Source organism: Staphylococcus sp. AC872 (assembly GCF_979255425.1).
On sequence record NZ_CEEDKW010000002.1, the window covers coordinates 479,505 to 537,175 of the forward strand.

52 protein-coding genes, 2 tRNA genes and 1 riboswitch (2 of these 55 cut by a window edge) are annotated in these 57,671 nt (G+C 32.3%); of the genes, 24 read left to right on the top strand and 30 right to left on the bottom strand.

Annotated features, from left to right (window positions below):
- Together ACZ267_RS05305 and ACZ267_RS05310 are read left to right on the top strand one after the other, a co-directional pair.
- Positions 1-1,270 carry the 3' portion of an ABC transporter ATP-binding protein gene (locus ACZ267_RS05305; RefSeq protein ID WP_002467292.1) on the top strand. The gene continues 134 nt to the left of window position 1, outside the view, so 1,270 of the gene's 1,404 nt are visible here — the last part of the coding sequence; its start codon lies off the left edge, out of view; its stop codon occupies positions 1,268-1,270.
- On the top strand, positions 1,263-2,069 hold the full coding sequence (locus tag ACZ267_RS05310; RefSeq protein WP_015365196.1) for an energy-coupling factor transporter transmembrane component T family protein: 807 nt from the start codon (positions 1,263-1,265) through the stop codon (positions 2,067-2,069). The genes ACZ267_RS05305 and ACZ267_RS05310 overlap by 8 nt, the downstream gene beginning before the upstream one ends.
- A gap of 126 nt (positions 2,070-2,195) precedes the next feature.
- On the opposite strand, the gene purD is transcribed toward ACZ267_RS05310, so the two are convergent.
- From purD to purE, 11 genes are read right to left on the bottom strand one after another with little or no spacing between them, the layout of a single operon-like run.
- Positions 2,196-3,434, bottom strand: a complete 1,239-nt coding sequence (gene purD, locus ACZ267_RS05315; RefSeq protein ID WP_079449134.1) for a phosphoribosylamine--glycine ligase — start codon at positions 3,432-3,434, stop codon at positions 2,196-2,198.
- 27 nt (positions 3,435-3,461) lie between these two features.
- On the bottom strand, positions 3,462-4,940 hold the full coding sequence (gene purH, locus ACZ267_RS05320) for a bifunctional phosphoribosylaminoimidazolecarboxamide formyltransferase/IMP cyclohydrolase (RefSeq protein WP_015365198.1): 1,479 nt from the start codon (positions 4,938-4,940) through the stop codon (positions 3,462-3,464).
- 16 nt (positions 4,941-4,956) lie between these two features.
- Positions 4,957-5,523: a phosphoribosylglycinamide formyltransferase gene (gene purN, locus ACZ267_RS05325; RefSeq protein WP_002465399.1), complete on the bottom strand. Its 567-nt coding sequence runs from the start codon at positions 5,521-5,523 to the stop codon at positions 4,957-4,959.
- A 2-nt stretch (positions 5,524-5,525) separates the two neighbouring features.
- Positions 5,526-6,554, bottom strand: a complete 1,029-nt coding sequence (purM, locus tag ACZ267_RS05330; RefSeq protein ID WP_015365199.1) for a phosphoribosylformylglycinamidine cyclo-ligase — start codon at positions 6,552-6,554, stop codon at positions 5,526-5,528.
- A complete protein-coding gene (gene purF, locus ACZ267_RS05335; RefSeq protein ID WP_002465406.1) occupies positions 6,547-8,031 on the bottom strand; it encodes an amidophosphoribosyltransferase in 1,485 nt (494 codons plus the stop codon). Before purF ends, purM begins: the two co-directional genes overlap by 8 nt.
- Complete coding sequence (gene purL / locus ACZ267_RS05340) at positions 8,010-10,199, bottom strand: phosphoribosylformylglycinamidine synthase subunit PurL (RefSeq protein WP_002465405.1); 2,190 nt, start codon at positions 10,197-10,199, stop codon at positions 8,010-8,012. The genes purF and purL overlap by 22 nt, the downstream gene beginning before the upstream one ends.
- Positions 10,192-10,863 carry a phosphoribosylformylglycinamidine synthase I gene (gene purQ, locus ACZ267_RS05345; RefSeq protein WP_002465411.1) on the bottom strand — a complete coding sequence of 224 codons (672 nt, stop codon included), beginning with the start codon at positions 10,861-10,863 and terminating at the stop codon, positions 10,192-10,194. The genes purL and purQ overlap by 8 nt, the downstream gene beginning before the upstream one ends.
- A gap of 1 nt (position 10,864) precedes the next feature.
- On the bottom strand, positions 10,865-11,125 hold the full coding sequence (purS, locus tag ACZ267_RS05350) for a phosphoribosylformylglycinamidine synthase subunit PurS (RefSeq protein ID WP_047210704.1): 261 nt from the start codon (positions 11,123-11,125) through the stop codon (positions 10,865-10,867).
- Complete coding sequence (gene purC, locus ACZ267_RS05355; protein ID WP_002465403.1) at positions 11,125-11,829, bottom strand: phosphoribosylaminoimidazolesuccinocarboxamide synthase; 705 nt, start codon at positions 11,827-11,829, stop codon at positions 11,125-11,127. Before purC ends, purS begins: the two co-directional genes overlap by 1 nt.
- On the bottom strand, positions 11,830-12,996 hold the full coding sequence (gene purK, locus ACZ267_RS05360; RefSeq protein WP_078103911.1) for a 5-(carboxyamino)imidazole ribonucleotide synthase: 1,167 nt from the start codon (positions 12,994-12,996) through the stop codon (positions 11,830-11,832).
- The gene (gene purE, locus ACZ267_RS05365) at positions 12,944-13,426 is read right to left on the bottom strand and encodes a 5-(carboxyamino)imidazole ribonucleotide mutase (protein ID WP_002465404.1); all 483 of its coding nucleotides are present in this window, start codon (positions 13,424-13,426) and stop codon (positions 12,944-12,946) included. The genes purK and purE overlap by 53 nt, the downstream gene beginning before the upstream one ends.
- A 199-nt stretch (positions 13,427-13,625) precedes the next feature.
- On the opposite strand from purE, the gene folD reads away from it, so the two are divergent.
- Positions 13,626-14,483 (top strand): bifunctional methylenetetrahydrofolate dehydrogenase/methenyltetrahydrofolate cyclohydrolase FolD, encoded by an 858-nt coding sequence (gene folD / locus ACZ267_RS05370; RefSeq protein ID WP_002465409.1) that lies wholly within the window; start codon positions 13,626-13,628, stop codon positions 14,481-14,483.
- Positions 14,484-14,528: 45 nt separating this feature from the next.
- Here folD and ACZ267_RS05375 read toward each other — a convergent pair whose 3' ends face one another.
- Positions 14,529-15,674: a globin domain-containing protein gene (locus tag ACZ267_RS05375; protein ID WP_002467279.1), complete on the bottom strand. Its 1,146-nt coding sequence runs from the start codon at positions 15,672-15,674 to the stop codon at positions 14,529-14,531.
- Positions 15,675-15,935: 261 nt separating this feature from the next.
- On the opposite strand from ACZ267_RS05375, the gene ACZ267_RS05380 reads away from it, so the two are divergent.
- The 6 genes from ACZ267_RS05380 to rihC all read left to right on the top strand — a co-directional run bounded on the left by ACZ267_RS05380 (position 15,936) and on the right by rihC (position 21,526).
- Complete coding sequence (locus tag ACZ267_RS05380) at positions 15,936-16,253, top strand: DUF5011 domain-containing protein (RefSeq protein ID WP_002450722.1); 318 nt, start codon at positions 15,936-15,938, stop codon at positions 16,251-16,253.
- 285 nt (positions 16,254-16,538) lie between these two features.
- The gene (gene qoxA, locus ACZ267_RS05385; protein ID WP_002467281.1) at positions 16,539-17,648 is read left to right on the top strand and encodes a cytochrome aa3 quinol oxidase subunit II; all 1,110 of its coding nucleotides are present in this window, start codon (positions 16,539-16,541) and stop codon (positions 17,646-17,648) included.
- Positions 17,648-19,636, top strand: a complete 1,989-nt coding sequence (gene qoxB, locus ACZ267_RS05390; RefSeq protein WP_002467278.1) for a cytochrome aa3 quinol oxidase subunit I — start codon at positions 17,648-17,650, stop codon at positions 19,634-19,636. Before qoxA ends, qoxB begins: the two co-directional genes overlap by 1 nt.
- Entirely contained in the window at positions 19,626-20,231 is a 606-nt protein-coding gene (qoxC, locus tag ACZ267_RS05395) for a cytochrome aa3 quinol oxidase subunit III (RefSeq protein WP_002467280.1), read from the top strand. The genes qoxB and qoxC overlap by 11 nt, the downstream gene beginning before the upstream one ends.
- Positions 20,228-20,518 carry a cytochrome aa3 quinol oxidase subunit IV gene (gene qoxD, locus ACZ267_RS05400; RefSeq protein ID WP_002467282.1) on the top strand — a complete coding sequence of 97 codons (291 nt, stop codon included), beginning with the start codon at positions 20,228-20,230 and terminating at the stop codon, positions 20,516-20,518. The genes qoxC and qoxD overlap by 4 nt, the downstream gene beginning before the upstream one ends.
- Positions 20,519-20,617: 99 nt before the next feature.
- Positions 20,618-21,526 (top strand): ribonucleoside hydrolase RihC, encoded by a 909-nt coding sequence (rihC, locus tag ACZ267_RS05405; RefSeq protein ID WP_002467284.1) that lies wholly within the window; start codon positions 20,618-20,620, stop codon positions 21,524-21,526.
- 67 nt (positions 21,527-21,593) lie between these two features.
- Here the strand turns inward: rihC and ACZ267_RS05410 are convergent, their stop codons facing one another.
- Positions 21,594-22,799 carry a serine hydrolase domain-containing protein gene (locus tag ACZ267_RS05410; protein ID WP_002467283.1) on the bottom strand — a complete coding sequence of 402 codons (1,206 nt, stop codon included), beginning with the start codon at positions 22,797-22,799 and terminating at the stop codon, positions 21,594-21,596.
- 889 nt (positions 22,800-23,688) lie between these two features.
- Between ACZ267_RS05410 and ACZ267_RS05415 the strand changes: the two genes are divergently transcribed.
- From ACZ267_RS05415 to ACZ267_RS05430, 4 genes are all read left to right on the top strand, one after another.
- Complete coding sequence (locus tag ACZ267_RS05415; protein ID WP_015365204.1) at positions 23,689-24,921, top strand: LCP family protein; 1,233 nt, start codon at positions 23,689-23,691, stop codon at positions 24,919-24,921.
- Positions 24,922-24,956: 35 nt separating this feature from the next.
- A complete protein-coding gene (locus tag ACZ267_RS05420) occupies positions 24,957-25,427 on the top strand; it encodes a DUF2538 family protein (RefSeq protein WP_002450730.1) in 471 nt (156 codons plus the stop codon).
- Positions 25,428-25,504: 77 nt separating this feature from the next.
- Positions 25,505-25,936: a GNAT family N-acetyltransferase gene (locus tag ACZ267_RS05425; protein ID WP_002465626.1), complete on the top strand. Its 432-nt coding sequence runs from the start codon at positions 25,505-25,507 to the stop codon at positions 25,934-25,936.
- A 221-nt stretch (positions 25,937-26,157) separates the two neighbouring features.
- Entirely contained in the window at positions 26,158-30,234 is a 4,077-nt protein-coding gene (locus ACZ267_RS05430) for a glucosaminidase domain-containing protein (RefSeq protein WP_046464311.1), read from the top strand.
- Between the two features lie 143 nt (positions 30,235-30,377).
- On the opposite strand, the gene ACZ267_RS05435 is transcribed toward ACZ267_RS05430, so the two are convergent.
- Positions 30,378-30,797 carry a MarR family transcriptional regulator gene (locus ACZ267_RS05435; RefSeq protein ID WP_002450733.1) on the bottom strand — a complete coding sequence of 140 codons (420 nt, stop codon included), beginning with the start codon at positions 30,795-30,797 and terminating at the stop codon, positions 30,378-30,380.
- Between the two features lie 152 nt (positions 30,798-30,949).
- Between ACZ267_RS05435 and ACZ267_RS05440 the strand changes: the two genes are divergently transcribed.
- Together ACZ267_RS05440 and ACZ267_RS05445 are read left to right on the top strand one after the other, a co-directional pair.
- Entirely contained in the window at positions 30,950-31,957 is a 1,008-nt protein-coding gene (locus tag ACZ267_RS05440) for an acyltransferase family protein (RefSeq protein ID WP_015365207.1), read from the top strand.
- 142 nt (positions 31,958-32,099) lie between these two features.
- Entirely contained in the window at positions 32,100-33,275 is a 1,176-nt protein-coding gene (locus ACZ267_RS05445; RefSeq protein ID WP_002465612.1) for an aminotransferase class I/II-fold pyridoxal phosphate-dependent enzyme, read from the top strand.
- A gap of 75 nt (positions 33,276-33,350) precedes the next feature.
- Here the strand turns inward: ACZ267_RS05445 and menB are convergent, their stop codons facing one another.
- Genes menB through ACZ267_RS05465 form a run of 4 tightly spaced genes read right to left on the bottom strand, consistent with a single transcriptional unit; the run spans position 33,351 to position 37,973 of the window.
- Positions 33,351-34,169, bottom strand: coding sequence for a 1,4-dihydroxy-2-naphthoyl-CoA synthase (gene menB / locus ACZ267_RS05450; RefSeq protein ID WP_002450736.1), 819 nt, complete (start codon positions 34,167-34,169; stop codon positions 33,351-33,353).
- The gene (gene menH / locus ACZ267_RS05455; RefSeq protein ID WP_002465633.1) at positions 34,162-34,965 is read right to left on the bottom strand and encodes a 2-succinyl-6-hydroxy-2,4-cyclohexadiene-1-carboxylate synthase; all 804 of its coding nucleotides are present in this window, start codon (positions 34,963-34,965) and stop codon (positions 34,162-34,164) included. Before menH ends, menB begins: the two co-directional genes overlap by 8 nt.
- Entirely contained in the window at positions 34,952-36,625 is a 1,674-nt protein-coding gene (gene menD / locus ACZ267_RS05460) for a 2-succinyl-5-enolpyruvyl-6-hydroxy-3-cyclohexene-1-carboxylic-acid synthase (protein WP_002465624.1), read from the bottom strand. Before menD ends, menH begins: the two co-directional genes overlap by 14 nt.
- Positions 36,618-37,973, bottom strand: coding sequence for an isochorismate synthase (locus ACZ267_RS05465; RefSeq protein ID WP_002465617.1), 1,356 nt, complete (start codon positions 37,971-37,973; stop codon positions 36,618-36,620). Before ACZ267_RS05465 ends, menD begins: the two co-directional genes overlap by 8 nt.
- Before the next feature lie 172 nt (positions 37,974-38,145).
- Here ACZ267_RS05465 and ACZ267_RS05470 point away from each other — a divergent pair, with 172 nt between their 5' ends.
- Positions 38,146-39,084, top strand: a complete 939-nt coding sequence (locus ACZ267_RS05470; protein ID WP_079449061.1) for a 1,4-dihydroxy-2-naphthoate polyprenyltransferase — start codon at positions 38,146-38,148, stop codon at positions 39,082-39,084.
- 54 nt (positions 39,085-39,138) lie between these two features.
- Here ACZ267_RS05470 and ACZ267_RS05475 read toward each other — a convergent pair whose 3' ends face one another.
- Positions 39,139-39,693 (bottom strand): GNAT family N-acetyltransferase, encoded by a 555-nt coding sequence (locus ACZ267_RS05475; RefSeq protein WP_015365209.1) that lies wholly within the window; start codon positions 39,691-39,693, stop codon positions 39,139-39,141.
- Positions 39,694-39,896: 203 nt separating this feature from the next.
- On the opposite strand from ACZ267_RS05475, the gene ACZ267_RS05480 reads away from it, so the two are divergent.
- The 3 genes from ACZ267_RS05480 (at position 39,897) to ACZ267_RS05490 (ending at position 40,891) form a co-directional block, all read left to right on the top strand.
- Positions 39,897-40,109: a TM2 domain-containing protein gene (locus ACZ267_RS05480; RefSeq protein WP_002465642.1), complete on the top strand. Its 213-nt coding sequence runs from the start codon at positions 39,897-39,899 to the stop codon at positions 40,107-40,109.
- A 100-nt stretch (positions 40,110-40,209) separates the two neighbouring features.
- On the top strand, positions 40,210-40,311 hold the full coding sequence (locus tag ACZ267_RS05485) for an SAR1012 family small protein (protein ID WP_019235857.1): 102 nt from the start codon (positions 40,210-40,212) through the stop codon (positions 40,309-40,311).
- Positions 40,312-40,534: 223 nt separating this feature from the next.
- A complete protein-coding gene (locus ACZ267_RS05490; protein ID WP_002465605.1) occupies positions 40,535-40,891 on the top strand; it encodes a DoxX family protein in 357 nt (118 codons plus the stop codon).
- Between the two features lie 945 nt (positions 40,892-41,836).
- Here ACZ267_RS05490 and ACZ267_RS05495 read toward each other — a convergent pair.
- The 3 genes from ACZ267_RS05495 to ACZ267_RS05505 form a co-directional block, all read right to left on the bottom strand.
- Positions 41,837-41,925 (bottom strand) — tRNA-Ser (locus ACZ267_RS05495).
- Position 41,926: 1 nt separating this feature from the next.
- Positions 41,927-42,001 (bottom strand) — tRNA-Asn (locus ACZ267_RS05500).
- A gap of 147 nt (positions 42,002-42,148) precedes the next feature.
- Positions 42,149-42,718: a competence protein ComK gene (locus tag ACZ267_RS05505; protein ID WP_002465629.1), complete on the bottom strand. Its 570-nt coding sequence runs from the start codon at positions 42,716-42,718 to the stop codon at positions 42,149-42,151.
- A gap of 218 nt (positions 42,719-42,936) precedes the next feature.
- Here ACZ267_RS05505 and ACZ267_RS05510 point away from each other — a divergent pair, with 218 nt between their 5' ends.
- Entirely contained in the window at positions 42,937-43,155 is a 219-nt protein-coding gene (locus ACZ267_RS05510; RefSeq protein ID WP_002465640.1) for an IDEAL domain-containing protein, read from the top strand.
- 79 nt (positions 43,156-43,234) lie between these two features.
- Here the strand turns inward: ACZ267_RS05510 and ACZ267_RS05515 are convergent, their stop codons facing one another.
- Positions 43,235-44,221 carry a lipoate--protein ligase gene (locus ACZ267_RS05515; RefSeq protein ID WP_002465637.1) on the bottom strand — a complete coding sequence of 329 codons (987 nt, stop codon included), beginning with the start codon at positions 44,219-44,221 and terminating at the stop codon, positions 43,235-43,237.
- Positions 44,222-44,425: 204 nt separating this feature from the next.
- Here ACZ267_RS05515 and ACZ267_RS05520 point away from each other — a divergent pair, with 204 nt between their 5' ends.
- Complete coding sequence (locus ACZ267_RS05520) at positions 44,426-44,611, top strand: YkvS family protein (RefSeq protein ID WP_002450747.1); 186 nt, start codon at positions 44,426-44,428, stop codon at positions 44,609-44,611.
- 5 nt (positions 44,612-44,616) lie between these two features.
- On the top strand, positions 44,617-45,219 hold the full coding sequence (locus tag ACZ267_RS05525; RefSeq protein ID WP_002465620.1) for a CPBP family glutamic-type intramembrane protease: 603 nt from the start codon (positions 44,617-44,619) through the stop codon (positions 45,217-45,219).
- Positions 45,220-45,374: 155 nt separating this feature from the next.
- On the opposite strand, the gene ACZ267_RS05530 is transcribed toward ACZ267_RS05525, so the two are convergent.
- From ACZ267_RS05530 to ACZ267_RS05560, 7 genes are all read right to left on the bottom strand, one after another.
- A complete protein-coding gene (locus ACZ267_RS05530) occupies positions 45,375-46,883 on the bottom strand; it encodes a bifunctional metallophosphatase/5'-nucleotidase (RefSeq protein WP_047210702.1) in 1,509 nt (502 codons plus the stop codon).
- A 148-nt stretch (positions 46,884-47,031) separates the two neighbouring features.
- On the bottom strand, positions 47,032-48,390 hold the full coding sequence (locus ACZ267_RS05535) for a TrkH family potassium uptake protein (protein WP_002465610.1): 1,359 nt from the start codon (positions 48,388-48,390) through the stop codon (positions 47,032-47,034).
- Positions 48,391-48,406: 16 nt separating this feature from the next.
- Positions 48,407-50,206 carry a trypsin-like peptidase domain-containing protein gene (locus ACZ267_RS05540; protein WP_015365211.1) on the bottom strand — a complete coding sequence of 600 codons (1,800 nt, stop codon included), beginning with the start codon at positions 50,204-50,206 and terminating at the stop codon, positions 48,407-48,409.
- A gap of 202 nt (positions 50,207-50,408) precedes the next feature.
- Positions 50,409-51,209 carry a TerC family protein gene (locus ACZ267_RS05545; RefSeq protein WP_002465607.1) on the bottom strand — a complete coding sequence of 267 codons (801 nt, stop codon included), beginning with the start codon at positions 51,207-51,209 and terminating at the stop codon, positions 50,409-50,411.
- A 69-nt stretch (positions 51,210-51,278) separates the two neighbouring features.
- A riboswitch (yybP-ykoY riboswitch) is annotated at positions 51,279-51,390 on the bottom strand.
- 124 nt (positions 51,391-51,514) lie between these two features.
- On the bottom strand, positions 51,515-53,077 hold the full coding sequence (locus ACZ267_RS05550) for a peptide chain release factor 3 (protein WP_002465627.1): 1,563 nt from the start codon (positions 53,075-53,077) through the stop codon (positions 51,515-51,517).
- Positions 53,077-53,325: a YueH family protein gene (locus ACZ267_RS05555; protein WP_015365212.1), complete on the bottom strand. Its 249-nt coding sequence runs from the start codon at positions 53,323-53,325 to the stop codon at positions 53,077-53,079. Before ACZ267_RS05555 ends, ACZ267_RS05550 begins: the two co-directional genes overlap by 1 nt.
- Positions 53,315-54,799: a UDP-N-acetylmuramoyl-L-alanyl-D-glutamate--L-lysine ligase gene (locus ACZ267_RS05560; protein WP_079449060.1), complete on the bottom strand. Its 1,485-nt coding sequence runs from the start codon at positions 54,797-54,799 to the stop codon at positions 53,315-53,317. The genes ACZ267_RS05555 and ACZ267_RS05560 overlap by 11 nt, the downstream gene beginning before the upstream one ends.
- Positions 54,800-55,402: 603 nt before the next feature.
- Between ACZ267_RS05560 and ACZ267_RS05565 the strand changes: the two genes are divergently transcribed.
- The gene (locus tag ACZ267_RS05565; protein ID WP_002465636.1) at positions 55,403-56,578 is read left to right on the top strand and encodes a diglucosyl diacylglycerol synthase; all 1,176 of its coding nucleotides are present in this window, start codon (positions 55,403-55,405) and stop codon (positions 56,576-56,578) included.
- Positions 56,556-57,671, top strand: partial view of a lipoteichoic acid biosynthesis MFS flippase LtaA gene (gene ltaA / locus ACZ267_RS05570; RefSeq protein WP_015365213.1) — the 5' portion only. The gene runs 72 nt beyond the window's last position; 1,116 of the gene's 1,188 nt are visible here — the first part of the coding sequence; it begins with the start codon at positions 56,556-56,558; the stop codon falls past the right edge of the window. Before ACZ267_RS05565 ends, ltaA begins: the two co-directional genes overlap by 23 nt.

Genomic DNA, 57,671 nt, shown 5'->3' on the forward strand with positions numbered 1-57,671 from the left:
TTTAAATGTATTAAGTGGCATTGTACCCAATTTAATAGAATTACCTATGAAGTATGATGAATTGCAAATTAAAGAGCATAATGGCGTGATCTTTCAAGATCCGGATTCACAATTTTGTATGCCTAAAGTTTATGAAGAACTTGCCTTTGTTTTAGAGAACAGACAAGTACCAAGACAAGATATGGATGAAGCCATTAACCAAGCATTAGCATCAGTGAATTTAAATGTAACCGAAAATACACAAATCAATCAATTAAGTGGTGGTATGAAACAAAAATTAGCTATCGTCGAAACAATATTACAACAGGCAGATACACTATTTTTAGATGAACCCACTGCAATGTTGGATGTTAATGCTACATCTGATTTATGGCAACGCTTGATTAAGCTTTGGAAAGATCAAACAGTACTCATTGTCGAACATAAGGTCGAACATATTTGGCAACATGTTGATAGAGTTTTATTAATGAACTATGAAGGACAAATCATTGCTGATGATACGCCAAATCATATTTTAAAGCATTATGAACATTTACTAAGTGAATACGGCGTATGGCATCCAAATGCATGGCATTATGCACCTGAACCTAAACATATGGCACCATCGTCTATAGAGCCATTATTTAAATTTGAACATGGTGCCATCATTCGTAATAAGAAAGATTTGTTTAAAGTGGATCAATTAGCTATTCATTCAGGAGAGTGGATTACGATAACTGGTCAAAATGGAACTGGTAAAACCTCATTATTAGAATCCATATTACAATTAATCAAATATAAAGGCGTAATGACATTTCAAGGTCAGGAATTGCGTAAAATTAAAGATGCTGCAAAGCACATGTATCTAGTGTATCAGAATCCAGAACTTCAATTTATCACTAACTCTGTTTATGATGAAATATTGATTCATTTTAACCATTTAGATTCATCTAGTGCAGAATCTAAAACCCTCGACTTATTAGATTTACTAGACTTAACCAATGTTAAAAATCAACATCCTTACGAATTATCAATGGGTCAAAAACGTAGGTTAAGTGTAGCAACGGCATTAAGTTCAAATGCAGATATCATCCTATTAGATGAACCAACATTTGGTTTGGATAGCCACAATACATTTCAATTAATAAAACTATTTCAAGAGAGAGTATCTAAGGGACAAAGTATCATTATGGTTACACATGACCCAGAGATTATTAAACGCTATCCAACACGTCAATGGATAATTGAAAACCAATATTTAACAGAAATCAAAGGTGATCAACATGTTTGAACATTGGAAAATTAGACACACCTTTATGGATGACGTCAATATTATCACTAAACTCGTTTTAGGCGTTTTACTATTTTTCTTTATTATTTTTATTCATAATTTTGACTTTATGATTTACATCGTTTGTCTCATGTTTATCTTTTTACTTATGTTTAACGGAACGCAATTTAAAATTACTGGTGCTTTTATACTAGCAACCACGTTCTTTGCTCTATTGTCATCACTATTCATGATTTTATATGGTGATGGTGACCATATTTTATTTAAATTTGGCATCATTCAAATTAGTACGGAAAGTATCGTCAGAGGTATTCACCTTTCTCTTCGTACAATTACAGTGTCGATGTTTGGTATTCTTATAGCATTAACGTCACAAGTGGTCATGATATTTTATAGTCTAATGCAACACTTAAAAGTAAAACCTAAAGTTGCCTATGCCTTTATGGCCGCAATTAGAATGATACCATTAATCATTAGTTCTTTAATTCAATTACGTCGTTCTTTAAAAATGAGATATCAAATGATAGATAAATCAAATTATAGAGGATTCAAAAGACTCAAACATCTAATTATTCCTTTATTAAGTCAAAACATACGACGTGCACATCAATTATCTGTTGCAATGGAGTCTAAAGGTTTTAAAGATGGTCCAAGAACGTATTATTATCACGCACCATTCTCATACAAAGATATTATATTGATCATATGTTTATTAATTATTATCGGACTTTCTTATTATTTATCAGCTACCTTGCCAATAACTGGTATCCATGATGTCAGAATAGGTAGATTAGAATAAATTATTTTATCCATACTTCAATCATTCCATATATAAATCAAAAAATCCTGGGACAAAATAAATGTCTCAGGATTTAATAATATAAACAGTTGTTGACTGTAAACACATTCTTTTTCTTGTATCATTTTATTTCAATGCTTTATTTCCTATATCTGTTCTATAAAACAAGTTATTGCTCTTTATTTTTTTAACATTTTGATAGGCATTCACTTGGGCTTCTTTTATATTTTGCCCTTCCCCAATAGCTAAAATGACTCGTCCACCACTATTAACAAACTGGTCATTATCCTTCTTCAAACCGCTTACAAAGTAATTTGAGTCAAGTTCAAATCCACTGACTTCATGCCCTTTTTCGTAATTACCTGGATAGCCTTTAGAAGCTAACATAACACCAACCACTGATTCATCTTTCCATTCAAAGTGAATCGGCTCATCATTATCAAGCGCAATAATATGTTGCATCAAATCACTATTCATTCTTGTCAATAATACTTGTGCTTCTGGGTCACCAAATCTTGCATTAAACTCTATTACTTTCGGCCCTTCTTCTGTTAAAATAGCACCAATATATAATAACCCAAAGAAGTGATGACCTTCTTCAGCCATTGCATGTGCAATCGGTTGTGCAATCTCATTATTAGTTCTATTAATGATATCATTGCTAATATGAGGTACTGGACAATATGCACCCATGCCACCTGTATTCGGTCCTTTATCGTAATCATAAGCACGTTTATGATCTTGAGCGATACAGTCAAATGGAACAGCTCTCTTACCATTAACAAATGTCATTACAGAAAATTCTTCACCTTCTAAAAATTCTTCAAACACAATAGTTCCTGAATTTCCATCAAACATTTGTTGAACTGCTTCTTTAGCTTCAGCTCTTTCTGAAGCAATTACTACCCCTTTACCTGCAGCTAAACCATCTTTTTTAATAACTATTGGCAAATCACATGCCTCAACAAAAACTAATGCCTCATCCTTGTCATCAATTTCCTTATATTGTGCAGTAGGAATATCATATTTAGCCATTATTCTTTTAGCAAATGCCTTTGAGCCTTCAATTTGTGCTGCATCGCGATTAGGGCCAAACACTTTAATTTGATGTTTTCTTAACAAATCAGGCAAACCATCTATCAATGGTTGTTCAGGTCCAATTACAACCCATTCAATTTGATGATTAGTGACAAATTCTAAGATAGCTTCGTGGTCATTTTCTTTAATATTCGTATGGATTTGTGCCACATTAACCATTGCTTCATTGCCAGGTATCACATGAACTTGGTCTACCATTGATGATTGACTTAATTTATAGGCTAATACATGTTCACGTCCACCTGCACCAATAACGAGTACTTTCATGACTTTTCTCCCTTCAACATCCTGCTTTTAGTGTTTAAAATGTCGCATTCCTGTCATTACCATTGTAATGCCATATTTATTTGCCATATCTATAGAATCTTGGTCCTTAATTGATCCGCCAGGTTGAATAATTGCTTTTATTCCATTTTTTGCAGCTAATTCTACAGTATCATCCATTGGGAAAAAACCATCTGATACTAATGCAACATTATCATTAATTTCAATTGCTCTTTCCAATGCTATTTTGGCTGAACCTACACGATTCATTTGACCAGCACCAATACCCACTGTTTGTTTGGCATTACTTAAAATCACTGCATTACTTTTAACTGCACCTACAACTTTCCAACCTAATAACATGGCTTCCCATTGCGCTTCGGTTGGTTCTACTTCTGTAGCAACAGTCATGTCAGCACGACTCACTTCAAAGTTGTCTTTATCCTGTACTAAATAACCACCCGATACTGATACAAATTCTTGTTCTCTATTATCAATCGTTGTATCTATTTCTAAAAGTCGAATATTTTTCTTTTTCGTTAAAATGTCTAAAGCCTCTTGCGTAAATTGAGGTGCGATAACAACTTCTAAAAAGATAGAATGTAGTGTTTCAGCTAACGTCGCTGTCACTGGTCTATTTAGTGCAATAATACCACCAAAAATGGATTGATTATCTGCATCAAAAGCATTTTGAAAAGCTTCTTCTATTGAATTTCCAATTCCCACACCACATGGATTCATATGTTTGATGGCAATCGTAGTTGGCTCATCAAATTTTTTAACTAATGAGAGTGCTGCATCAGCATCTTTAATATTATTGAAGCTAAGTTGTTTACCATGTAATTGTTTAGCTCCTGCAATTGTATGTTTAGCATCAGTTGTTCTGACAAAGTAAGCAGATTGTTGTGGGTTCTCACCATAGCGTAAAGTTTCTTTATTATCTTTAAAGAAATTCACAATAGCTTTATCGTATTGAGTGGTATGTTCAAATACTTTAATCATAAGTGATTTTCGATATGCTTCATCTAATTGGTCATTTTTAATTCTATTAATTACTTCATTATAATCAGCAGGATGTACAACGGTTGTCACATGTTTAAAATTCTTAGCAGCCGCTCTTAACATTGTCGGACCGCCAATATCAATATTTTCAATCGCATCCATTTCTGTAACATCTGGATTGTCTACTGTTTTTTGGAATGGATATAAATTAACAACTACTAAATCAATTAAATCAATGTGTTGTGCTTTTAATTCTTCCAAATGTTCCGATTTATCTCTGTCAGCCAAAATGCCACCATGCACTGCTGGATGTAAAGTTTTAACGCGTCCATCCATAATTTCAGGAAACTGAGTCAATTCAGACACAGATTTCACATCAACTTGTGCCTCTTCTAAAATGCGTTTCGTTCCACCTGTTGAATAAAGCTCATAACCTAATTCTTTTAAAGATGTTGCAAATTCTACAATACCGTTTTTATTTGAAACACTTAAAATTGCTCTTTTCATTATTCTCAATACTCCTCTATCGAATGATTTTCGCAATAACGCTTGGATATAACTCGTACTCTAATTGTTTGACTCTCTCTTCTAATGTTTCAATTGTGTCGTCCGTTCTTATATCACATTGTCTTTGTTCGATAATTTCTCCCGTATCCATACCATTGTCAACATAATGTACCGTTGATCCAGTTATTGAATCCCCGCTTCGAAATGCTTGACCTATTGCGTCTATCCCCTTAAATTTTGGCAATAATGATGGATGGATATTTAATATTTTATGAGGATAAGCTTTTAGAATATCCTCCCCTATCAACCTCATATAACCTGCTAAAACAATCCACTGAACCCCTTCTGCAGAAAGTAATGATAACAAATGTTGTTCATAATGAGATTTTGACTCAAAGCGCTTTGGCTCATTAATATGCACTGATACGCCTAGTTGTTCTGCACGTTTAATACAATATGCATCATGGTGATCTGTATAAAGTGCAGTAATTTCAATATCCTCTATATGTCCTTGTTGAACATGTCGTACAATATTTTCAAAGTTACTTCCAGAACCTGATGCAAAGATTGCTACTTTGGTCACGTTTATACCCCCTGAATATGAATCGGGTTATGACTATCTTCTACAATGCGTCCGATTTCATAGGCATTCACATTAAGCTGTTTTAAAATATCCATCGTCTTATCTTTCTCTATTTCATCGACGATAACAGTAAAACCAATGCCCATATTAAATATGTTATACATCTCATCAGTACTAATATTGCCTTGTTCTTGTAACCAATCGAATATTGCAGGTGTAGGAAATGCATTTGCATTTATTTCTGCAGATAATCCATCTGGCAATGAACGAGGAATATTTTCATAAAAACCACCACCAGTAATGTGATTCATCGCTTTTATTGTTACATGTTTTTTTAATTCTAATATTGGTTTTACATATAATTGGGTTGGTGCTAAAAATGTTTCTAAATACGTATGCTGACCAAATTTATCGTTAAGGTTTATACCTGACTTTTTAATGAGTTGTCTCACTAGACTATATCCATTTGAATGAATACCATTGGATGCCAATCCTATAATTACTTGACCAGATTTCACGTCTGAACCATCAATATATTCATCTTTCTCAACTGCACCAACTGCAAAGCCTGCCAAATCATATTCACCTTCATGATACATTTCACCCATTTCGGCAGTTTCGCCACCGATTAAAGCCGTATTAGTTTCTTCACAAGCATCACTGATACCTTTAACAATTTGTTCAATGATTTCAGGAACTACTTTATGCGTTGCAATATAATCTAAGAAGTAAAGCGGCTCTGCACCTGTAGTTAAAATATCATTCACACACATTGCCACCGCATCTATACCTATAGAATCATGCTTATTATGATCAATTGCTAATTTCAATTTGGTACCTACACCGTCTGTTCCTGAAACTAATACTGGTGCTTTCATATTGAGTTGAGATAAATCAAATGTTGCACCAAAACCGCCTAATCCACCGATAACTTCCTTACGTATCGTACGTTTAACATGACTAGACATTCTTTCTACCGCTTCATAACCTGCATGGATATCTACACCTGATTGTTCGTATGCTTTAGACATTTATATTTCCCTCACTATCAAAGTAATGTTTATTTTCATTAATATATGCTTTTTGACGATCACTTAAATGCTTTTTATAATTCTCTTCGTAATCAAACAATCCAGCCGGATAGTCTCCTGTGAAGCTTTCAACACACAAACCACTATATGGCGCGTCATAATCTAAACCTATAGATTCAATTAATCCATTCACACTAAGATATGCAAGCGAATCAGCGCCTATATATTCACAAATTTCTTCTGGTGATTTACTCGCTGATATTAATTCAGCAGTTGTTGATACATCAATACCATAGAAGCTTGGGAACATAAATTCTGGAGACGCAATTCTGACATGTACTTCATTAGCTCCTGAATCCTTTAACATCTTTACAATACGTTTAGAGGTAGTACCTCTGACAATAGAGTCATCCACTAAGATGATATTCTTTCCTTCTACAATATCTTTAACTGCTGACAATTTAACACGAACACCTTGCTCACGAAGTTGTTGTGTCGGTTGAATAAATGTTCTCGCTACATATTGATTTTTTACAAGACCCATTTCATATGGAAGCCCTATCTCTTCGGCATAACCGCTAGCAGCTGATAAAGATGAATTAGGCACACCGATTACCATATCTGCTTCTACTGGACTTTCTTGTGCTAAACGTTTACCAGAGGCTTTACGAACAGCATGAACATTTTTCCCAGCAATCGTAGAATCTGGTCTAGCAAAATAGATATATTCCATGGCTGAAATTGCGGTATTTGTATGTCTTGTATACGATTTAACTAGGATGCCATCATCGTTAATAATGACATATTCACCGGCATGAATATCTTGCACAAATTCTGCTCCTAAGACGTCAATAGCACATGTTTCACTAGCTAGAATATAGGTGTTATCTTGCATTTTCCCGACGACTAAAGGTCTAATAGCATTAGGGTCAACTGCACCATATAATGCATCTTTAGTTAACACTGCGAATGTAAATCCACCTTTAATTTGACGTAAACTTTCTTTTAAAGCTTCTTCAAATGTAGGTGCTTTACTTCTTCGGATTAAATGCATAATCACTTCAGTATCAGATGACGAATGGAAAATGGCACCATGTTTTTCAAGGTTTTGTCTTAAAGATTGGGCATTAATAAGGTTGCCATTATGACAAATCGCAACACTCATATCATAAAAGTGATATAAAAAAGGTTGAATATTTTCTATACCTTTATTACCAGAAGTAGCATATCTCACATGACCAATTGCATTATGATAATCTTTTAATCTTGATAATTGATCATCTTTAATGGCTTCTGTTAGTAATCCAAGACCTCTTTCACCTACTAATTCTTCATGATTGGCAGCTACTATTCCTGCACCTTCTTGACCTCTATGTTGTAAACTATGCAACCCCATATAAGTTAATTGAGCAGCATCTGGATGATTCCAAATGCCAAAAACACCACATTCCTCATTTAGTCCTGAGTAGTTAAACATTGGCTAATAGCTCCTTCCCAAACATCTTTGATATCTGCTACGTTTTTGATAATTGTTGTTTGGTTATTTGATACTACGAACTGATTACCATCATTAAATTGACCAATTTCAATTGCATTTTCAATGTTTAGTGATTCATTTTCTTTTACAGAAATAATATATCTACCTTGAGATTCACTAAATAACTGTGCATTAGATACATCTATTTTTGCCTCTAACCCTAAATCATAATGTGCACTTATTTTTGCTAGTGTAATTAATAAACCACCTTTTCCAACTGTTTGAACATGTGATGCAGCACCGTTTCTAATAGCTGATTTAACCGCTTCACCTTTTGCAACCTCATCACTTAGATCAATTGATTCAAATTCATGATTTACTGTGCCATATATTAATTTTTCTAATTGGCTACCGCCGAAGTCATCACGTGTATCTCCAACGATATATAATTTTTCTCCAGCTTGTGGTTTAAAATCAGCTAAATAGTTAACATCATCAATTAAGCCAACCATACCAACTACTGGTGTTGGGAAGATGGATGTACCTCGTGTTTCGTTGTATAACGATACATTTCCTGATACAACAGGCGTTTTTAATACATCACATGCTTCTGCCATTCCTTTAGTAGAATCAATTAATTGTTGATAAATTTCTTTTTTCTCTGGAGATCCATAATTCAAGCAATCTGTCATGGCTAGCGGTGTAGCACCTACAGCAATCAAATTACGATATGCTTCTGCTACAACCATTTTCCCGCCTTCATAAGGTTGATTAAATACATAACGTGCTTCACCATCAATCGTTGAAGCAATTGCTTTATTCGTACCTTCTACTCTTACCACTGATGACTGTAGTCCTGGTTTAATAATCGTATTAGCACCCACTTGTTGATCATATTGCTCATATAAATAATGTTTTGAAGCAATCGTTGGATGTTTTAATAACTGGTCAAATACATTCTCAATATCGATATGACTATAGTCATTTTTAGATGTATTGTATGCTTTCTCTTCACCTTCAAGAATATAAACTGGTGCTTCATCCGATAAAGGTTGTACCGGAATATCTGCAAACACTTCATCTTCATATGTTAAAACAAAGCGATTTGTATCAGTTACTTCTCCAATGACTGCACTATCTAATTCATGCTTTTCAAATAAGTCTAAGAATTTTTGTTCTGTTCCTTTTTCTACAACAAGTAACATTCTTTCTTGAGTTTCAGAGAGCATCATTTCATATGGTGAAATACCTGGTTCTCTAGTTGGTACTTGGTCCAATCTTAAGTGGAGGCCACTTCCACCTTTAGCCGCCATTTCCGAAGAAGATGAAGTTAATCCTGCCGCTCCCATATCTTGGATACCAACTAATTCATCGAATGTGATAGCTTCTAATGTTGCTTCCATTAATTTCTTACCAACAAATGGGTCACCAATTTGTACAGATGGTCGTTTGCTTTCACTTTCTTCAGTTAATTCTTCAGATGCAAACGTTGCTCCGTGAATACCATCTCTACCTGTTTTTAACCCTACATAAATAACAGAATTACCTACACCTTTAGCTGTCCCTTTTTGTACCATGTCATGATCAATAATGCCGACACACATAGCATTGACAAGAGGATTACCATCATAGCGGTCATCAAACTCGATTTCACCAGCAGTTGTTGGAATACCAATACAGTTACCATAGCCACCGATACCACTAACTACGCCTTTAAGCAGTCTCTGATTTTGCTTGTTTGATAACTCACCAAAGCGTAAGCTATTTAATAAATTTATAGGACGTGCTCCAATAGAAACAATATCTCTGATGATTCCTCCCACACCTGTAGCAGCACCTTGATACGGTTCAATAGCTGAAGGGTGATTATGTGATTCCACTTTAAAAACGACTGCTTGGTTGTCACCAATATCTACAACTCCAGCGCCTTCTCCTGGTCCCATTAATACATGTTCGCCAGTAGTAGGAAACTGTTTTAAAAATGGTTTTGAATGTTTGTAAGAACAGTGCTCACTCCACATAACTGAAAAAATACCCGTTTCAGTAAAATTGGGTTCTCTGCCTAAGATTTCACATACTTTATCGTATTCTTTATCACTTAATCCCATATCTTGATATAGCTTTTCCAACTTAATTTCTTCAACACTTGGTTCGATAAATTTAGACATTTTGTTCCCTCCAACTATTTACCATAGCCTCAAATAATTTAACGCCGCTATCAGTACCTAATAATGACTCCATTGCTCTTTCCGGATGTGGCATCATACCGCAAACATTACCTTCTTTATTAACAATGCCTGCAATATCAGCATATGACCCATTAGGATTATCAGTGTATTTCAAAATAATTTGATTGTTAGTAATCAATTCGTTATAAATGTCTTCATTACAGTAGTAATGACCTTCACCGTGTGCTACCGGATAAACAACCACTTCATTTTCTTCATATAAATCTGTGAATGGCGTCTGATTATTTACAATACGTAAAGATTCATTACGGCTGACAAATAAATGTGAATCATTATGAAGTAACGCACCAGGTAGTAAACCGATTTCAGTTAAAATTTGGAATCCATTACATACACCTAGTACTGGTTTGCCTTCTTTAGCCAATCTTTTAACTTCATTGATAACCGGCGCTACGCTTGCCATAGCACCTGATCTTAAATAATCTCCAAAAGAGAATCCACCAGGAATAAGTACACCATCAAATCCTTCTAATGTTGTCGTTCTATAATCAACATATTCCGCTTCAACACCTGATTTAATCGCTGCATTATACATATCTCTATCACAATTTGAACCTGGAAATACAAGAACAGCAAATTTCATGTTATGCATTCTCCTTTTCATCAACCACTTTATAGCTATATTCTTCAATAACAGTGTTGGCAAATAGCTTTTCACTTAATGTTGTAATAATATTATCAACCGCTTCATCAGTTGCTTCATCAACTGTCATGTATAATACTTTTCCTACTCGAATATCATTAACTTGTTTATATCCTAAATCATGAACTGCTCGATTTAATGCTTGACCTTGTGTATCTAAAACTTGAGGTTGTAAAGTGACATGTAATTCAATTGTTTTCATTATTTTAAATCCTCCAATTTATTTAAAAATGATTGATATGTTTCAATTAATGAGCCCGTATCATTTCGGTAGACATCTTTATCAAAATTTGTATCTGAATATTTATCCCATATTCTGCATGTATCTGGTGAAATTTCATCAGCTAGTAAAATTTTTCCTTCATTTGTAATTCCAAATTCAATTTTAAAATCTACAAGTCTTAATTCCATTTCATCCATTAGTTGAACAAGTACTTTATTAATATCGAGTGCCATTGATTTTAACGTTGAAATTTGATCATCATAAGCAATGTGTAACAACTTAATATGGTCTTCTGTAATCAATGGATCATTTAATTCATCATTTTTATAGAAAAATTCAACCAAAGGCACATCAAAGAGATACCCTTTTTCAAATCCAAGTCTTTGTGTAATAGAACCTGCTGCAATATTTCTAACTACCACTTCTAATGGAATAATTTTCACTGATTCTACTAACTGTTCTGTATCGGATAATTGCTTGATAAAATGACTTTTTAAACCATTTTTTTCTAAGTATTCAAAGATAATTGAAGTAATACGATTATTAAGTTTTCCTTTTCCAGACATGGCATCTTTTTTAGCACCATTGCCTGCAGTGACTTCATCTTTGTATTCAACACGTAACTCATTGGGTTTATCCGTGGAATATATTTTTTTAGCTTTACCTTCATAAAGTAATGTCATTTATTGGTCTCTCCCTTCAAAACGCTTCAACATGTCCTTTTCAGTGTCATCGATTCGGTTCGTTAATATAGTCATATGTCCCATTTTTCTATTTGGTTTACGCTCAGATTTACCATAAATATGAACGTGCCATTCAGGATGCGCTGCAAATTCATCTTCCAATAAATCTAAATCTTTACCTAATAAATTCATCATGACAGCAGGCTTTAGTGTTTCTATTTTGTCAGGCAAGGTTTGACCAGTGACTGCTAAAATATGAGTGTCAAATTGTGAATAATCACATGCTTCAATTGAATAATGTCCAGAATTATGAGGTCGAGGTGCGATTTCGTTAACATACAATTGATCATTGCAATCAATGAAAAACTCAACTGTAAATGTTCCTATAAAGTGGACAGTTTTTATTATTTTTTCAACTTCTCGTTTAGCATTCTCGATTTGATTACATCTCGCAGGGACTATGGTTTTGAATAAAATTTGATTTCTATGTTCATTTTCTTGTAGTGGGAAGTATGTGATTTGTTGATGATTACCGATAGTCACAGTAAGTGACACTTCTTTTTTAATATTTAAAAATTGTTCTGCGACACATTCCTGATTTGATACTAATTTTTCAGCTTCTTTAATATCTTCTTCAGATTTAACTAATATTTGACCTTTGCCGTCATAACCACCGAAACGTGTTTTAACAATAAATGGATAGCCAAGTGTATTAGTAGCCTTTGATAAATCATCTTTATGTTTAATTGAGGTATATGGAACAATCTGTGTTCCTGCTTGTTCTAAAGTTTGTTTTTCAGTTAAACGATCTTGAAGTAATTGTATGGCTTGATAGCCTTGAGGAATATTATATTTTTCAGTAAGCGTCTTAAGTTGTTCAGCTGATATATTTTCAAATTCATAAGTAATGACATCCGAACTTTCACCTAGAAGATGCAGTGCACGTTCGTCATCATAATTCGCTTCTATAAATTCATGTGCCACATATCTACATGGACAATCAGAACTTGGATCTAAAACAATCACCTTATATCCCATTTTTTGAGCTGATTGTGCCATCATCTTACCTAATTGACCACCACCAATAATGCCTATGGTTGAGCCAAATGATAGTTTATTGAAGTTCATTTTGCATTTCCTCCACTTTTTGTACCAATGTTTTTTCATAATTTTCCAAATTTTCACGAACTGACGAATTACTTATACCTAATATTCTTGCAGCTAGTATCCCAGCATTTTTAGCCCCTGCTTTACCGATTGCTGTCGTCGCTACTGGAATTCCACCCGGCATCTGTACAATCGACAATAGAGAATCCAATCCTTTTAAACTTTTAGATTCAATAGGAACACCAATAACAGGTAATGTGGTCATCGATGCAACCATACCTGGTAAATGCGCTGCACCACCAGCTCCTGCAATGATTAAATCATAACCGTTGTTACTTGCATGACTCGCAAAATCTACCATTAAATGAGGCGTACGATGCGCTGAAACGACTTTCTTTTCATACGGAATTTCAAATTGTTCAAGCATTGTGCAACTTTCGCTCATAATTTCCCAATCGGAAGAACTACCCATAATGACTGCTACTTTCAAGATGTACACCCTTTCAAAACTTTGGATTTATTTGTCGTTAAGTTGTATATTACAGATATAGCATAACAATCATCAAATGCTTTTTCAATCAAAAATCGAACTTTAATAAGAAATTTTAATTAAATTTACGTCTTTTAGCTATTAAGTTATGTAAATTTAATGTTAAAGTTAAGTTATTGGAAAAATAGGAGGAGATATTGTGGTAGCAAAATTATTAGATGGTAAACAAATCGCTAAAGATTATCGTCAAGGTTTAAAAGATCAAGTGGAAGTACTTAAATCTAAAGGATACACACCTAAATTATCCGTAATATTGGTCGGTAACGATGGTGCAAGCCAAAGTTATGTTAGGTCTAAAAAGAAAGCAGCAGAAAAAATTGGAATGATTTCCGAAATCGTTCATTTAAGCGAAGATACTTCTGAAGAAGATGTATTATCAGAATTAGAACGCTTAAATAATGATGATTCTGTCAGTGGCATCCTAGTTCAAGTACCTCTTCCAAAGCAAGTTAGTGAACAAAAAGTATTAGAAGCAATTAATCCAGAAAAAGATGTGGATGGCTTCCATCCAAGTAATATTGGTAAATTATATATTGATGAACAAACTTTTGTACCTTGTACACCATTAGGAATTATGGAAATATTGAAGCATGCTGACATTGATATTGAAGGAAAAAATGCTGTGGTAATTGGTAGAAGTCATATCGTAGGTCAACCTGTATCTAAACTATTACTACAACAAAATGCAACTGTGACAATCCTACATTCAAGATCTAAAGACATGGCTAGTTTCATTAAAGAAGCTGATATCGTTGTCAGTGCAGTTGGAAAACCTGAATTAGTTACTAAAGATATGGTTAAAGAAGGCGCGGTTATCATTGATGTAGGTAATACTCCAGATGAAAATGGCAAACTAAAAGGTGACGTCGCATTTGACGAAGTAAAAGAAGTCGCAAGTGCTATTACACCTGTACCAGGTGGTGTTGGTCCATTAACAATTACAATGGTACTGAATAATACTTTACTTGCAGAGAAAATGCGTCGTGGTATTGAATAATTATAAAAAAGCAGAAGGCGTTGGCCTTCTGCTTTTTTATTCTATTTATACTGCTACACTCAATTTTGGAATAAATGTTTCGTAATGAATTTTAGATTCATCTATATTTAATTCTTTTAAAGCTTTAATCATTGATTGAATGAATGATTTCCCACCGCATACATAAATTTCCGTATCATTGTCGATCCATTGTTTTAATTGTTCACTACCAATATAGCCGTTTTTATTTTTATCGTATAAGTCATACGTTGCTTGCGTGTTCTCATTAGCAATAGCAGTTAATAATGATGAGAACGGTGCATCGTCCATGTCATTTGTTACTTGTATAAATCGAGCTTCTCCATTGTCATTTACTACTTCATTAAACATAGATACGAGTGGCGTTACGCCTATACCAGATCCTAGGAACAACTGTCTGTTACCCTTTTCAACAACATGAAATGGCCCTACAGGAGCTGTCAAATTAATATTGTCCCCTTCTTGAAATTCATCATGTAAAATTGTAGATACTTCACCTTCATGTTCTGTAGTTACATCTCTTTTCACCGCAAAAGTAAGATGATTTTTATCGCCTTTTACAATTGAATAATGTCTTTTAGCTCTATAAGGCATTTTTTCACTACCTACATCGACGGTAATATATTGACCAGGTACAAACTGACTTAAATCATATTCACCCGAAGAGACTGTGAAAGCTTTAATATCAGAAGAGACTTGTTCTATGGTTTCAACTTTAAATGGCTGGAAGCCGTCCCATAGCATGTCTTTATAGATATCTTTTTCAACAGAAATGAATATGTCTGCAATTTCTTGATAAGCTTTTTTCCATGTTTTAATAATTTCATGGTCGTCATCTAATCCAACAACTTCTTTTATTGCTGCAATTAAGTTTTCACCAACGATATCGTATCCTGCTGGTGGTACTTGTAAAGCGCAATGTTTATAAGCGATTTCTTTTACTACAGGTAGGATAGCTTCAAGATGATCAATATTAACCGCTGCGGCTAACACAGATTGAGCTAATGCAGTAGATTGTAATCCACGCTGTTGATTTGTTTGATTAAACATGTTTTTTAGTTCAGGATGTTGTTTAAACATGCGTGCATAAAAATTCGAAGTAATTTCTACTCCTTTATCTTGTAATACTGGTACTGTTTCTTTTACTACGTCTTTTTCTCTTTCACTTAACATTATTTCCACTCCCGGATAACTCGTATTTAAAACCAAAACTTTTTACACTGTCATTCTAAACCTTAACTATGTAGTTAATCAAAGAAATGTTAAATTGTTCACATAACGTTCAATTTACATAATTTTAATTATTTATTTCTTATTATATGTATTAAATATCTAATTAATCAGGTATATTAAGACTATAGTATGATGTATTATTCTGAAAATTAACGTATGATATACATAAATCGTAGTTGACTAACATTCGGAGGTTACTTTATGAACAAACTAATTCAGTCACTATCAGCAATCGGAGTATCTGCTACTTTAGTCACACCTAATCTAAATGCCGAAGCGACAACTAATTCGGAACCTCAATTAAGAGGCGTGAATGACATCATCATCGAAAAAGGTGAAGATTATAACCTACTTCAAGGCATAAGTGCTTATGATAAAGAAGATGGTGATTTAACACATAAAATCAAAATAGATGGCGATGTTGATACTACTAAATCAGGTACATATGAGGTTAAATACAAAGTCACAGATTCAGACGGTGCTCAAAAAACTTCAATTAGAAATATTAAAGTCAAATAATATTTTATATTTAGTTGAGATTAAATTCTCAACTTTTTTTATTTTCTGAATATCTTCAAATTATCTATCTAAAAATGCATTATTTATTGCAATTTCACAAATTTGTCCTTTTTCACAAAATGTACACACAATTTTAACAAATCTTACAATCCCCGTCATATCTCAAATTTTTTTAAATTTTTTGCTTATATCAATAATTTTTTTCTTTTAGGTACTTGTAAATATTGTGTAATAAACTAAAATTAGTGGTAAGCCCTACATTTGTAGTATTAGGAGGTCAAAAAAGTGTCAAAATTTAAGTCTTTGCTTCTAATGGTCGGAACACTAATTTTACTTAGTGGTTGTTCGAACATTGAAGTTTTCAATGCAAAAGGGCCAGTAGCAAGCAGTCAGAAGTTCTTGATCATCTATTCAATTATCTTCATGCTTGTTATTGTTGTCGTTGTTCTTGCTATGTTCGCATTCTTTATTTACAAGTATAGTTACAATAAGAATGATGAATCTGGTAAGATGCACCACAATTCTTTAATTGAAACAATTTGGTTTGTGGTACCTATCATTATCGTTATTGCTTTAGCAATTCCAACTGTTAAAACATTATACGATTATGAAAAACCACCAGAAAAAGACAAGGACCCACTTGTGGTTTACGCAGTAAGCGCTGGTTACAAATGGTTCTTTGCCTACCCAGATCAACACATCGAAACTGTTAATACATTAACAATTCCTAAAGATCGTCCAGTCGTATTCAAGTTACAAGCTATGGATACAATGACAAGTTTCTGGATTCCACAATTAGGTGGTCAGAAATATGCCATGACTGGTATGACTATGAATTGGACATTAACAGCAGATCAAACAGGTACTTTCAGAGGTAGAAACTCAAACTTCAACGGTGAAGGTTTCTCACGTCAAACATTTGATGTTAACTCTGTAAGCCAAAGTGATTTCAACAAATGGGTGAAAAAAGCTCAAAGTAAGAAAACGTTAGATCAAGATACATTTGATAAACAAATCTTACCAAGCACACCTAACAAAGAATTAACGTTTAATGGTACTCATATGGCGTTCGTTGACCCTGCAGCTGATCCTGAGTATATCTTCTACGCATACAAACGTTATAACTACGTTCAGAAAGATCCTAACTTCGTTGACGAAAAAGATCTTTATAAAGATGTAAAAGATAAACCAGTGAAACCAGCACGTAAGGTTACTATTTCAAACGCTAACTACAAACGTCATGGTATGACACCAATGATTCTTGGCAACAATGAAAAATACGACAATGAATTCAAGAAGAAAGAAAAACACAATTCTAAGGAAATGGAAAAAATTTCCAAAGAAGCAAAAGACGATAGTCCGTCTAAAAAAGATGATCATGGAGGTGGACATTAATGAATTTTCCATGGGATCAATTAATCGTTAAAGGTAACTGGATGATTACAATGGCACAAATTGGTGCGCCATTCTTAGTTATCGGCCTTATAGCGGTAATTACGTATTTCAAATTATGGAAATATCTTTATAAAGAATGGTTCACATCCGTAGACCATAAAAAAATCGGTGTTATGTATTTAATCTGTGCCGTATTAATGTTCGTCCGTGGTGGTATTGACGCGTTACTTATTCGTACGCAATTAACTATTCCAGATAACAAATTCTTGGAATCAAATCACTACAATGAAATTTTCAGTACGCACGGCGTTATCATGATTATATTCATGGCTATGCCATTTATCTTTGGTTTATGGAATATTGTTGTTCCTTTACAAATTGGTGCACGTGATGTTGCCTTCCCTGTAATGAACAACGTAAGTTTCTGGCTATTCTTTGCTGGTATGATTTTATTCAACCTATCATTTATCATAGGTGGATCACCAGCTGCTGGTTGGACAAACTATGCACCACTTGCTGGTGAATTTAGTCCTGGTCCAGGTGTTAACTACTATCTAGTTGCAATTCAAATCTCCGGTTTAGGTACTTTAATGACCGGTATCAACTTCTTTGTAACAATCTTAAGATGTAAAACACCAACAATGAAGTTTATGCAAATGCCAATGTTTACTGTAACAACATTCATTACTACTTTAATCGTTATCTTAGCTTTCCCTGTATTAACAGTGGCTTTAGCTTTAATGACAGTAGATAGAGTGTTTGGAACAGCATTCTTTACAGTTGCAGATGGCGGTATGCCTATGTTATGGGCGAACTTCTTCTGGGTATGGGGGCACCCTGAAGTATATATCGTTATCTTACCTGCATTTGGTATTTACTCTGAAATTATTCCAACATTTGCGCGTAAACGCTTGTTCGGTCATCAAAGCATGGTCTGGGCAACTGCTGGTATCGCGTTCTTAAGTTTCTTAGTTTGGGTTCACCATTTCTTCACAATGGGTAATGGTGCTTTAATCAACTCATTCTTCTCAATTTCAACAATGTTAATCGGTGTACCTACCGGCGTTAAGCTATTCAACTGGCTATTAACATTGTATAAAGGTCGAATTACTTTTGAGTCACCGATGTTATTCTCATTAGCATTCATCCCTAACTTCCTATTAGGTGGGGTTACTGGTGTAATGTTAGCGATGGCATCAGCTGACTATCAATATCACAACACTTATTTCTTAGTAGCTCACTTCCACTATACATTGGTTACTGGTGTAGTATTTGCCTGCTTAGCTGGTTTAATCTTCTGGTATCCAAAAATGATGGGCTACAAATTAAACGAAACGTTAAACAAATGGTGCTTCTGGTTCTTCATGATCGGATTTAACGTTTGTTTCTTACCACAATTCATCCTTGGATTAGATGGTATGCCACGTCGTTTATACACTTATATGCCTTCTGATGGTTGGTTCTTATTGAACTTCATTTCAACTATCGGTGCTTTATTAATGGCAATTGGTTTCTTATTCTTAGTGGTAAGCATTGTTTACAGTCACATTAAAGCGCCACGTGAAGCTACAGGCGATAACTGGGATGGCCTTGGTCGTACATTAGAGTGGACTACTGCTTCAGCAATTCCACCTAAATACAACTTTGCTGTCACTCCAGATTGGAATGACTATGATACATTTGTAGATATGAAGGAACATGGTCGTCATTATTTAGACAACCATAATTACAAAGATATTCATATGCCAAATGACACTCCAGTTGGTTTCTGGATGGGTATCTTCTTCACAATTGGTGGTTTCTTCTTAATCTTTGAAACAATCATTCCAGCGGCTATCTGCTTAGCAGGTATCTTTGGTACTATGATTTGGAGAAGTTTCCAAATCGACCACGGTTACCATATCCCTGCTTCTGAAGTAGCTGAAACTGAGGCTCGTTTAAGAGAAGCACGAATTAAAGAAAGGGAGGCTGTAAGTCATGAGTCATGATACTAATACAATCGATTCACGTACGCATGAAGGCGAATTAAATAAACTTGGCTTTTGGATTTTCCTTACAGCCGAATTCGCGTTATTCGGTACCCTATTCGCAACGTTATTAACTTTGCAACACGGTGGCGATTACGCTGGCAAGATGACTACAGAATTATTTGAATTACCATTAGTTTTAATAATGACATTTGCGTTATTATTAAGTTCATATACATGTGGTATTGCAATTTACTACATGCGTAAAGAAAAACAAAACTTAATGATGTTTTGGATGATTCTTACTGTACTACTAGGGCTTGTATTCGTAGGTTTCGAAATCTACGAATTCGCACATTATGCAACTGAAGGTGTTAACCCTACTATTGGTTCCTTCTGGTCTAGTTTCTTTATTCTTTTAGGAACTCATGGTTGTCACGTTTCAGTTGGTATTGTTTGGATTATTTGTTTATTAATTCAAATTGGTACTCGTGGTTTGGATTCATATAATGCTCCAAAATTATTTATAGTAAGTTTATACTGGCACTTCTTAGATGTTGTTTGGATCTTCATCTTCACTGCCGTATATATGATAGGGATGGTGTATAGCGGATGAATACAATCGTAAAACATACTGTCGGATTTATTGCTTCTATCGTATTAACGCTTTTAGCAGTTTTCGTAACTCTATACACATCAATGACTTTCCATGCTAAAGTAACAATTATTTTTGGATTTGCATTTATCCAAGCTGCAGTTCAATTATTAATGTTCATGCACTTGACTGAAGGTAAAGACGGTCGTGTGCAATCATTCAAAGTTATCTTTGCAATTATCATAACTCTTGCTATCGTTGTCGGTACGTATTGGGTTATGCAAGGTGGTCACTCACACCACTTATAAAAAGTATAGAAATCATACTTTTAGACCTGTTAGCATTTGCTAGCAGGTCTTTTTTGCGTCAAAATATAATTACTTACTATTTTTAAGGAGAAGATGAACATGACGATATCATTGATTATAGATACAGATCCTGGTATTGATGATGCGGCAGCTATTAGCTTAGCGCTCAATCACCCGCAATTAGATGTAAAAATGATTACAACGGTAAATGGTAATGTGAATATTGATAAAACAACTGCTAACGCTTTAAAATTAAAATATTTTTTCAATAGTCATGTGCCTGTTTTTAAAGGCGCATCACGTCCATTAATTTCAAATCCTGTTGATGCAGCTGAAGTTCATGGGGAATCTGGTATGGATGGCTATGATTTTAAATCTCCTACAGATGAAAAAATTTCACCTATGAACGCTATCGAAGCCATGAAAAATGTATTAAAGGAAAGCACTTCCCCCATTACTATTGTTGCTATTGGACCATTAACAAATATTGCGCTTCTACTTGCTACCTATCCAGAAATCAAATCAAAGATTAAGCAAATTGTAATTATGGGTGGTAGTAGCGGCAGAGGTAACGTTACACCTCTTGCAGAATTTAATATATATTGCGACCCTGAAGCAGCTAATATTGTTTTTAACTCTCAACTTCCTTTGGTTATGATTGGATTAGATTTAGCACGTCAAGCCATGTTTTCCCATGAATTTATAGAAAAAATAAAAGCAACGAATCAGACTGGTGATATGTTATCTCAATTGTTCCAACATTATCGAACTGAAAATGTTCATGAAGGTCTCAAATTATATGATGTATTCACTATTTTATATTTAATAGATGCTGATCTATTTAATGTATTTGATGCAAATGTTCAAATAGAATTACAAGGTATACTTACTAAAGGGGCAACTGTTGTAGACTTTAATTCAATAGAACCTAACTGTCAGGTTGTTCATTCCCCTATTTCAAATTATTATCAACATGCGTTTTTACAAGCGCTTGCTCATTGTAAATAAATCAAAAACGCACATGTCGTATGTCTCATAGACAACAACATGTGCGTTTATATTTATATCATTATCATTACTTCACTTGAATTCCAGGAACATTATATTGCTTTTTCTGATGAAGCATATCATAGAATACATGTTTCATTTTATTCTCATTTGTTTCATCTGCTGTTTCGCCTTCAACAGTTAAGTTGCTTGCTAATATCACGATATATTTATCATTGTAATATACTGTGAATTTTTGTCCGAAGAATACACCATTGACTCGGTTCATGGTTGGCGTAACATAAAAACCGTATCGGTATTCCTTAGGATATTGTTTTGTACCAAATTCATGAAGTAATGGATTCGTTACATCCGCATCAAATATTTTATAATGTTGTAAAGCAAGTATTAATTGCCCCATATCATGAGGTGCCATATATAAATTACCTGCACCATAATATTGATCAAGAATTTTAGGATGCATTAAAGAGAATTTATTATGATTGATTTTATAACCCCTAGCCATATACTTTTGATATACTTTCTCATCAAAGAAAGCACTATGTTTTAATTTAAAAGGATTGGCTAGTCTACTATAATAATTTTCAACATAAGGTTTATGAGTTACTTTTTCAATTACTTTCGCAAGGACTAAATAATTGCCATCATTATATTGATGCTTATGATAAAATTTGTCATCAATGCCTTTTTGCTGAATTGATTTAACAGCTTGATCTAGATTTTTAATATTTGTAGATGCTTCATATTTATGTAGACCACTCTCATGTAGCATCAAATCTTTTAGCGTTATCTCTTTGCTTGTTTTAAACCAAGGTAAGTATTTTGTCACGGGGTCATTGATATTGACCTTATTTTCAACTTCAAGTTGTTTTAACATTAATCCAGTAGTGAATTTTTGAGAAGACCCAATTAAATACATCGTATTAGCTGAATTTTTTTCACCATTTTCGAAGTTTTTAAATCCATAACCTTTATCTAATTTAACTTTTCCGTTTTCAAATACAGTTGCAGTTCCATTAAAGTTAGTTGCTTTCAAATAATTATTGATATCTTTGTATACAGGATTTTTCTTATCCATCACATTTTTTAGTTTCTTAGGTGCCTTCTCATGTTTATCTTTTTTCAATATGTAAGTTTCATTATCGTTTTTTTGAAAAATACGACTGTCTGTTTGTAAGTATTCGCTCCATTTTCTCCCAAATATAATCATTAATACAATAAGTATTACTAATACTATTATGAAAAATATAATTTTAGTCTTATTCAGTTTCATGTTATTATTTGCCTCACCTGTTAATATCAATATTTTTCTTCAATATAAAATTTTGATATTATGACAATCATTTTTTATATCCATAATACTCCTAGAAAAATATTTAAATTAATCTATTATTTTTTTCTTTCTCAAATACAGAAGTAACACAACACTATCTTATTCAATTTTAAACTTACTTACACCATCCCTTTTTTAATCAGAAAATCAACTATAATATTAATGCACACTTATCAAGTAAATGAAATATAGTTAGTTAGTATAGTATTCATTTTATACACTATGCATAATTATAACGTATATCCCTTTTTAAATCACTTTAATTAAATGATACCTCTATAAAAAATTATTTCCATTGTACTTTAGTACCATAAAGCTAAAATGTGTATTAAAATTTTATTAAAGTGCGCAGATATATTACTAAATGTGTGTACGTAGTCTACTAAAAATATGTTCTTCAATTTAATCATTTATCAATACTTAACAGCTAGTCATCGAAAAATAAAATCATAGTATATAAATAAGGTATAATTATGCAAAATAATATGCATTGCTAAAAGATATAATCAAGAAGTCTATAAACCATTAACTCTATATCACATACTCATTCAATTATTTGTTACATAATAATCAATTTCAGTTTTTTTCTATAAATTCACAATAAATATAACTCTCTTATCACACTTAATACTTGGAATCATTTATAATATGAGATGTAAATTAAATTTTAAGAATGTAATAATTTTGTATATGTATGTGTTGTAATTTTAACTATAAAGTAATACAATTTAAGGCTATAGTGTGGAAAATAAATAACAACGATACCAAGAAACAACATAACTTTTAATAAAATAAAAAAATAAGTTTATACTATTTAGGAGCAACAAATATGAATAAATTTTTTAAATTCTTTTTAATTCTACTAACCTTCGCTCTTATTGCAATTCCTGTTGTTTTTGCTAATAATCTTTTCAAATCATCGGAGAAAGCATTTGAATCTTCTCAAGATAAAAGTAACGCTGATCGGCAATCTAACTTAAGAAGTTCAAAAATCGACCCTGAAAAAGATCCAATCTCTATCTTATTCTTAGGTATCGATGATAATGAAGGCCGTGAAAAAAATGGTCAGAGTTTGGAGCATTCAAGATCAGATGCAATGATTTTGTCCACTTTCAATCAAGAAAAACATCAAATCAGAATGTTAAGTATACCTCGTGATACAATTAGTTATATCCCTAAAGTAGGCTATTATGACAAAATAACTCACGCTCACGCATATGGAGGGCCTATTGCTGCTATGGATTCAGTAGAAGCAACAATGAATGTACCCGTTGATTATTATGCACGTGTTAATATGAAGGCATTCGTTCAAGCTGTTGATGAACTCGGTGGTATATATTATGACGTACCCTATAATTTAAATGAACCAAATAGTGATGATACTGGAAGAATTAAAATTAAGAAAGGCTACCAAAAGTTAAATGGTGATGAAGCTTTAGCTGTTGCTAGAACACGCCACCATGATTCTGATTTAAAACGTGGTCAACGTCAAATGGACTTAATTAAAATCTTATTCCAAAAAGCACAGACACTAGATTCATTTGATAAGTTAGACGAAGTCATTAGTATTGTAGGAAAAAATGCAAAACATAACTTAACTAAATCTGAAATTAAATCATTAGCTAAAATGTATTTATCTGATAGTGTAGAGATGAAAAAATCACAACTAGAAGGTAAAGACGATATGTTAGATAATATTTATTATTACAATCCGAGCATTAAGAGCATTCAAAAATATTCAAATATCTTGCGCTCTGATTTAGGGTTATCTAAAATTACAGATAAAGATGACTTCTTAAATCAAAGAGTCATTGACCATTATGGTTCATTAGTTCCATTAACTAAACTAGATGACTCGTTATTAAGAAAAGCACAAAATGATACAACAGATAAAAAGCATAAAAAAGATAACAGTAACGACACGAATCAACAATCAGATAATAACAATGAGCAATCTCAAAGCAACGATATGAACGAACAACAACCAAATGAAACAGTTAATAATCAAAACAATCAACAATCGACACAACAAGGTCAAGAAATTGATACAACTGCTTATTAATCCAGTTATATAGTGATATGAAAGGAGTTGCTAAGATGTCACGAAAAACATATGAAAAGATAGCCAATATCAATGGTATGTTTAATGTTTTAGAACAACAAATTATTCATAGTAAAGACATGGCTTTATTTAGAAATGAATTTTTCTATGTGAATCATGAACATAGAGAAAATTATGAAGCACTACTTATTTATTATAAAGAAAGTAATCATAATCCCGTTGTAGATGGTGCATGTTACATCGTAGCGCTTCCAGAAATTTTTAATAAAGTTGATATTTTCGAATCAGAACTACCATTTTCTTGGGTATATGATGAAAATGGTATAACCGAAGAAATGAAAAGTATTAGTGTTCCCTTACAATATTTAATTGCGGCAGCACTTGAGGTAACGGATGTAACACTATTTAAACCATCAGGGTTTACGATGGGAATGAATAATTGGAATATAGCTCAAATGAGAATATTTTGGCAATATACCGCAATTATTAGAAAAGAAGCTTTATAAAATAACAGATTATCATAGGGAAGAAGACATCAAACCATTCGTCTTCTTCCCTATTTTATATCCAAAGGAGATTAAATATGTTTAATGAAGTGACAAATGATCAAATGTTACAAGATTGTTTTAAAATTAGAAAAGAGGTGTTTGTTAAAGAACAACATGTTCCAGAAGACAATGAAATTGATAAATATGAAAACGAGGCAATACATATTATTGGTTACAACGAAGATAATCTACCAATTGCTACGGCACGCATACGAATGTTAAATGAAGAAATAGGTAAAGTTGAACGTGTTGCAATTCTAAAAGAATATAGAGGCTTAGGTTTAGGTTTAAAATTATTACAATTTGTGGAAAAAATTGCTCATACATATCAACTTACATTCTTAACGATGCACGCACAATATTATGCTATACCATTCTATGAAAAGTTAGGTTATAGCACTTCAGGACAACCATTTTATGAAGAAAATATTAAACATATTGTTATGGATAAAAATATGAATACTTGATGGCTAAATCTCACTAAATATTTTGTAATATTTCATTAAACTCAAATTAATAATTTTTATGAAATTACTTGCGTACCATCAATGTTTAAAGCCCTTACATCTCTGCCACACCAAATTTTTATAGGTTAAAATTCTATTACAAATCTGTTAAAAGACGTACACGTACCTATTCTCATACTATAATTAATACAAATTCAAAAGATACAAGGAGTAATTATATAATGACGAAAAAATTCAATTACAAATTACCGTCAATGGTTGCAGTAACTTTATTGGGAACAGCATTTACGGCTCACCATGCAGATGCAGCAGAAACAGCACAAGATCAAACAAAAAATAAAAATGTACTGGATGACCAAGCAACACTAAAACAAGCTAATAATGCCAAACAAGAAGTGAGTAATCCTACACAAAATATTTCTGGTACTCAAACTTATCAAGATCCAACTAAAGTCAAACCAGTAAAAACTACTTCTACAGAAAATAATGATGCATCAATTAATCAACAGAAGACTGAAAATGCTTCTACTAATGAAAATACAAATGTAAAAGCTCAAACTACAGATGCGTCAAATCAAAATAATAATCAAATCGATGAAAATTCAACTAGTGCAGAAACTCAGAAACAAGAAGAGTCAAATAAAGACCTCGAAAACAATGAAAATCAATCTTTACAACAAGATTCAACTAAAGAGAATAATCAAGAGGTTGCTCAGCAAAATGCTAGACAAAACGCTTCAACTACACAAGAAAAAGCGACTGAGACTACAACTCAAAATCAATCTCAAGAACAAGCTCAAACAACTAGTCAAAGTGCTAAACAAGCCGTTAAAGATAATGGTGGTTACAGTTTAGATGATGATGAAGATGATGTAGACGATGAATCTAATTCAGTTGGCGCTTCACAAAAGACACAAGCAATTCAACAATCTAAAGAAAATGTTGCTACAAGTACTGATACTAAAACGCAGTCAGCAACACCTAAAGCTAATGAGTTAAAGGCAAATAACGTGTCTAATGAATCTGCTAAGGTATCATCTACTCAGTCTAATGACAATGCTACTAAAGAAAATGCTAAACAAGTCACTACATTCAATTCAGTAGCTAAACCAAGAATGATGTATGCAACTGCTAATAGAGCAACTTCATCATTACCAAAGTATCAACCACAAGTGAAATCTTCAATAAATGATTATATTCGTAAAAAGAACTTTAAAGCACCACAAATCGAAGAAGATTATTCATCATACTTCCCTAAATATGGCTATAGAAATGGTGTAGGCCGTCCAGAAGGTATTGTGGTACATGATACAGCAAATGAAAATTCTACTATTACTGGCGAAATCAACTACATGAAAAATAATTACAACTCAGCTTTCGTACATGCATTTGTAGATGGTAACCGTATTATTGAAACTGCACCTACTGATTATTTATCATGGGGTGCTGGTCCAAATGCGAATGACCGTTTTATCAACGTTGAAATCGTCCATACACATGATTATGATTCATTTGCGCGTTCTATGAACAACTATGCTGATTATGCAGCAACACAATTACAATACTATGGTTTAAAACCGAATAGCGCTGAAAATGACGGAAGTGGTACAGTATGGACTCACGCAGCTATTAGTAGATGGTTAGGTGGAACAGACCATGCTGATCCACACGGATACTTACAACAACATAATTATAGTTACAACGAATTATATGATTTAATTAATGAAAAATATCAAATCAAGATGGGACAAGTAGCACCTTGGGGGACAACAACTACTACAAAACCATCTACAGGTGGTTCAACAACAAAACCATCAACAAATGATAAATTAACAGTTGCCGCTAATAGCGGTATGGCTCAAATTAAACCAACTAATAATGGTTTATATACAACTGTTTATGATAAAAAAGGCCACTCTACTAACCAAGTTCAAAAAGCATTGTCTGTAACCAAAACAGCTACTCTAGGTAGTAATAAATTCTACCTTGTACAAGATTATAATACTGGTGAAAAATTTGGTTGGGTTAAACAAGGTGATGTTGTTTATAACACTGCTAAATCACCTGTTAAAGTAAATCAATCTTACAATGTTAAACCTGGTACTAAAGCTTATACAGTTCCTTGGGGCACAGATAAACAAGTTGCAGGTACTGTATCTGGTAAAGGTAACCAAACTTTTAAAGCTACAAAACAACAACAAATTGATAAAGCTATTTACTTATATGGTTCTGTTAATGGTGTAAATGGATGGATTAGTAAAAGTTTCTTAACAACACCATCAACATCTAATACAACTAAACCTACTACGCCTTCTAAACCAGCAACTAACAATCAATTAACTGTCGCTGCTAATAACGGTGTAGCTCAAATCAAGACATCAAACAGTGGTGTTTATACAACAGTTTACGATAAAACAGGTAAATCAACTGTCCAAGTTCAAAAAACATTAGCAGTTTCAAAAACAGCTACTTTAGGTAATGATAAATTCTACCTTGTACAAGATTATAATACAGGTAAAAAATACGGATGGGTTAAACAAAGTGATGTTACTTACAACACAGCTAAAGCCCCTATTTCTATAAATCAATCTTATAATGTTAAACCTGGTACAAAAGCTTATACAGTACCTTGGGGTACGTTTAAACAAGAAGCTGGTACAGTTTCAGGTAAAGGCAATCAAACTTTTAAAGCTACTAAGCAACAACAAATTGACAAAGCTACTTACTTATATGGCACTGTCAATGGTATCTCTGGCTGGATTAGCAAATATTATTTAACTGAGCCTACTGCTACAAGAGCTGCATTTGCACAACCTAAAATGGCTACTAAATCTAATGTTGCAACTAATAATGAAGCAGCTAAAGCTCAATCACCAACTAATGTGAATACAACACAAGCCACAAAACAAATTGGTCAAGTGAAAGCTAATAATGCTGGTATCCGTAGTTCTGTATACGATAAAACTGCTAAGAGTGGTACTAAATATGCTGACCGTACCTTCACTATTTCTAAACAAAGAACCGAAGGCGATCAAACATACGTATTATTGCAAAATACAGCTTCAAATACACCTTTAGGCTGGGTTAATATCAATGACGTCGACGTTCAGAACTTAGGTAATGAAGCCAAATTATCAGGTCAATATAAAGTTAATAACAATAACAATGGCCTTTATTCAATAGCTTGGGGTACTAAAAATCAACAATTATTACCTGCTAGTCAATTAGCAAATCAAACATTTAATGCTTCAAAAGCGGTATATGTTGGTAAAGAAAAATATTTATATGGTACTGTAAATAATCGTACTGGCTGGATTGCTGCTAAAGATTTAGAACAAGCAAACTCAAATAATCCAGCAACACCTTATAACTACACTTTCGTTATCAAAAATAACCATGGCTATTATTACGACGAACCAAGTGCTAAAAATGGCTATTCTTTAAAAACATATTTTGAGAAACCATTTGTAGTTATTAAACAAAAACAACAAAATGGTGTGACTTGGTATTATGGTAAACTTACTAATGGTAAATACGTATGGATTAAAGAAAGTGATTTAACAAAAGAATTAGTTAAATATTCAAATACAGGTCGTACATTAAATCAAATGGCATCAATCCAAAATAACTTAAGTTTTGGTCCACAAGTTCAAAGAACTCCTGGTGTATGGTCAAACGCGACATTTGGCGAGACTAAAAATGCAATGGATTCAAATAAACTTGCTAAAGATCCAGTTTCTAAATATCAATTTTTACGTTTAGATCAACCACAATATTTATCTGAAGCTACACTAAATAAATTATTAAAAGGTAAAGGTGTTCTTGAAAATCAAGGTGCTGCATTTAGTCAAGCTGCTAAGCAATATGGACTAAATGAAATTTATTTAATTTCACATGCCTTATTAGAAACAGGTAATGGTCAATCTCAATTAGCTAAAGGTGCTAATATAACAAACGGTGTGGTTAATACACGTTCTACAACTAAATATCATAATGTATTCGGTATTGCTGCATTTGACTACAATGCTTTAGGTGAAGGTGTAAAATTTGCTAAAGCATCTGGATGGAATTCTGTTTCAAAAGCAATTATTGGTGGCGCTAAATTCATCGGTAATTCTTATGTGAAAGCTGGTCAAAATACTTTATATAAAATGCGTTGGAATCCAGAAAATCCAGGTACACACCAATATGCAACAGATATTAATTGGGCTGAGTCAAATGCACAAGTATTAAAAGGTTTATATGATCAAATTGGTGAAGTTGGTAAATTCTTCGATATTCCAAAATTCAAAGCCTAATTTAATACAACATTACGAGGTAAATCCTTGATAAAAAGCCAGTAGATGAATTCATCTACTGGCTTTTATTTACATATTAAAAGAGATCACCCTAGCCTATGTAGGATGATCTTCATTACAACAACATTGATACACAGTTATGATTAAATATAACTATGACGACTATTCAACTTATTTAATAGTTGGTTTAAATTCTCAATTTCACTTTCTGATAAACATTGGCATCGGGCTTCTATTAACTCACAACGTGCTGTATTAATCTGTTTAATAAGTGCGCGTGCTTCATCAGTAAGTACAAGTTCCTTACATCTTAAATCTTCATGTGATTGGTGACTTGTAATATAGCCTTTCAATACAAGTTTCTTAATCCATCTTGAGACAATGGATTGTTCTCTACTCACTTTCATTGTTAAGTCATATTGAGATAAACGGTCATAATTGTACAATATACGTAGTAATTCTAATTGTTCTGATGTAATGTCTGTTCTTTGTCCAAAGCGTCGGTTAACTATATTTAAATCATTGTTAGTAAGTGTGATAAGTTTTTCAAGTTGTTTATACATGCTGTTCTACTCCACTTTATTTAGTTGATAATATTATATGCTTTTTTTATAAGATATACAATAGGATTTTATGCTAAGGTCAAAATCGTTGCATAATTGCCATAAAATATAATAAATTAAGTACAGTCAAACATGAAAAAGGAGACATTTATATGCCTTCCATCAAGGAAAGGGATTATTTCTTTGATAATGCCCGAGCTATACTAATATTTTTAGTGGTGCTAGGACACCTATTACAGCCTTATACATCAGAAGATAAATACTTATCTGCATTATATCTTGTTATTTATAGTTTCCATATGCCAACATTCTTATTTATTTCAGGATATTTTGCGAAAAATTTGGATAAACCCTATTATCTAGAACATATTGCTAAAAAATTATTATTACCTTACTTTATATTTTTCGCATTTTACTCAGTTTATTATTTCTTAACTGGTAAAAGCGATAGCTTACAATTGGATCCATTCAATCCAGTCTTTGCATTGTGGTTCTTACTAACATTATTCTTCTTCCACGTTGTACTTGTTATTGTAAGAAGATATAATCCAATGATTGTGTTAGGAACCTCTTTACTTGTTTCAATTTTTGCTGGATTCTCAGCTAATATTGATGAATATATGAGCATTTCTCGTACTATTGTATTTTTCCCAATTTTTTATTTAGGACATTTATTTACTCAACAACAAAGTATGGTAATTAGAAGTAAAAAATGGGTGCCTATTTCTATAGTTGTATTTGTCCTTTATTTTATTGGGTATCTTATACATCCAATAAATGCAGATTGGTTGCTAGGAAGTTCACCTTATACGTCACTTGAACAAAATGCCGAAGATGTATATAGTCCACTCAAACGTTTATTACTTTATGCTGTAATACTAACTTCGATGTTTGCTTTTTTAAATTTAACATCTCAAAAATTACGCTTTTACACTTATATAGGTAGTCGAACGATGTATGTGTATTTATTACATGGTTTAATTATTGGTATTATCCGTGGATTCGGACTTTATCCATTCAAGTCACACGTTTCTATAATGACGTATTTATTTTTAATTTTATCTTCAGGAATAATTGTTTATCTTTTATCCAACCGATTTATATGTAAATGGACAAATCCAATTATTAACTTGAAATCCCCTTCTAAATTTAAAGGGTAAAAATCACTATAAAATTTTTGTTTTTATACCAAAATGTAGTACTAAAAAATATGTTATGATAGTAATAATTTGAAAGAATTATACGACTATTCAAACAATTCGTAGTACTATATTTTGGTATTTTTTAGAGGAGTTAAGATATATGAAATTACAATTGAACGAGCAATCTAAATTTTTAAGAGCACCTAGTATTCGTCAATTTTCTAATCGTATGCAGCATATTGAAGACTGTATTAATCTAACAATTGGACAACCTGATTTTTCTATGCCAGAGGTTGTTAAAAAAGCTTATATCAAAGCTATTGAAGACAATAAAACAACATATTCTCATAATAAAGGTTTACCTGAAACAAGACAGGCAATCAGTCAGTACTTTAACAATAAATATGGGTTCAACTATAATGTAGATGAAATTATCGTAACTAATGGGGCTAGTGAAGCATTAGATACTGCTTTAAGAAGCATCATTAATCCAGGGGACGAAATTTTAATTCCTGGACCTACTTATGCTGGTTACATTCCTTTAATCCAAACTTTAGGAGGGAAACCTGTATTTATTGATACATCGACCTCTGCTTTTAAAATCACACCTGAATTAATCGAACAATATATCTCAAGTCAAACTAAGGCAATTTTGCTTAATTATCCAACTAATCCTACAGGCGTGACCCTATCCAAATCAGAAGTTAAAGCGATTGCGGAAACATTATCTAATCATGAGATATTTATTATTAGTGATGAAATATATGCTGAAAATACCTTTAATGGCCAACATACTTCATTTGCTGAATTTGATATCATTAGAGATCAACTACTACTTATAGGTGGTTTAAGTAAATCACATTCTGCTACGGGCATTCGTATCGGTTTCTTAATGGGACCAGAGTATTTAATTGAAAAATTAACATTCATGCATGCTTATAATTGCATTTGTGCTAATGTCCCTGCACAACATGCGTGTATCGCTGCATTAACTGAAGGTTTAGAAGCACCTCAATATATGAACCAAGCATATATTGAACGTCGAGATTATTTGATCAATGCATTAACATCATTAGGGTTTGAATTGAATGCTAAACCTGAAGGTGCCTTTTACATTTTTCCGAGTATTAAAAAATACACAGAAGATGATTTTAACTTCTGTGTCGATGTTTTAGAAAAAGCACACGTTGCTATGGTACCTGGTTCATCCTTCACAGATATTGGTAAAGGACATGTTCGTATTTCTTACGCTTACGATATGGCCTTACTTAAGGAAGGTATGAAGCGTTTAGAAACATATTTAAAAACGTACTATCCAACTCAATTGACTAAATAAATAAAAACCACTTGTTGTTATTAAGAGATGCATTTATCATCGCTTATAACAATCAAGTGGTTTTCTTATGAGATCCTATGGGAATTTAGGGAATTGGTCAAAGTCTGGATCACGTTTTTCTTTAAATGCGTCACGACCTTCTTTAGCTTCATCAGTTGTATAATAAAGTAAAGTTGCATCGCCTGCCATTTGTTGCAAACCAGCTAATCCGTCTGTATCTGCATTCATTGCAGCTTTTAAGAAACGTAAAGCAGTTGGTGAATGTTTCATGATATCTTGACACCATGCAACTGTTTCATCTTCTACTTTATCTAATGGGACTACTGTGTTAACTAAGCCCATATCTAATGCTTCTTGTGCATTATATTGACGGCATAAGTACCATATTTCTCTTGCTTTTTTGTGACCAACGATTCTAGCTAAATAGCCTGAACCATAACCAGCATCAAATGAACCTACTTTTGGACCTGTTTGACCAAAAATCGCATTATCTGCTGCAATAGTTAAATCACATACAACATTTAATACGTTACCGCCACCGATAGCATAACCACGTACCATTGCTATAACTGGTTTAGGAATAACGCGGATTAAACGTTGTAAATCTAAAACATTTAAACGAGGGATTTCGTCTTCGCCAACGTAACCACCATGTCCACGTTTCTTTTGATCTCCACCTGAACAGAATGCTTTATCTCCTTCTCCTGTTAAGATAATCACTGAAACATTCTGATCATCACGTGCACGTGAAAATGCATCAATCATTTCAGCTACTGTCTTAGGAGTGAATGCATTACGTACTTCTGGACGATTGATAGTTACCTTTGCAATACCTTCGAAAAATTCATATTTAATTTCATCATATTCTCTAAGTGTTTCCCACTGTCTAGTCATTTTGCTCCTCCTTTAAAAAACCTAATATTATTGTATCAAATTCCGTGCTATCTTCCACATGAATTGTATGTCCTACATCAGAAACTATTGTTTTTCTGCTATTAACAATTGAATCTTTCAATTTTTGTGCAATTTTTACAAACTTCTCATCTAGCTCGCCTGCCATAATATAAGTTGGTATATCGACTTGTGATAGTAATGGCCATAAATTAGGCATATGTCCTGTACCATAATCTCGTAAAGCTTTTGCTAATCGGTGAGGATTCTGACTCATTCTATTATCACGAATTTGCTTTTTAACTGATTTATCTAAGTCATACTGTGATTGGAACAGTGGTAATCGTTCCCAATCATTGACAAATATTTCTAACCCAGCTATTTCTAGCACTTTCGCTCTTGCAGCATCTACTTGTTGTCTCTCAATTCGATCTTCTTCACTTTGAATACCTGGTGATGTGCTTTCTAATATTAAACCTGCAAGTTCTATCGAACCATGCAACGCATAATATAAAGCTACCCTACCTCCCATTGAATAACCAAATAAATACAACTGGTATTGTTGATATTCGGATAAAACTTGATTCAATGCTTGATTAATAAAATCAAAGCTCCATTCTATATCCATTGAAGTTCCATCTTCTCCATGACCAGGTAAATCAACTACCAATACGTTAGTTTGTTCGGTTAACTTATCAATATGATTATCGAAAGTTGTGCCATCGCTAATAAATCCGTGTAACAAAACTATCAATTGCTTCGATGATGACTTTGATTGATAAAAATTATGATATAACATTAATCATTTCACTCAATTTCTTATATAAAATTTGATGTTGTTGTAAATTATCTTCTCTATCTGTGATTATTTCATAAACATTCGAACCTAATTCAGATAACGATTCATATTTAAAATCATTTAAATGCTCAAAACGCTTAAAATTAAAGTCATACAACAATGCCGCATGTTCAAAATCTAAACCAGTTGGCGTTCCGAATAATCTCTCGAAATATGCTTCTGCTGATGCTTTTTGAGGTAAATAAGAAAAAATACCCCCACCATCATTATTTAATAACACTATATTTAAATGTATGTCATTAATTTTAGACATGAGCAAGCCGTTCATATCATGATAAAAAGCTAAATCACCGATGAGTAACGTCACTTTTTTATGTACTGCCATACCTAATGCAGTAGAAACAACACCATCAATGCCATTCGCACCACGATTAGCATAAATTTCAGCTTCATTATCAAATAGTAAATTATCAATATCTCTAATTGGCATACTATTACTTACAAATAAAGCATCTTCGTTAGTTAATTTAGAAATCAATGTGCCAACATATGCCGCTTCATCAGTAGCATGTTGTAAATAATCATTGATTTCAATGCGAGCTTGCTTTTCTAATGATTGCCATTGTTGTAACCATGCTTTTCTGTCTACTGTTCTTTCTTCCATTAGCGATCTGAAAAAGTCATTAGCCGATATTTCATATGATACATCTGGCGGTACAGGAAAAACATCTATTTTATCGTTATTTTGAACTAATATTTGAAATGCTGAAGTCGATTTTAACCATTGATTTAACTTTTTAGAAATAACTGGTTTACCTACTCTAATTACGAAATCAACATCCCAATCCATACCTGCTCTATATAATAAATCATATGTTGTTATGACATTAGGATGATTATGTCGTCTTAACTGACTTAGTGGATCTGCCAACACTGGTATATCGAAAATCGTTGAATAAGTTAAAATTTGGTCTACCTCTTGATGTTGCATATCTCCAACAATAATTAAACCTTTAGACTTTTCAATTTTATCCTTAATTGGATCAACATGTATCATTTTTTGATAATGAGGTAATGTTTTTGTTTCTGATTTCAATAATTCTGTTCTATCTAAATCAGGTGTTAATGGCTCTCTAAATGGCATATTAAAATGAATCGGTCCTTTATGTGGACCATAAAGGTACTGACTAGCAATTTGCATTTGGTAATGTATCGTATCTAGCATATTTGTAGTACCGTCAGCAATTGGCATATCAAATTGGAAATTAACATAATTACTGAACATATTGACTTGATTGATAGCTTGTGGTGCACCTACACTTCTTAATTCATGTGGTCGATCACTCGTTAATACAATCAGAGGTATACGACTAATTTGACTTTCTGCAATTGCCGGTGTGTAGTTAGCCGCCGCTGTACCAGACGTACATAAAATAGCAACAGGTCTTTGACTACCCTTGATTAAACCTAATGCAAAAAATGCCGCACTACGTTCATCAGGATGAATCCAAGTTTTGATGTTAGGATGTGCTTCTAATGCAATAGCTAACGGAGTCGAACGCGACCCCGGGCTAATCACAACTTCTTTCACACCATATGCAAATAGTTCTGATGCAAATGTAAAGACCTGTGTCGTCAAAGCTTCATTTTTATTACTCATGTTTATCTACTCCTAAAGCATTCATCATTGGTGAAAATTTTACAGCTGTTTCAGCAATCTCGCTATCTGGATCAGAATCTTTAACTATGCCACATCCAGCAAATAATGTTGCTTGATCGCCTTTTATCAACATAGATCGAATGGCTACTATAAATTCACAATCATCATAGACATCTATATATCCTACAGGTGAACCATATAAGCCACGCGTGCCAAATTCTTTTTGTTCTATAAATTCTAGTGCTTCATCTTTAGGATAGCCGCCTAATGCTGGTGTTGGATGCATTCGATCAATTAACCCAATATATGATTGTTCTTTTAAATTACCTTGTATTTTTGTGAATAGATGATACAAATGGTCATTTTTTAAAATGTTTGGTGTTTCATTGTAGTATACATCTTCAACATATGGTTGAATATCATTCAATATACTTTCCACTACAATTTGATGTTCATTTAAATTCTTTTTATCATTTAGAAAAGCTTGTAAGTTTTCTTCATCTTCCTGTTCATTTTGAGAACGTTTAATTGTACCTGCTACTGCTTTAGTTGAAAGCACTTGATTTTCAACTTTTAATAATTGTTCAGGCGTTTGTGAAAAGAACACAGATTCATTAGATTCAAGTAAGAAGATATAACTGTTTTTTTCATTCTTTAATGCTCTAGTCAAAATATATGGAATACTTATCTCTTTATCAAATTTAATTAATCTTCTACGTGCAAGTACAATTTTCTTAGAATAGTCAATACTATTAATCGCTTCTTGTACTAAATCTCGCCATTCATCTAAATAGATATCCTCCATACGAGTAACATTCCCCAGGTGATCATCTTCCATATCGACATTGGCTTGTTCCAAATCATTGACTAATGACTTGAAAGTATCCATTTCAAATGTCTTTTTTTCAGTTGTATAAGTTATAAATGTTCGATTATTTTCAGTAGAAATCAACACCTCAGGTAGCACAAAATGATTTAATCCATATGCTCGCCATTCATCATCAGATTTATGTTTTGAAAATTGGAATCCACCACATAAACGTAAATGATGTTTCTCACTATCTGGATGAATTAACTCTATATCTTTTTTTAACGTTTCCCATTCTTTAAAGATAGACTGTTTATTTTCGAAATCATTTTCAAATTTTCGAATCGCATGATAACCGAAATATGAAGATTGATTGTCATTTAATCGCAAATAAAAACGATCGCCTGCTTGCGATTCAGTTATATGAAATAGAGTACTTGGATCTAATTGCTTGTCTAACTCTACTTCAACAGAGACCCAATCCTTAGAACTTCCATATAGCTTGTCGACAATCTCATCTTCTCTTACGTTAACAGTCATTCATCTCACTTCTTTCTTCTATATTTACTCATTAGTATATTGTATCATTTTTCAATGCTAATTTTGGTGCGAATTGCTTAATAAACACATGCAATTTTTCACGTGAATTGACCTTTATTCATAATTACTTTAAAATATGAATGTTAAAACTAAAAATTAAGAGGTTATAAAAATGTCAGATCAATATCAACAATATTCAACGGTTAAAAAGTATTGGCAATTGATGAGACCTCATACCTTAACTGCCGCAGTTGTACCAGTTCTAGTTGGGACAGCTTCAGCTAAATTATTCCTACTTGGTAGTGAAGATCATCTTAAATTCAGTCTATTCTTAGCCATGTTAATTGCTTGCTTATTAATCCAAGCGGCTACAAACATGTTTAATGAATATTATGATTTTAAAAAAGGCTTAGATGATCATACTTCTGTAGGTATCGGTGGTGCTATTGTAAGAAATGGTATGAGTCCTAAACTTGTGATGAATATCGCGATTGCTTTTTATATTATTGCCGCCTTACTAGGTATATTCTTAGCTTTCCATAGTTCATTTTGGATTATTCCAATAGGCGTTGTTTGTATGGCAATTGGTTATTTATATACAGGTGGACCAATGCCGATTTCATGGACGCCATTTGGCGAATTATTCTCAGGCGTATTTATGGGTATGATTATCATCTTATTAGCCTTTTTCATTCAAACAGGTAATGTTCAAGGACTAATCATTTGGTTAAGTATCCCTATCGTCATAACAATTGGACTTATAAACATGGCTAACAACATAAGAGATCGTGTCAAAGATAAAGCTAGTGGACGTAAAACACTACCTATTTTACTTGGTAAACGCGCCTCAGTTATCTTTATGGCCACAATGTATGTTGTCGCATATGCACTTGTAGTATTTACTGCCTTATTTAAATCTGGTGGGTCATTATTCTATTTATTAGTTTTATTGTCATTCCCAATGCCAATTAAAGCCGTAAGAAGATTTAACAAAAATGATACACCTGAGACAATGATGCCTGCCATGTCTGCTACTGGTAAAACAAATACTATTTTCGGTTTATTATATGCATTAGGCATTTATATTAGTGCATTGTTAGGTGCAATTTAATACCATTTAATTACTCGGCAATGATTACCATTCATTGTCGAGTTTTCTTTCTAATTATTTATATTTAATCATATGTCTATAAAGATGACCGTAAAGATCGATATCATTCACTGTCTTAAATCCTAATTTTTTATATAGATTTAGCGCTTTTTCATTATCATAATCACAATTTAGACTCCATTTTTTCTCAGGGTACTTCTCCAAAAGATAAGTCATCAGTTGTGTAGCTATACCTTGACCTCTATATTCAGGAAACGTAGCTACGGTTTCAATATACATCTCATCGTCCTCTGCTTCTTTCACTGGTAAAGGTGTACCATATTTACGAATATCTTCATCAAGCGGTAACTTTAACCAATTTTTCTCATAATCAAGTTCGTGTTTACCATCATATGCAATAACACAACCTGCAACTTTGCCATTGACTTCATAAACCCAAACATTTTTATAATAACTTCGATATTCTACATTAACAATACTCAACTCTAGTATGTTCATAATTCTTTCTTGGCTAATTTCATTAACTATATCTAATTCCATATCTTCCCAAATCATAAAACATAATTCAGCGATACGCTTATTATCACTAGGATGTGCTTGTCTAATCATCATATATCCTTCCTCAAAATTTGTCTTAATTTCATTATATAGAAACTACGATATAATATAAATCAAAGGACCTATTTCATATTGAATTTAGAGATTTTGATGAGAGAATTGAACTTTAAGAAGTATTTCTAAAATACATTTTTATGTTTGTTACGTGATTAATTCTTTAATCGATGAATCTTATTTTTAGGAGGTAGCAAAAAATGAGAGTTAATAAAGTCATTTATATATTAGTAGCTATTTTTTTAGGAGGTATTGGTGTTCATAAATTTTATGCTGACAAAGTCGGACAAGGTCTTTTACATCTTGCCTTCTTTTGGACAGGTATTCCAAGTATTGTAGCTATTGTTCATGCTATTATCGTCGCTTTTACTAAAAAAGCTGACAATGACGGTTACATTGTTTTTGAAAAATAATATTTACCCTATTCTAGCGATTTATTTTCCATTCACTTTTAAAACATTAAAAACGGGGTATATATTATTTATCAAGTAAAAGCAAAAGGGAGACATAATTATGATGAACATTATTAAACGTGTAGTAAGAACAATCATAACAGGTTACATTGTTAAAATTATCCGTGATTTGATTTCAGGTAAATCAAACGGAAAAAAATAAAGAATAATATATCGAGAATTACTGCCCATCAATGTATTCATTACAATTGATGGGCTTTTTTATATAAATGGTCATTTAATAAAGACAAAATCTTCCATTCGTTATATAATAAGATAAATTTTATAAGTATTATAATTTTTATTAGAAATTTAAAGTCTTTTATTCTTAATTACTTATGAAATTTACTTTTTTATTTTATAACAATCTGGAGGTCAGTCTATCAATGAGATTTGGAATTTTATTAATTAGATGGATGTTAGCGACATCTTTTTTAGTACATGGCACGTTAAAATTTGTAGACCTAGAAGGTACGATACATTTTCTAGGTTCATTAGGTTTACCCCCACTACTTGCAATTTTAATGTCAATTGGTGAAGTTGTTGGAGGTATCTTCTTGATATTTGGGATTTTAACACCGTATGTTAATGTTTTCTATATTTGTGTGATGTTAGGTTCCATATTCACCTTAAAATTAACTCGAGGATACGTTAGTGGTTATGAGTTCGAAATAATTCATATCGTAATGAATGTAGCAGTGATGAGCAGTTATAGTTGGAAAAAATGGATACAATTTTACTGATCATTTTATTTAATATTAACAGACTTTTGTAAGTATCTTATCACTTTAGGAATACAGCTTGAGTATTGCATTGATATTATAATAAAAAACACCATGATTTTAGATCAGCCCTATGGTTAGATTCTAATTTCATGGTGTTTTTATACTATGATATTCAATTATCGCCTAGCCTCATAGTTGGCTAGCTACTGTGTTCAATGTATTTCATTTTAAAGTCCACGCACTAAAGAATCTTAATTCTTCGAAGTAAATATTATAAGAAGGAAATCAACTCTTGATAAGTCAAAAATCAGTAGAAAAAATAACAGGCTGGGACATAAATATATATTTCAAGTTACATTCATATTTAGGCAGTAGTTGACTGTAAAGTCATTCTTTTTTTATAGAAATTAGAATGACTTACACATGCGTATTGACTCATGTGTTCAAATTAAGCTTTAGACGTATACATGAACTAAAGTTCATGCATAAAACCGTCTAAGTAATAAATTACAAAGACGGTCTAATGTATCAAGCTTTTTCATTTCTAGTCAACCTTGCCGGGGGACGGGCCCCAAACATAGAGAATTTCGAAAAGAAAATCTACAGACAATGCAAGTTGGGGATGGACAACGATAAAGAAATACTTTTTTAAGAAATTAGTATTTCTTATGCATGAGTTTCACTCATGTATTCCTATTTTAAAGTACACATTAGCTATGGCTAATGCGTAAGAACCACTACATAATAAATGATTAGTGGTTCTTTATTATTTCTGTCCCACTCCCTTATTTATAGTAACGGAGGGACTATCCATTCGCTTTAATAAAGTGTGTTGACCATATATTGACCAAAATATATTAAACAAACTTAAACGGATTTTTAACAAAATAAAAAAGAACGTTGGTTTAACAACGTTCTAGGTAGTTTAAGTAAATCAGAATTAAACTGATTTTTACTATAAAACGGAAACGGAGGGATTCGAACCCTCGCGCCGCTCTCGCGACCTACACCCTTAGCAGGGGCGCCTCTTCAGCCAACTTGAGTACGTTTCCATGGCTCCACAGGTAGGACTCGAACCTACGACCGATCGGTTAACAGCCGATAGCTCTACCACTGAGCTACTGTGGAATAATTAAATTGTAGTGCTTTCTCTATCAAGCACAAATATTATTATATCAATTTTACGTAAATTATCAAGAGATAACTTAAAAAAATATACGGAACATTTACACTATATTAATATAACGTTCCGCATATTTTAAATTTCAACATAATTTATTTATCTACAAATAGCGAATAACGTGATAATGCTTCAAAAATGTTTAATGAGGATTTTTCATAATCGATGGGTTTATCGGGGTCATTAGATTTCATGCGGGATTGTTTATCTACCATATAATAAAAGAAGATTGCGTTGGTATACTGATGCCATAAACTGTGGAATGATACATTAAGGGTAATGGTTTCATTGTTTGCAAATATGATTTTACATTTACGATGTTTTAATTCTTTAATTGATTCAACATAATGCATATTAATCCATAAATTTTCTTCTTGTCGATCTGAATGAGTAGGAAAAAAGTAAGTTGGAAATAAAGGAGTTAATAAAATTGGAGGTTTACTTGAGATACCTGTGATTCGATTGGTTTCAGCTTTTTTACTTAAATAATTGTTACCATAAAATTTGCATGATCTCTCTATAATCTTTTGAACTTTAAATGGGCTTTGTATGACTGTCTTATCAAACCGAATAATTTCTGAACCATTTGGTTGATTTTGATTATCATAATTAGGCCTAATCACCATGTCTCCCTTTCTAATTACGTAAATATTCTGAGTTGTCATTGGGATAACCTCGCTTTATTAAATTTTATTATCTTTTCTAATTTATAGAATCAATAATATGTTTTTTATTTTATAAGAAAAATCACAAAAGTCAAGTTATTCTTAAAGTGTAATATGATACATTTTTTCGTTTAAAATGTCAGAATATTCATTGATTTCAAAATTCAAAAAATGTATAATATCTATATATTAAATTCAAACGAAAGGTCGAGATCCTTATGAATCATAATACAAATGTGAAACATACGACACTTGAAGAATTTGTAACTACAGTTAATGATTTAGGCGTTGAACTAGTCATTGATGAAGCACTTAGAGAGGTTAGAAAAAAAGAGTTGAAATTACTAATTGATGAAGCTTTAGTAAATAAAGACGAGAAAGCATTCAATGAGTACATAACAGAATATAAAAACTTGGAGGCATTTCTCAGTGAATAATTTAGATTCGAGTCATTCAAAATAAGGTCTATTCCCTACTAAAAAAGTTAGAGAATAGACCTTTTAAATTTATATGACTTTAAGACATTAATCTTAATATTTCATTCTTATCTATATCACCAAAATAATGATATAGATTATAATTTGCCAATGCTTCTTCTAAATGGTTAAAGTCATGAAGGCAACCTTCTAAGGCATGTTCTAAATCACTAATGTCCCCTTCACCAAAGAAATCACCGAAAATTTTTGCGTGTTCAATTTTACCCTTTTTCACATCAAACTTGATTTGAATAAATCCTTTTTCGAATTTTTCTTCTCGTTCAAAATTGTATTTTGGATTTTTACCATAATTCCAGTCCCAAGTACGGTATTTTTCATTACTTAATTTCTCGATATTTTTCCAATCTTCATCAGTTAATACATACTCTTCAACTTGTTGTTCACCAAATATCGTTTTTAAAATAATTTGTTTAAATTGATCAATATCTAAAGACTCTGTTAAAAATTCTTCAATATTAGCTACACGCTTTCTAACAGATTTAACACCTTTTGATTTAATTTTAGCTGGATTTACTTTTAAAGCATTTTGAACTTCATCAAGCTCACTGTTCAACATTAATGTACCGTGGCTAAACATTCTATCTTTAACTTTAACCATTGCATTCCCTGAAATTTTAGCAGCACCAACTTGAATATCATTACGTCCTGTCATTTCTGCGTCCACACCCAATGATTGTAAGGCTTGGACAATAGGTTCTGTAAATTTCTTAAAGTTATGGAAACTATTACCATCATCATCTGTAATAAAACTAAAGTTTAAATTACCTGTATCATGATAAACTGCACCACCACCTGAAATTCTACGTACGACATCTATGCCTTTTTCATCAACGTATGCTTTATTGACCTCTTCTATCGTGTTCTGATTTTTACCAACAATAATGGAGGGTCTATTTACATAAAATAAAAAATAACTTTCTTCTGAAGGAAGATTTTTTAATACATATTCTTCCATAGCTAAGTTAAGTGTTGGATCAGTTATATTATTATTGCTTACAAATTTCATAACAAACGCTCCTTATAGATTCTCTATATATGCCCTTACCTTATTTATGCACCATTTACATTTAAAATTCCAATTATTTACTCAATAATGACAAAATTTTCATAATTTATGTATTAATTCTAAGAGTTTTTAGTGTTATTAGTTTATTTGTAGTGTATTTTTTAGTACAATATAGTCTAGCTATGAATTAAGGGAGGACTCGAAATGACTGTTGCAGAAGTAGGTAATATCGTAGAATTTTATGATGGTTTAAGAGGCCGAGTTGAAAAAATAAATGATAACTCAGTTATTGTAGATTTAACAATAATGGAAAACTTTAACTCACTAGACTTACCTGAAAAAACGGTTATTAATCATAAACGTTATAAAATTGTTGAACAAGAAGGTTAGTTGTAATGAAAAAAGTTTCGAAAGCTTTACTATGGTTTATAATTAGTTTCATAGTTTTTCATGCCATATTATTTGTTATGTGGGGTGAACACCAAGAATATTGGTATTTATATACTGGAATTATGCTAATAGCTGGGATTAGTTATGTATTTTATCAACGTGATATACATTCTAAACGGTTATTAACATCCATAGGTATTGGAATTATTGCCAGTATTATTTTAATCATTATTCAATTGATCTTATCACTCATAACGTCTGAATTAACTTATGCTTCATTAATAAAAGAATTGGCCAAAACTGGTGTTCATTGGAAGTGGCAAATGTTAGTAACATTAGCATTCGTTATACCTTGTCATGAACTATATATGCGCACTGTTTTACAAAATGAGTTAAATAAGTACAATTTGCCGAATTGGTTATCTATCTTAATCACTGCAATTTGTTCAAGCTCTCTATTTATATATTTAGATAATTGGTGGATAGTACTGTTTATTTTTATAACTCAAATATTACTGTCAATCAGTTATGAATATACAAGACGTATTGCTACAACATCTATTGCTCAAATAGTTGCTATCATTCTTTTATTAATCTTTCATGGATAATTTTTAATATGTTAAATGATTAGAAAATAAATATTTAAAGTATAAGTATAGAGCTCCAAACCATGTGTCCATACATGATTTAGAGCTCTATTTATTTTTTAAAGTAAATTTTTAACCACATACGTTAATTAGTATGAAGGTGTAATAATATCAAATTACTTAATCACTTTAAAGTTATTTTTTAGTTTAATAGAATAATGCTTATCTGATAAATGCTTAGCAATTAGTGTACTCATTGTACTTTCACTAGTATGGTGAATAATAGCATCTTCTAAATATGATTGATAATTTCTATAACAATAATCCGTCATAGTGATCCTATATAATCCATTTAAATCAATTCCATCTAAAGTCACTCGGTTAAAAGGTGCTTGGTTCATATCGACAGTATAGTTAAATCCTTGCCAAAATGTACATAACGTTTCATCAATCAGTGTTGACTTTAACGTATCTTTCTCAAATTCTAGATATGAATATGAAAATTCTAATATACCTTTAATACATTCCCCTTTAATCGTTAAATCAACAGGTTTATCTGGATATGGATATGCATCATATAAAACTCTATTCGTTATGACTCCCTTTAGTCCTTCTTCACCATTTCGAGGTATGTGTACACAACTAATTTGATAATTATAGGCTAATCTAATGCTATCATGTAATAATTGTGCAAAAGGATGGGGTTGACCTACTAATTCTGCTAAATCTTTAACTGGTGCATTTATTTCAGTTTCATTTATCGCTTCGCTTGCCCAATGTTCAACTGCTTTGCGATCATAATACGTGACATTAAGTAATGCTTCATCTTCATCATAATTATTCAAATCAATGACTTCTGGTGAAATTTCCTCAACCTCATATGTATTAGTTCGTTTTTTAAATTTTATTTTTACATGAACGAGTTCTTCTGCATTTTGTCCTGCTTGTACATAAACTGTTCCATGATCTTGACCAACTAATGTTTGATGTTGATGTGCTGTTATGATGAGATCTATAACCCCTAATTCCTCTATCAATATTTCAGCTTCATTGACATTTACTTCATTTTTCTTATTGGATTTACTGATTTTGTCTAATCCACCATGATATATCACTATTAAAAAGTCTGGTTCTTCGATTTCATGTATATATCTAATCCATCTTTTAGCTGATAATAATGTTTTTTCGATGCTCACATCTTCTTCCATTTCTGCATATTCATTTTTCATTAGACCATCGGCTGTTAAACCTACTATTGCAATTTTCAAATTATCAAAATGTTGAATAGAATATGGTGTTGAAAAGTACGGTTCTTTCGTTTTGATATATTCTATATTAGCAGATAACCATGGAAATCTAGATAGTGCAACAGAACGAGTTAAAAATGACAATCCAAATTTAAATTCGTTAGGACTAATGCCACTGGCATCATACTGCATGGCATTCATTAACTTTATCATTGGATGGCGCTTATATGGTGCGACAATAGCATAATAAAAAGCTGCTAATGACCCTGCCAAACTACCACCACTATCTAGTAAGATTACATTTTGATTATTGTTTCTTACTTGTCTAACAAAAGTTCCAGCGCGATATATATTTGAGCCATAATCTCCATTTAAAAAATGACTATGCATATCAGAAGTTGCTATGACATCTACATCGATATTCTCATTTCTCTCCATCTCAACACACCTCTCATTATGGTTAGTTTAACATGTATTTTTGTTTAAGTGATATCACTTTGGATAGATAACTTATATTATTAAGAAAAATATAAAAGACATTTTAAGTATCAACTATCTTTAATACTTAAAATGTCTTTGATTTAATTTATCCAATTTGTATACGTTCTTTAGGGTAGCTGAATTTTTTAGGTTCTTTTCTTCCAGCTATCATTATAATGAATGAGATTAAACCTACACGTCCTATAAACATTAATATCATTAATACAATTTTTGTAATGTTACTTACATCATCTGTTACACCTAGTGTTAGACCACATGTACCAAATGCCGACATAACTTCAAAGAAAACTTGTAAAAACGATAGTTTTCCTTGCTCTGCTACAGATATAATAATCATACTTGTAAAGGTCAAAATGGAAGCCATTGTAAATACCATAAATGATCGTTGTATATCCATAATATGAATTTCTCTATTAAATACTTTAATAGAGATTTTATCAGCAGAATTACTAAAATTGATGACAAATAATATTAAAATAGCAAAAGTAGTAGTACGGATACCACCACCTACGGAACTAGGAGATGAACCTATAAACATCAAAATACTCATAATGATATTGGTTGCATCACTAAAATGGGATACATCAATGGTTTGCAATCCTGCACTCCTAGTTGTTGCTGATTGAAATAGAGAATAAAACAGTGACTGATGCCAACTCATCCCTTTGAATGCATGATTATGTTCTAATAAGAAAATAATCATGACACCAAAAACAAATAAAAATAAATATGTTGATGTTGTGATTTTAGTAAATAATGAAAATCTAAAATTTGTTACTCTATTTTTAATATAGGCTTTGACTTCAAGTAATACTGGAAATCCAATAGAACCTAGAACGATAAGGAACATCACAATCGTTTGCACAAAATAATCTTTGGCATATGGAACAAGTGAATCACCTGTAATATCCAGACCACCATTAGTTGTCGCTGATATTGAAACAAATATTCCCTGCATTATAGCATATTTTAAATCGGGATTATCTCGATAAAAATAAAATGCCAGTAAAAGTGCACCAATAAATTCTATTACAATAATCGTTCTAACTATTTCTAAGATTAATTTGACTGTCCCACTCATTGTATCTTTATTGTTATCAAGCATGATTAACTGACGTTCACGAATACCTATATGTTTACCTAGTACAACCCATAATAATGTTCCAATGGCCATCACACCAATACCGCCAATATTTAGAATGACTAGTATAATAATTTGACCAAACGTAGAATACGTGTCAACAATACTAATTGGTGTTAATCCTGTAACGCTTATTCCAGATACTGCTACAAATAATGTATCTATTGGGTTAACGTCGACACCAGATTTATGAACATATGGCAAATTTAACAATAAAAACGCGACAACAATTGCTGCTAAATAGTATAGAACTATCCCTTGTTGAGGACTGGATCTTTTTAATAGTTGACCAAATATCGACATTCAATTCACCTCAACATTATTTTAGTTTTATATCTATATTAATGACTTTTCCATCTCTATACACTTTAGCCTTTAATGTACTTTTGTCTTCTCTATGACTAAATATAATTTGTCTATATCTTAAATTATCTTCAATTCTTTTCCCATCTAATTCTACTATGACATCATCTTTTTTCAACCCTGATTTATCGCCAGGAGCATTGGGTTTTACTTCGCCAACAATAATACCATTTTTAACACTATTAGGTAATTTGATTGATTGGCGTTCGTCATCATCAATATCAGCTACATTTTTAATTTTAATTCCAGTATTAGGATATTCAACTTTTCCCTCTTTTTCTAATTGATTAGCTATTTTTTGAGCATCATTAATTGGTATTGCAAATCCCATACCTTCCACATTATTCATATCAATTTTCAGAGAAACAATACCTATTAGTTTACCATCTCTATCAACAACTGCGCCACCAGAATTTCCGGGATTAACCGGCGCATTTATTTGAAATGCTTTCATTAGTACATCGTAGCTATCATCTTTATCAATATCTACTGGTACATGTCTATCTAAACCAGAGACTATACCATCAGATACACTTTCTTTGAAATCTACACCTAATGGGTTACCAACTACAATTATAGGCTCTCCTAAAACAAGATGATTAGAATTACCAGTAGTGATGGCTTTTACAGAATCATCTGCACTTTTAGCTTTAATGACTGCTATATCTGACCATTTATCCGTACCGATCACTTTTCCTTGAACCGACTTATTATTACCAAATGTTATCTTTTGCTTATCTTTATTACCAACTACATGCGCATTTGTCATAATAAAAAGAGAGTCGCCCACTTTCTTGTAGACGACACCTGAACCAATTTCATTATCTGCTTTAGATGTATTATTTGGAACTGAAGTATTTTTTGACCCTTCGTTCTCCACTGTTACTACAGATTTTACTGTACTATTCGCACTTTTCATTGTGTCAGTATAATGTTTATTCGTAGGTGTTAAAGCACTGTCATTTGTATGATCATTTTTATTAACATTAGTAAAAATAGCGTTAAGTATAATAATTAATAATATCACTCCAATAATAATAGCTATTTTAGGCCAATGTTCCATAAAGAATGACTTGATAATATCTAGATAATCAGTTTTATTTTCTGTTTTATCACGAGTTGAAGTTGCATTATCTTTCTTTGTTTCAAATTGATTTTGTTTAGCATTTTGATTGCTTTGATACGGATGTTTATTTTCAGATTCAAAATCATGTTTTTTAACATAAGTTGCTTGTTTATTTAAATTACTACTAGATTCTGCTTTACTGTTGTTCTTTTTAGTTTCAGATTCACCACCACTTTTTAGATGATCTTCTTGAAATGTTTTAGACGCTAATTTATCACTTTGATTCTGCACGAGAGTGGAACTTTCATTATCATCTTGATTGTTATCTTGTGATGATTGATTTTTGTGATTTTGATCTCGTTTAAGTTGCTGTTCCTCTGGTAATGTTAATTTCGACTTACTATTTTCATGAGCTTGTTGCGTTTTATTTGATTTATCATTATGATTTGATACTTGATTTTGTTGTTGTTGGATTTCTTCTTTAGTTAACTTTTCTATTCTTGCTTTTCTTAAGTTATCTTTAACTCTTTCTTCATTAACTTTAGCTTGGTATTCATCCTTTTTAGCTTGAATTCTTTCTTCTTGTCTTTGTTTTTCTACTCTTTCCTCTCTTTCTTCGTTATGAAAAAATTCACGACGTTGACGTCGATAGCTTTTACGAGGAATTACTTGTTTTTTATTTTTATCCACTAGATAGCCACTCCTATCATTTCAATCAATTACTTTTATTATGACATACTCAATGGGTTTAAGGTAACATTTTTCACAATGATATGTATTACCCTAATAAATAGTATTATGTATATATAAATTTTAATATTTTATTATTAAAACTGCAATGTTAAACAAGCATTAAATAAGACTTCGTAATAATATACGAAGCCTTAGTTCATTATTTCTTATTCTTTTTATTATTTACAGCTGATGTTAACCAACCAATAACAACAAGTAATATTAGGACAGCCCAGAAAATAGATTGCCATAAAACTGTATGTGGGAATTCTTCTGGTAAAATACCTACGTCTTTATGTGCTAATACTAATACGACTAATTTAATACCGACCCAACCTACAATTGCGAAAGCTGCGCCTTCTAAACCAGGATATTTATTTAATAATTCAACAAACCAAGTTGCTGCGAAACGCATTAGAATAACACCTATCATACCGCCTAAGAACATTACTGAAAATTGACCTAAGTCCATTCCACCAAAATGTATACCTACTTTTGGTAGAGTCACAGCGATTGCTAATGCTGCTAACATGGAATCAATAGCAAATGCAATATCTGCAAATTCTACTTTAAATACTGTGCCCCAGAATGCTTTTGGACCAACTTTCTTTTCTTGACCATCTTCGTCAAAGTGATGATCATCTCCGACATTTTCATGATTCTTGTCATCTTTTTTATGGAAGAACTCCCATAAATTCTTAATTGACATATAGATTAAATATACAGCTCCTGCTGCTTGTATAAACCAGAAATTAGCAATGATACTAATTAAGAATAATGCTAAAAATCTAAATACAAATGCACCTAATAAACCATAAAATAGTGCTTTCTTTCTTTGCTCAGGTGGTAAATGCTTTACCATAACTGCCATTACTATTGCATTATCAGCAGCTAAAAGACCCTCTAAAAATACTAAGACTAGTAATACCCATGCATAGGATAATAACAAACTCGGATCCATAGTGGACAACTCCTTTAAATTTAATACAAATAAAGAGACCTATGCTAAATAATAGCAAAGGTCTCACTTAGCAAATACTATTGCCCACTTTACCGGAAGTGAATACTTCGTAATGACGATAAAGTGTAAAATCACTCAAATTTATTCAGTGACTATCAAGTTACTCCCCTCTGACATGAGTGTCATAGGTATTTATTTGTGAATATACTTATTATACAAGCTAATTGATATAATGACAATTTATAATTTTATAACATCACCATTATATAACAACTGATACCCGCACTAGTATATAGACAAACATATTATAATAAACTATATAATTTAATGTCTGGGAACTTTTCTTCAAACCAACGTGTTGCAAACTCGTTTTCAAATAAAAATACATAATTATCATAACGATCGTGTACAAGTATTGAACGAGATGTATTCATATTATCTTTAATATCATCTTCATTTTCAATCCATCTTGCAATTTTACGACCTACTGGTTCCATCACTACATCTACATTGTATTCATTGTTCATACGATGTTCGAAAACTTCAAATTGTAGCTGTCCAACTGCACCTAAAATAATTTGATTCGTATGCAATGTTTTATAGTATTGAATCGCACCCTCTTGTACTAATTGTTCGATACCTTTATGAAAATGCTTTTGTTTCATGACATTTTTCGCTGATACTTTCATAAATATTTCTGGAGTGAATTGTGGTAAATCTTGGAAACTAAAGTCTTGTTTTCCGCCAACTAATGTATCTCCGATTTGGTAATTTCCTGTATCGTATAAACCTATTATATCTCCTGCAACTGCATGATTAACTGTTTCTTTATCATCGGCCATAAATGATGTTGATCGTGTGATCTTTTGTTTTTTATTCGTACGTTGTAAGGTTACATCCATACCACGTTCAAATGCACCACTAACTACTCTCATAAATGCAATTCTATCTCTATGTTTAGGGTCCATGTTTGCTTGAATTTTAAATATAAAACCTGAAAAATCTGTATCAAAAGGACTTACTTCAACATCTTCTTTAGTTTGACGTGCATTTGGCATTGGAGCATGATCAACGTAAGCATTTAAAAAGTTTTGAACTCCGAAATTAGCTAAAGCTGAGCCGAAGAATACTGGTGTCAATTCACCATTTAATAATGCCTCGTTATCAAAATTTTCGCCTGCTTCTTCAACTAACATTAACTCTTCTATTGCTTGTTCGAATGCACTATCATTTTTAATTGCATGATCTTCTTCTAATTCAAAATCATCATTTAGGTGTAAGATATTCTCTTCATCTCTAAATGGTTCAATAGATTTAGATTTTCTATCAATAATACCAAAGAAGTTTTGGCCCATACCTACTGGCCAATTCATTGGATATGTATCAATATTTAATGTTTCTTCAATTTCATCCAATAATTCAAATGGTTCCTTACCGACACGGTCTAACTTGTTAATAAAAGTGAAGATAGGAATACCACGCATCTTACAAACTTTAAATAGTTTTAATGTCTGAGGCTCTATACCTTTTGCACAGTCAATCACCATCACAGCACTATCTACTGCCATTAAAGTACGATACGTGTCTTCAGAAAAGTCTTCGTGCCCGGGTGTATCTAAAATATTAATCTTATAATCATCATAATCAAATTGCATTACAGAACTCGTTACTGAAATACCACGTTCTTGCTCTACTTTCATCCAGTCACTTGTAGCGAATTTACCTGTTTTTTTACCTTTAACAGTACCCGCTTCACGAATAGCACCACTGAAGAATAATAGTTTTTCAGTTAATGTTGTTTTCCCAGCATCTGGATGGGAAATAATCGCAAAAGTCTTTCTTGACTCTACTTCTTCCTTTATATTCATTAATCATTCTCCTTTAGTATTGTTTCAATCCAATTAGTTACTGTACTTGCTAATTTCTGGGCTTCTTCTTCATCATTAAATGTGAAAAATTGCATCAATAACGTATCGTTAATTTCTGCTCGAGTTAAATCAATTGCAACTTCAACTGACCAAAATTGATCAGGTATAGCAATAAGTACTGTTTCATTCAACCTATGAAAATATACTTGAAATGGGGAAGTGCCCCCTGTATATTCTCTAATCTTCAACAGGTCCACCACCAAATTTTTTATACGCCGCTTCTAAACCAATTAAGTCATCACGGTGTGGTACCTTTACATGCCCGGGCATAATTTGATAAGGTTCTCTACCTTTTGAAGCTAGTACTACAGTATCACCAGGTTCTGCAACATCAATTGCATGTTTAATGCCTTCTGCTCTATCTTCAAATTCAACATAATTTGAGTGAGTGGCACCCTTAGCTAATTCAGCTGTAAGCATTTTAGGATCATCATTGGCAGGATTATCAGGCGTGAAAATAACGTAATCAGCACGACAAGCTACACTACCCATTTCAGGCGTTTTGGTCATGTCTCTTTCACCAGCCATACCTACTAAGAAGATAAGTTTTTGTTTCACAAATGGCTTGACTGCATCAATAAGTTTATTCATTCCGTCTGCAGTATGGGCATAATCTATAATTAAATCTATAGTCAAACTAGGGTCTAATACTTCTAAACGCCCCTCTACTGGTTCAAGTGATTTGACCGCTTCAATGATTTCTTCAAATGTAGCTCCTTTACTCCAAACCGCTATCATCGCTGCCATAATGTTTGAAATATTGAATTTACCTACATATGGACTTTCAACTTGATAACTACCAAATGGCGTGTCAAATTCAAATTTAACACCTTGTAAAGATTCTTCTACATTAATTGCTCTAAACTGTGCATCATTATCTATGCCATACGTAAATACCTCATACGGCGTTACGGAAGCTAGATATTCTGAAAAATCATCATCATTGTTTAATACAACATATTTTTCTTTAGCGAGGTCTTCACCTAATTGACTAAATAACAGCGATTTAGCATGTCCATATGCTTCCATTGTGCCGTGAAAATCTAAATGATCTTGAGTTAAATTAGAAAAAATGGCAACATCAAATTCAACGCCTCTTAAACGACCTAATGATAATCCATGACTAGATACTTCCATTGTCATTGCTTCAGCACCTTCATCAACAGCTTCTTTAATTTTTTTAGTTAGAGATACTGTTTCCGGGGTTGTATTCGCACCTTTTGTTTTTGTTTCGTTTATTTGGAATCCATTTGTTCCTAAATAAGCACTATTTTTATTTAACTTTCTATAAATTAAATGAATCATAGTTGCTATAGACGTTTTACCATTTGTTCCTGTTACGCCATATGTAACTAATTGATGACTTGGAAAGTCAAACAATTCATGTGCTAATAAACTCGCCACTCTTAAAGTGTCGGGTACTATAATTTGAGTCACATCGCCATTTAAGTCTTGCTCTCTATTGACCACAATGATGCTACATCCTTGATCTACTACATTTTGACAAAACTTATGGCTATCAACTGTATAACCTTTTGATGCGACAAAAATACTGCCTTCTTTAGCCGTTCTTGAATCAGTAGTGATATCTACGACTTCTTTATCTAATGTTCCTATTACTTGTTTTACTCGAATTTTTTCGAACAATACACTCGCATTCAAAATGAATCGCTCCTTTTTTTACAATAAGTCTATTATACACGTTTTGGTGACTATGATAAATTTATTCTTTCTATATAAATACCAGTTAATCCTAAACAATTTTAACTGACTTATTTTATGCCAATTTCTTATAATATTAGTTTATTGATTCTATAGCGATTAAGTCGCGTTATTCCTTTGTATGTTCAAGAGGAATATTAATTTAGCTTATTCAAAACTTTGAAAATGTAAATTTATACCTTATATATTAATCTACTATTAAATAAAACTAAAATTCTTGTTATTTGATAGATTTTAATAATACATATTTGTTAAACCATGCTAACATTATAAATAGATTATCAACCTTATATAAAGTAATTATAAAGAAAATCCATCACTTGTATTAAGTTCTTTCAAATTTATTTTTAAGATAGTTGTGGTATAATGCATAAATACAATTTTTCAAGCAATGTCATATTACCCTTTTAAATTGTAATTAAGACTAAATTGCTACAAATCAATGGTATTTCATGTACACGTAATCACGATATTCCTTTTATAATGTATTAAAATACGTTACACTTATTATAAATTTTAAAAATTAACGGAGGGTGGCTTTTAATGGTTACTCAAAATAAAAAGATATTGATTATTACTGGTTCTTTCGGTAACGGTCATATGCAAGTTACTCAAAGCATCGTAAACCAATTAAATGAAATGAATTTGGACCATTTAAGTGTGATTCAACACGACCTATTTATGGAAGCGCATCCTATTTTAACTTCTATATGTAAAAAATGGTATATCAATAGCTTTAGATATTTCAGAAATATGTATAAAAACTTTTATTATAGCCGCCCTGATCAACTAGATAAATGTTTTTATAAATATTATGGTCTAAATAAATTGATTAATATACTCATTAATGAAAAACCAGATTTAATTTTATTAACATTCCCTACACCAGTTATGTCTGTTTTAACAGAACAATTTAATATCAATATTCCAGTTGCTACAGTGATGACTGATTACAGAATGCATAAAAACTGGATTACACCAGAATCTGATCGCTATTATGTAGCCACTGAAGATACCAAGAAAGATTTTATCGAAGCAGGCGTACCTGCCTCTCAAATTAAAGTCACGGGAATCCCCATTTCAGATAAATTCGAAGAACATATTGATCAAAGAGCTTGGTTGAGTAAACATCACTTAGATCCTGATAGACCTACAATATTAATGTCTGCAGGTGCTTTTGGTGTTTCAAAAGGATTCGACCAAATGATTAATGAAATTTTAGAGAAAAGTAAACATTCACAAGTTGTTATGATTTGTGGTCGTAGTAAAGAATTAAAACGCTCTTTACAAGCTCAATTCAAAGATCATCCTGATGTTCTCATTCTAGGTTTTACAAAACATATGAATGAATGGATGGCATCAAGTCAATTAATGGTTACAAAACCTGGTGGTATTACAATTTCAGAAGGGCTTACTCGTTGTATTCCAATGATTTTCTTAAATCCAGCTCCAGGACAAGAATTAGAAAATGCGAATTATTTTGAGGATATGACGTTTGGTAAAATTGCCAATACACCTGAAGAGGCTATAGATATCGTTACGCATCTTACAAATAATGAATCAATATTAAATAAAATGACTTCAAACATGAGAGAATCTAAAATTGAGTATGCCACTCAAAAATTATGCAAAGACCTATTAGAACTATTAGGCCATTCTTCGCAACCAGAAGAGATTTATGGAAAGGTGCCTTTGTATGCAAGATTCTTCGTTAAATAACTATTCTAATAATAAAAACTTTATAATTATGCTTGTCATTTTATTTCTTATGGAATTTGCTAGAGGTATGTACATATTAAGTTATATTAACTACCTACCTACTGTCACTTCTATTGCAGTTGCAGTGACATCTTTAGCATTTTCTATACATTTTATAGCAGATGCAGCTACAAATTTTGTGATTGGCTTTTTATTAAAGAAGTTTGGCGCTAAATTAGTATTAACTTCTGGGTTTTTACTAGCATTTCTAAGTTTATTCTTAGTTATTTGGTTCCCATCATCACCAATAGTCATCATAATTAGCGCAATCATGCTTGGTATAGCCGTTAGTCCTATTTGGGTTATCATGCTATCAAGCGTTCAAGAAGATAAACGTGGTAAGCAGATGGGTTACGTATATTTTGCGTGGTTGTTAGGTTTATTAGTCGGTTGGGTAGTAATGAACTTCTTAATTAAGATACACCCATTACATTTTGTATTTATGATGTCTTTAGTCGTATTAATCGCATGGATATTATACTACTTTGTTAATATTCAATTGACTAATTACAATACTAAACCTGTAAAAGAACAATTATTACAGATTGTAGATGTAACTAAGCGACATATTATTTTATTCCCAGGTATATTACTCCAAGGTGCAGCAATTTCAGCTTTAATACCTATTCTACCCACATATGCTACAAAAATAGTACATGTCTCAACGATTGAATATACAATCGCAATCATGATAGGTGGAATTGGTTGTGCTATATCAATGCTATTTCTTTCAAAAATAATTGATAAAAATAGTAGAGGCTTTATGTATAGTATTATATTTGGCGGGTTCATCTTATACACACTTATGATATTTGGATTATCATTAATCACAAATATATATATTGTGTGGGGAATCGCGTTATTCATTGGTCTCATGTACGGTATCTTATTACCCGCATGGAATACTTTTATGGCTGGACACATCAATCCAAAAGAGCAAGAAGAAACTTGGGGTGTATTTAATAGTGTGCAAGGTTTTGGGTCTATGATTGGTCCTTTATTAGGTGGCTTAATTACACAGTTTACTAATAATTTAAATAATACTTTCTATTTT

What these genes read in the sequence shown, in the direction of transcription:
- ACZ267_RS05380 (WP_002450722.1), top strand. Translation starts at nt 15,936, where the DNA reads ATGAACAAACTAATTCAGTCACTATCAGCAATCGGAGTATCTGCTACT.
- menH (WP_002465633.1), bottom strand. Translation starts at nt 34,965, where the DNA reads ATGTTATATCATAATTTTTATCAATCAAAGTCATCATCGAAGCAATTG.
- ACZ267_RS05505 (WP_002465629.1), bottom strand. Translation starts at nt 42,718, where the DNA reads ATGACAACTCAGAATATTTACGTAATTAGAAAGGGAGACATGGTGATT.
- purD (WP_079449134.1), bottom strand. Translation starts at nt 3,434, where the DNA reads ATGAAAGTACTCGTTATTGGTGCAGGTGGACGTGAACATGTATTAGCC.
- ACZ267_RS05425 (WP_002465626.1), top strand. Translation starts at nt 25,505, where the DNA reads ATGTTTAATGAAGTGACAAATGATCAAATGTTACAAGATTGTTTTAAA.
- ACZ267_RS05565 (WP_002465636.1), top strand. Translation starts at nt 55,403, where the DNA reads ATGGTTACTCAAAATAAAAAGATATTGATTATTACTGGTTCTTTCGGT.
- ACZ267_RS05430 (WP_046464311.1), top strand. Translation starts at nt 26,158, where the DNA reads ATGACGAAAAAATTCAATTACAAATTACCGTCAATGGTTGCAGTAACT.
- ACZ267_RS05415 (WP_015365204.1), top strand. Translation starts at nt 23,689, where the DNA reads ATGAATAAATTTTTTAAATTCTTTTTAATTCTACTAACCTTCGCTCTT.
- ACZ267_RS05470 (WP_079449061.1), top strand. Translation starts at nt 38,146, where the DNA reads ATGTCAGATCAATATCAACAATATTCAACGGTTAAAAAGTATTGGCAA.
- ACZ267_RS05550 (WP_002465627.1), bottom strand. Translation starts at nt 53,077, where the DNA reads ATGAATATAAAGGAAGAAGTAGAGTCAAGAAAGACTTTTGCGATTATT.
- ACZ267_RS05535 (WP_002465610.1), bottom strand. Translation starts at nt 48,390, where the DNA reads ATGTCGATATTTGGTCAACTATTAAAAAGATCCAGTCCTCAACAAGGG.
- qoxD (WP_002467282.1), top strand. Translation starts at nt 20,228, where the DNA reads ATGAATACAATCGTAAAACATACTGTCGGATTTATTGCTTCTATCGTA.
- ACZ267_RS05485 (WP_019235857.1), top strand. Translation starts at nt 40,210, where the DNA reads ATGATGAACATTATTAAACGTGTAGTAAGAACAATCATAACAGGTTAC.
- ACZ267_RS05410 (WP_002467283.1), bottom strand. Translation starts at nt 22,799, where the DNA reads ATGAAACTGAATAAGACTAAAATTATATTTTTCATAATAGTATTAGTA.
- menD (WP_002465624.1), bottom strand. Translation starts at nt 36,625, where the DNA reads ATGAGTAATAAAAATGAAGCTTTGACGACACAGGTCTTTACATTTGCA.
- ACZ267_RS05465 (WP_002465617.1), bottom strand. Translation starts at nt 37,973, where the DNA reads ATGACTGTTAACGTAAGAGAAGATGAGATTGTCGACAAGCTATATGGA.
- rihC (WP_002467284.1), top strand. Translation starts at nt 20,618, where the DNA reads ATGACGATATCATTGATTATAGATACAGATCCTGGTATTGATGATGCG.
- purK (WP_078103911.1), bottom strand. Translation starts at nt 12,996, where the DNA reads ATGAAAAAACATTGGTACAAAAAGTGGAGGAAATGCAAAATGAACTTC.
- ACZ267_RS05520 (WP_002450747.1), top strand. Translation starts at nt 44,426, where the DNA reads ATGACTGTTGCAGAAGTAGGTAATATCGTAGAATTTTATGATGGTTTA.
- ACZ267_RS05435 (WP_002450733.1), bottom strand. Translation starts at nt 30,797, where the DNA reads ATGTATAAACAACTTGAAAAACTTATCACACTTACTAACAATGATTTA.
- ACZ267_RS05440 (WP_015365207.1), top strand. Translation starts at nt 30,950, where the DNA reads ATGCCTTCCATCAAGGAAAGGGATTATTTCTTTGATAATGCCCGAGCT.
- ACZ267_RS05525 (WP_002465620.1), top strand. Translation starts at nt 44,617, where the DNA reads ATGAAAAAAGTTTCGAAAGCTTTACTATGGTTTATAATTAGTTTCATA.
- qoxB (WP_002467278.1), top strand. Translation starts at nt 17,648, where the DNA reads ATGAATTTTCCATGGGATCAATTAATCGTTAAAGGTAACTGGATGATT.
- ACZ267_RS05515 (WP_002465637.1), bottom strand. Translation starts at nt 44,221, where the DNA reads ATGAAATTTGTAAGCAATAATAATATAACTGATCCAACACTTAACTTA.
- ACZ267_RS05375 (WP_002467279.1), bottom strand. Translation starts at nt 15,674, where the DNA reads ATGTTAAGTGAAAGAGAAAAAGACGTAGTAAAAGAAACAGTACCAGTA.
- ACZ267_RS05530 (WP_047210702.1), bottom strand. Translation starts at nt 46,883, where the DNA reads ATGGAGAGAAATGAGAATATCGATGTAGATGTCATAGCAACTTCTGAT.
- purC (WP_002465403.1), bottom strand. Translation starts at nt 11,829, where the DNA reads ATGACATTACTTTATGAAGGTAAAGCTAAAAAAATATATTCCACGGAT.
- ACZ267_RS05545 (WP_002465607.1), bottom strand. Translation starts at nt 51,209, where the DNA reads ATGGATCCGAGTTTGTTATTATCCTATGCATGGGTATTACTAGTCTTA.
- ACZ267_RS05445 (WP_002465612.1), top strand. Translation starts at nt 32,100, where the DNA reads ATGAAATTACAATTGAACGAGCAATCTAAATTTTTAAGAGCACCTAGT.
- qoxC (WP_002467280.1), top strand. Translation starts at nt 19,626, where the DNA reads ATGAGTCATGATACTAATACAATCGATTCACGTACGCATGAAGGCGAA.
- purM (WP_015365199.1), bottom strand. Translation starts at nt 6,554, where the DNA reads ATGTCTAAAGCATACGAACAATCAGGTGTAGATATCCATGCAGGTTAT.
- ACZ267_RS05490 (WP_002465605.1), top strand. Translation starts at nt 40,535, where the DNA reads ATGAGATTTGGAATTTTATTAATTAGATGGATGTTAGCGACATCTTTT.
- ACZ267_RS05475 (WP_015365209.1), bottom strand. Translation starts at nt 39,693, where the DNA reads ATGATTAGACAAGCACATCCTAGTGATAATAAGCGTATCGCTGAATTA.
- ACZ267_RS05480 (WP_002465642.1), top strand. Translation starts at nt 39,897, where the DNA reads ATGAGAGTTAATAAAGTCATTTATATATTAGTAGCTATTTTTTTAGGA.
- purL (WP_002465405.1), bottom strand. Translation starts at nt 10,199, where the DNA reads ATGTCTAAATTTATCGAACCAAGTGTTGAAGAAATTAAGTTGGAAAAG.
- purS (WP_047210704.1), bottom strand. Translation starts at nt 11,125, where the DNA reads ATGAAAACAATTGAATTACATGTCACTTTACAACCTCAAGTTTTAGAT.
- ACZ267_RS05310 (WP_015365196.1), top strand. Translation starts at nt 1,263, where the DNA reads ATGTTTGAACATTGGAAAATTAGACACACCTTTATGGATGACGTCAAT.
- ACZ267_RS05420 (WP_002450730.1), top strand. Translation starts at nt 24,957, where the DNA reads ATGTCACGAAAAACATATGAAAAGATAGCCAATATCAATGGTATGTTT.
- menB (WP_002450736.1), bottom strand. Translation starts at nt 34,169, where the DNA reads ATGACTAGACAGTGGGAAACACTTAGAGAATATGATGAAATTAAATAT.
- ACZ267_RS05510 (WP_002465640.1), top strand. Translation starts at nt 42,937, where the DNA reads ATGAATCATAATACAAATGTGAAACATACGACACTTGAAGAATTTGTA.
- purQ (WP_002465411.1), bottom strand. Translation starts at nt 10,863, where the DNA reads ATGAAATTTGCTGTTCTTGTATTTCCAGGTTCAAATTGTGATAGAGAT.
- purF (WP_002465406.1), bottom strand. Translation starts at nt 8,031, where the DNA reads ATGTTTAACTACTCAGGACTAAATGAGGAATGTGGTGTTTTTGGCATT.
- purH (WP_015365198.1), bottom strand. Translation starts at nt 4,940, where the DNA reads ATGAAAAGAGCAATTTTAAGTGTTTCAAATAAAAACGGTATTGTAGAA.